This window comes from Cobetia sp. ICG0124 (assembly GCF_004006355.1).
Lineage (GTDB): Bacteria > Pseudomonadota > Gammaproteobacteria > Pseudomonadales > Halomonadaceae > Cobetia > Cobetia marina.
Map to the genome: position 1 here is coordinate 2,982,666 of NZ_CP024893.1, position 57,214 is coordinate 3,039,879.

At 62.6% G+C, this 57,214-nt stretch carries 53 protein-coding genes, 9 tRNA genes and 4 pseudogenes (2 of these 66 only partly in view); 25 read left to right on the forward strand and 41 right to left on the reverse strand.

Translation table 11 applies throughout. The features are described 5' to 3' along the window. Positions 1-363, forward strand: the 3' portion of a protein-coding gene (locus CU110_RS13830) for a LysR family transcriptional regulator (protein ID WP_077378906.1). The gene continues 549 nt to the left of window position 1, outside the view; only the last 363 of its 912 coding nucleotides appear in the window; its start codon lies off the left edge, out of view; its stop codon occupies positions 361-363. Positions 364-458: 95 nt separating this feature from the next. Here the strand turns inward: CU110_RS13830 and CU110_RS13835 are convergent, their stop codons facing one another. The 4 genes from CU110_RS13835 to CU110_RS13850 all read right to left on the reverse strand — a co-directional run bounded on the left by CU110_RS13835 (position 459) and on the right by CU110_RS13850 (position 3,647). Continuing rightward, positions 459-665 carry a cold-shock protein gene (locus tag CU110_RS13835; RefSeq protein WP_077378903.1) on the reverse strand — a complete coding sequence of 69 codons (207 nt, stop codon included), beginning with the start codon at positions 663-665 and terminating at the stop codon, positions 459-461. Between the two features lie 214 nt (positions 666-879). After that, a complete protein-coding gene (locus CU110_RS13840; RefSeq protein ID WP_164850379.1) occupies positions 880-1,296 on the reverse strand; it encodes a lipocalin-like domain-containing protein in 417 nt (138 codons plus the stop codon). Continuing rightward, positions 1,293-2,933 carry an ATP-binding protein gene (locus tag CU110_RS13845; RefSeq protein WP_127736365.1) on the reverse strand — a complete coding sequence of 547 codons (1,641 nt, stop codon included), beginning with the start codon at positions 2,931-2,933 and terminating at the stop codon, positions 1,293-1,295. The genes CU110_RS13840 and CU110_RS13845 overlap by 4 nt, the downstream gene beginning before the upstream one ends. Before the next feature lie 3 nt (positions 2,934-2,936). Then, a complete protein-coding gene (locus CU110_RS13850; protein ID WP_077378895.1) occupies positions 2,937-3,647 on the reverse strand; it encodes a winged helix-turn-helix domain-containing protein in 711 nt (236 codons plus the stop codon). Between the two features lie 727 nt (positions 3,648-4,374). Between CU110_RS13850 and CU110_RS13855 the strand changes: the two genes are divergently transcribed. From CU110_RS13855 to gnd, 3 genes are all read left to right on the forward strand, one after another. Next, positions 4,375-7,275 (forward strand): ribonucleoside-diphosphate reductase subunit alpha, encoded by a 2,901-nt coding sequence (locus CU110_RS13855; RefSeq protein ID WP_084209391.1) that lies wholly within the window; start codon positions 4,375-4,377, stop codon positions 7,273-7,275. Continuing rightward, positions 7,276-8,526: a ribonucleotide-diphosphate reductase subunit beta gene (locus CU110_RS13860; protein WP_127736368.1), complete on the forward strand. Its 1,251-nt coding sequence runs from the start codon at positions 7,276-7,278 to the stop codon at positions 8,524-8,526. A 168-nt stretch (positions 8,527-8,694) separates the two neighbouring features. Continuing rightward, entirely contained in the window at positions 8,695-9,678 is a 984-nt protein-coding gene (gnd, locus tag CU110_RS13865) for a phosphogluconate dehydrogenase (NAD(+)-dependent, decarboxylating) (protein WP_077378886.1), read from the forward strand. A 19-nt stretch (positions 9,679-9,697) separates the two neighbouring features. On the opposite strand, the gene CU110_RS13870 is transcribed toward gnd, so the two are convergent. From CU110_RS13870 to CU110_RS13890, 5 genes and pseudogenes are all read right to left on the reverse strand, one after another. Continuing rightward, positions 9,698-10,189 carry a retropepsin-like aspartic protease gene (locus tag CU110_RS13870; RefSeq protein WP_127736371.1) on the reverse strand — a complete coding sequence of 164 codons (492 nt, stop codon included), beginning with the start codon at positions 10,187-10,189 and terminating at the stop codon, positions 9,698-9,700. Next, entirely contained in the window at positions 10,165-10,701 is a 537-nt protein-coding gene (locus CU110_RS13875; RefSeq protein ID WP_127736374.1) for a DUF3592 domain-containing protein, read from the reverse strand. Before CU110_RS13875 ends, CU110_RS13870 begins: the two co-directional genes overlap by 25 nt. After that, positions 10,677-11,342 (reverse strand): ankyrin repeat domain-containing protein, encoded by a 666-nt coding sequence (locus CU110_RS13880; RefSeq protein ID WP_164850380.1) that lies wholly within the window; start codon positions 11,340-11,342, stop codon positions 10,677-10,679. Before CU110_RS13880 ends, CU110_RS13875 begins: the two co-directional genes overlap by 25 nt. Before the next feature lie 200 nt (positions 11,343-11,542). Further along, complete coding sequence (locus CU110_RS13885; RefSeq protein ID WP_077378875.1) at positions 11,543-12,907, reverse strand: HAMP domain-containing sensor histidine kinase; 1,365 nt, start codon at positions 12,905-12,907, stop codon at positions 11,543-11,545. A gap of 22 nt (positions 12,908-12,929) precedes the next feature. Further along, positions 12,930-13,589: pseudogene (locus CU110_RS13890) on the reverse strand (response regulator transcription factor); the annotation flags it as partial. Between the two features lie 28 nt (positions 13,590-13,617). Here CU110_RS13890 and CU110_RS13895 point away from each other — a divergent pair. Continuing rightward, positions 13,618-13,971: a hypothetical protein gene (locus CU110_RS13895; protein WP_084209397.1), complete on the forward strand. Its 354-nt coding sequence runs from the start codon at positions 13,618-13,620 to the stop codon at positions 13,969-13,971. Positions 13,972-14,029: 58 nt separating this feature from the next. Here the strand turns inward: CU110_RS13895 and coq7 are convergent, their stop codons facing one another. From coq7 to phaR, 6 genes and pseudogenes are all read right to left on the reverse strand, one after another. Beyond that, complete coding sequence (coq7, locus tag CU110_RS13900) at positions 14,030-14,695, reverse strand: 2-polyprenyl-3-methyl-6-methoxy-1,4-benzoquinone monooxygenase (protein WP_084209398.1); 666 nt, start codon at positions 14,693-14,695, stop codon at positions 14,030-14,032. A 199-nt stretch (positions 14,696-14,894) separates the two neighbouring features. After that, entirely contained in the window at positions 14,895-15,236 is a 342-nt protein-coding gene (locus CU110_RS13905) for a histidine triad nucleotide-binding protein (protein ID WP_084209399.1), read from the reverse strand. Positions 15,237-15,885: 649 nt separating this feature from the next. Next, a pseudogene (locus CU110_RS13915) lies at positions 15,886-16,755 on the reverse strand (phosphoribulokinase); the annotation flags it as partial. Beyond that, positions 16,755-17,210: an acyl-CoA thioesterase gene (locus CU110_RS13920; protein ID WP_077378853.1), complete on the reverse strand. Its 456-nt coding sequence runs from the start codon at positions 17,208-17,210 to the stop codon at positions 16,755-16,757. The pseudogene CU110_RS13915 and the gene CU110_RS13920, both read right to left, overlap by 1 nt. Positions 17,211-17,290: 80 nt before the next feature. Next, positions 17,291-18,583: a phosphoribosylamine--glycine ligase gene (gene purD / locus CU110_RS13925; protein ID WP_084209400.1), complete on the reverse strand. Its 1,293-nt coding sequence runs from the start codon at positions 18,581-18,583 to the stop codon at positions 17,291-17,293. Positions 18,584-18,703: 120 nt separating this feature from the next. Beyond that, positions 18,704-19,174 (reverse strand): polyhydroxyalkanoate synthesis repressor PhaR, encoded by a 471-nt coding sequence (gene phaR / locus CU110_RS13930; protein ID WP_127736386.1) that lies wholly within the window; start codon positions 19,172-19,174, stop codon positions 18,704-18,706. A gap of 84 nt (positions 19,175-19,258) precedes the next feature. On the opposite strand from phaR, the gene CU110_RS13935 reads away from it, so the two are divergent. Next, positions 19,259-19,984: a 16S rRNA (uracil(1498)-N(3))-methyltransferase gene (locus tag CU110_RS13935; RefSeq protein ID WP_084209828.1), complete on the forward strand. Its 726-nt coding sequence runs from the start codon at positions 19,259-19,261 to the stop codon at positions 19,982-19,984. On the opposite strand, the gene CU110_RS13940 is transcribed toward CU110_RS13935, so the two are convergent. Next, positions 19,876-20,412, reverse strand: a complete 537-nt coding sequence (locus CU110_RS13940) for a deoxyribodipyrimidine photo-lyase (protein WP_127736389.1) — start codon at positions 20,410-20,412, stop codon at positions 19,876-19,878. The two genes, CU110_RS13935 and CU110_RS13940, sit on opposite strands and share 109 nt — an antisense overlap. A 474-nt stretch (positions 20,413-20,886) precedes the next feature. Between CU110_RS13940 and CU110_RS13945 the strand changes: the two genes are divergently transcribed. From CU110_RS13945 to CU110_RS13970, 6 genes and pseudogenes are all read left to right on the forward strand, one after another. Then, a complete protein-coding gene (locus CU110_RS13945; protein ID WP_084209403.1) occupies positions 20,887-23,679 on the forward strand; it encodes a monovalent cation/H+ antiporter subunit A in 2,793 nt (930 codons plus the stop codon). Then, positions 23,679-24,005, forward strand: a pseudogene (locus tag CU110_RS13950) (Na+/H+ antiporter subunit C); the annotation flags it as partial. The gene CU110_RS13945 and the pseudogene CU110_RS13950, both read left to right, overlap by 1 nt. Before the next feature lie 28 nt (positions 24,006-24,033). Next, the gene (locus CU110_RS13955; protein ID WP_084209404.1) at positions 24,034-25,575 is read left to right on the forward strand and encodes a monovalent cation/H+ antiporter subunit D; all 1,542 of its coding nucleotides are present in this window, start codon (positions 24,034-24,036) and stop codon (positions 25,573-25,575) included. Further along, complete coding sequence (locus CU110_RS13960) at positions 25,572-26,072, forward strand: Na+/H+ antiporter subunit E (protein ID WP_077378833.1); 501 nt, start codon at positions 25,572-25,574, stop codon at positions 26,070-26,072. Before CU110_RS13955 ends, CU110_RS13960 begins: the two co-directional genes overlap by 4 nt. After that, entirely contained in the window at positions 26,066-26,335 is a 270-nt protein-coding gene (locus CU110_RS13965) for a K+/H+ antiporter subunit F (protein WP_077378830.1), read from the forward strand. Before CU110_RS13960 ends, CU110_RS13965 begins: the two co-directional genes overlap by 7 nt. Positions 26,336-26,353: 18 nt before the next feature. After that, entirely contained in the window at positions 26,354-26,755 is a 402-nt protein-coding gene (locus CU110_RS13970; RefSeq protein WP_077378827.1) for a Na+/H+ antiporter subunit G, read from the forward strand. Positions 26,756-26,780: 25 nt separating this feature from the next. Here CU110_RS13970 and hemH read toward each other — a convergent pair whose 3' ends face one another. Continuing rightward, positions 26,781-27,770, reverse strand: a complete 990-nt coding sequence (gene hemH, locus CU110_RS13975; RefSeq protein WP_084209405.1) for a ferrochelatase — start codon at positions 27,768-27,770, stop codon at positions 26,781-26,783. Positions 27,771-27,953: 183 nt separating this feature from the next. Here hemH and CU110_RS13980 point away from each other — a divergent pair, with 183 nt between their 5' ends. Next, positions 27,954-29,630: a cryptochrome/photolyase family protein gene (locus tag CU110_RS13980; protein WP_240499611.1), complete on the forward strand. Its 1,677-nt coding sequence runs from the start codon at positions 27,954-27,956 to the stop codon at positions 29,628-29,630. After that, on the forward strand, positions 29,627-30,013 hold the full coding sequence (locus CU110_RS13985) for a DUF393 domain-containing protein (protein WP_084209406.1): 387 nt from the start codon (positions 29,627-29,629) through the stop codon (positions 30,011-30,013). The genes CU110_RS13980 and CU110_RS13985 overlap by 4 nt, the downstream gene beginning before the upstream one ends. Positions 30,014-30,028: 15 nt before the next feature. On the opposite strand, the gene CU110_RS13990 is transcribed toward CU110_RS13985, so the two are convergent. The 10 genes and pseudogenes from CU110_RS13990 to rnr form a co-directional block, all read right to left on the reverse strand. Next, positions 30,029-30,292 (reverse strand): DUF6482 family protein, encoded by a 264-nt coding sequence (locus CU110_RS13990; protein ID WP_240665401.1) that lies wholly within the window; start codon positions 30,290-30,292, stop codon positions 30,029-30,031. Beyond that, the gene (locus tag CU110_RS17320; protein WP_127736395.1) at positions 30,228-31,469 is read right to left on the reverse strand and encodes an EAL domain-containing protein; all 1,242 of its coding nucleotides are present in this window, start codon (positions 31,467-31,469) and stop codon (positions 30,228-30,230) included. Before CU110_RS17320 ends, CU110_RS13990 begins: the two co-directional genes overlap by 65 nt. Before the next feature lie 26 nt (positions 31,470-31,495). Next, positions 31,496-31,783 carry a hypothetical protein gene (locus CU110_RS14000; RefSeq protein ID WP_043334752.1) on the reverse strand — a complete coding sequence of 96 codons (288 nt, stop codon included), beginning with the start codon at positions 31,781-31,783 and terminating at the stop codon, positions 31,496-31,498. 86 nt (positions 31,784-31,869) lie between these two features. Beyond that, on the reverse strand, positions 31,870-33,249 hold the full coding sequence (gene dnaB, locus CU110_RS14005) for a replicative DNA helicase (protein ID WP_077379359.1): 1,380 nt from the start codon (positions 33,247-33,249) through the stop codon (positions 31,870-31,872). 213 nt (positions 33,250-33,462) lie between these two features. Then, positions 33,463-33,909 carry a 50S ribosomal protein L9 gene (rplI, locus tag CU110_RS14010; protein WP_065392637.1) on the reverse strand — a complete coding sequence of 149 codons (447 nt, stop codon included), beginning with the start codon at positions 33,907-33,909 and terminating at the stop codon, positions 33,463-33,465. A gap of 12 nt (positions 33,910-33,921) precedes the next feature. Continuing rightward, positions 33,922-34,776: a hypothetical protein gene (locus CU110_RS14015; RefSeq protein WP_084209830.1), complete on the reverse strand. Its 855-nt coding sequence runs from the start codon at positions 34,774-34,776 to the stop codon at positions 33,922-33,924. A gap of 12 nt (positions 34,777-34,788) precedes the next feature. Continuing rightward, positions 34,789-35,016 (reverse strand): 30S ribosomal protein S18, encoded by a 228-nt coding sequence (gene rpsR / locus CU110_RS14020; protein ID WP_024952281.1) that lies wholly within the window; start codon positions 35,014-35,016, stop codon positions 34,789-34,791. A gap of 26 nt (positions 35,017-35,042) precedes the next feature. Further along, positions 35,043-35,423, reverse strand: a complete 381-nt coding sequence (gene rpsF, locus CU110_RS14025) for a 30S ribosomal protein S6 (protein ID WP_065392636.1) — start codon at positions 35,421-35,423, stop codon at positions 35,043-35,045. Positions 35,424-35,570: 147 nt separating this feature from the next. Further along, positions 35,571-36,377, reverse strand: coding sequence for a 23S rRNA (guanosine(2251)-2'-O)-methyltransferase RlmB (rlmB, locus tag CU110_RS16345; protein ID WP_276317934.1), 807 nt, complete (start codon positions 36,375-36,377; stop codon positions 35,571-35,573). Between the two features lie 285 nt (positions 36,378-36,662). Beyond that, positions 36,663-39,005: pseudogene (gene rnr, locus CU110_RS14030) on the reverse strand (ribonuclease R); the annotation flags it as partial. A gap of 174 nt (positions 39,006-39,179) precedes the next feature. Here rnr and CU110_RS14035 point away from each other — a divergent pair. The 4 genes from CU110_RS14035 (at position 39,180) to CU110_RS14050 (ending at position 39,794) form a co-directional block, all read left to right on the forward strand. Continuing rightward, positions 39,180-39,266 (forward strand) — tRNA-Leu (locus CU110_RS14035). A gap of 124 nt (positions 39,267-39,390) precedes the next feature. Further along, positions 39,391-39,477, forward strand: a tRNA-Leu gene (locus CU110_RS14040). Positions 39,478-39,519: 42 nt separating this feature from the next. After that, positions 39,520-39,606, forward strand: a tRNA-Leu gene (locus CU110_RS14045). 101 nt (positions 39,607-39,707) lie between these two features. Further along, positions 39,708-39,794: transfer RNA gene (locus CU110_RS14050), tRNA-Leu, on the forward strand. 29 nt (positions 39,795-39,823) lie between these two features. Here the strand turns inward: CU110_RS14050 and CU110_RS14055 are convergent. After that, positions 39,824-40,690: a DNA/RNA non-specific endonuclease gene (locus tag CU110_RS14055; RefSeq protein WP_240499612.1), complete on the reverse strand. Its 867-nt coding sequence runs from the start codon at positions 40,688-40,690 to the stop codon at positions 39,824-39,826. Positions 40,691-41,049: 359 nt separating this feature from the next. On the opposite strand from CU110_RS14055, the gene CU110_RS14060 reads away from it, so the two are divergent. Further along, a complete protein-coding gene (locus tag CU110_RS14060) occupies positions 41,050-41,367 on the forward strand; it encodes a high-potential iron-sulfur protein (protein WP_077378804.1) in 318 nt (105 codons plus the stop codon). On the opposite strand, the gene CU110_RS14065 is transcribed toward CU110_RS14060, so the two are convergent. The 12 genes from CU110_RS14065 to CU110_RS17330 all read right to left on the reverse strand — a co-directional run bounded on the left by CU110_RS14065 (position 41,298) and on the right by CU110_RS17330 (position 50,991). Continuing rightward, entirely contained in the window at positions 41,298-42,920 is a 1,623-nt protein-coding gene (locus CU110_RS14065; protein ID WP_127736401.1) for a SpoVR family protein, read from the reverse strand. The genes CU110_RS14060 and CU110_RS14065 overlap by 70 nt on opposite strands. A 46-nt stretch (positions 42,921-42,966) precedes the next feature. Beyond that, the gene (locus CU110_RS14070; protein WP_084209411.1) at positions 42,967-44,250 is read right to left on the reverse strand and encodes a YeaH/YhbH family protein; all 1,284 of its coding nucleotides are present in this window, start codon (positions 44,248-44,250) and stop codon (positions 42,967-42,969) included. Positions 44,251-44,347: 97 nt separating this feature from the next. Beyond that, a complete protein-coding gene (locus CU110_RS14075; RefSeq protein WP_077378796.1) occupies positions 44,348-46,270 on the reverse strand; it encodes a PrkA family serine protein kinase in 1,923 nt (640 codons plus the stop codon). 108 nt (positions 46,271-46,378) lie between these two features. After that, positions 46,379-47,419 carry a low specificity L-threonine aldolase gene (locus CU110_RS14080; protein ID WP_103751481.1) on the reverse strand — a complete coding sequence of 347 codons (1,041 nt, stop codon included), beginning with the start codon at positions 47,417-47,419 and terminating at the stop codon, positions 46,379-46,381. A gap of 34 nt (positions 47,420-47,453) precedes the next feature. Next, entirely contained in the window at positions 47,454-49,550 is a 2,097-nt protein-coding gene (locus CU110_RS14085) for an NADPH-dependent 2,4-dienoyl-CoA reductase (protein ID WP_127736404.1), read from the reverse strand. Between the two features lie 74 nt (positions 49,551-49,624). Next, positions 49,625-49,701 (reverse strand) — tRNA-Asp (locus CU110_RS14090). 4 nt (positions 49,702-49,705) lie between these two features. Continuing rightward, positions 49,706-49,782, reverse strand: a tRNA-Val gene (locus CU110_RS14095). A gap of 50 nt (positions 49,783-49,832) precedes the next feature. Next, positions 49,833-49,909: transfer RNA gene (locus tag CU110_RS14100), tRNA-Asp, on the reverse strand. A 41-nt stretch (positions 49,910-49,950) separates the two neighbouring features. Then, a tRNA-Asp gene (locus CU110_RS14105) sits at positions 49,951-50,027 on the reverse strand. A 77-nt stretch (positions 50,028-50,104) separates the two neighbouring features. Continuing rightward, positions 50,105-50,180 (reverse strand) — tRNA-Val (locus CU110_RS14110). A gap of 66 nt (positions 50,181-50,246) precedes the next feature. After that, positions 50,247-50,495: an alpha/beta family hydrolase gene (locus CU110_RS18110; protein ID WP_346427197.1), complete on the reverse strand. Its 249-nt coding sequence runs from the start codon at positions 50,493-50,495 to the stop codon at positions 50,247-50,249. Continuing rightward, complete coding sequence (locus tag CU110_RS17330) at positions 50,413-50,991, reverse strand: alpha/beta family hydrolase (RefSeq protein WP_240665403.1); 579 nt, start codon at positions 50,989-50,991, stop codon at positions 50,413-50,415. The genes CU110_RS18110 and CU110_RS17330 overlap by 83 nt, the downstream gene beginning before the upstream one ends. A 60-nt stretch (positions 50,992-51,051) precedes the next feature. On the opposite strand from CU110_RS17330, the gene fnr reads away from it, so the two are divergent. Then, positions 51,052-51,801, forward strand: a complete 750-nt coding sequence (gene fnr / locus CU110_RS14120; protein WP_077378772.1) for a fumarate/nitrate reduction transcriptional regulator Fnr — start codon at positions 51,052-51,054, stop codon at positions 51,799-51,801. Here the strand turns inward: fnr and CU110_RS14125 are convergent. After that, entirely contained in the window at positions 51,786-53,945 is a 2,160-nt protein-coding gene (locus CU110_RS14125) for a fatty acid cis/trans isomerase (RefSeq protein WP_164850381.1), read from the reverse strand. The genes fnr and CU110_RS14125 overlap by 16 nt on opposite strands. A gap of 90 nt (positions 53,946-54,035) precedes the next feature. Here CU110_RS14125 and CU110_RS17335 point away from each other — a divergent pair, with 90 nt between their 5' ends. The 5 genes from CU110_RS17335 to tcdA all read left to right on the forward strand — a co-directional run. After that, a complete protein-coding gene (locus CU110_RS17335; protein ID WP_240665404.1) occupies positions 54,036-54,371 on the forward strand; it encodes a hypothetical protein in 336 nt (111 codons plus the stop codon). Next, a complete protein-coding gene (locus CU110_RS14135; protein ID WP_127736410.1) occupies positions 54,295-55,293 on the forward strand; it encodes a DUF692 domain-containing protein in 999 nt (332 codons plus the stop codon). The genes CU110_RS17335 and CU110_RS14135 overlap by 77 nt, the downstream gene beginning before the upstream one ends. Next, the gene (locus CU110_RS14140; RefSeq protein WP_127736413.1) at positions 55,205-56,023 is read left to right on the forward strand and encodes a DNA-binding domain-containing protein; all 819 of its coding nucleotides are present in this window, start codon (positions 55,205-55,207) and stop codon (positions 56,021-56,023) included. The genes CU110_RS14135 and CU110_RS14140 overlap by 89 nt, the downstream gene beginning before the upstream one ends. A gap of 136 nt (positions 56,024-56,159) precedes the next feature. Then, positions 56,160-56,951 (forward strand): pseudouridine synthase, encoded by a 792-nt coding sequence (locus CU110_RS14145; RefSeq protein WP_077379350.1) that lies wholly within the window; start codon positions 56,160-56,162, stop codon positions 56,949-56,951. After that, positions 56,948-57,214 carry the 5' portion of a tRNA cyclic N6-threonylcarbamoyladenosine(37) synthase TcdA gene (gene tcdA / locus CU110_RS14150; RefSeq protein WP_127736416.1) on the forward strand. It continues 570 nt past the right edge of the window, so 267 of the gene's 837 nt are visible here — the first part of the coding sequence; it begins with the start codon at positions 56,948-56,950; the stop codon falls past the right edge of the window. Before CU110_RS14145 ends, tcdA begins: the two co-directional genes overlap by 4 nt.

Below are 57,214 nucleotides of genomic sequence, written 5' to 3' on the forward strand. Positions count from 1 at the left end.
CCGGAAGACCTGCGGGAAGAAGTGCTGATCATCTACCCTGTCGAGCATGACCGACTGGACGTGTTCACCCAGTTCCTCGAGCCCGCCAACATCAGCCCTCGCGAGATCCGCCATGCCGAGATGACGGTCATGATGATGCAGCTTGTCGCCAGCGGTCGCGGCGTGACGGCACTGCCCAACTGGGCATTGGCCGAATACCTGACCCGCGATTATGTTCGTGGCCTGCCTCTGGGCGACGGAATCTGGGCGACGCTCTATGCCGCGGTGCGAGAGGATCTGTTGGGCACTCCCTGGATGGATGATTTCCTGCGCACTGCCCGCGAGACCTCCTTTGAGGTGCTCAGCGGCGTGAAGCCAGCCTGATTTTCACGCACACAAACAGAAGCGCCCCAGCATGAGCTGGGGCGCTTCTAGACATCTATCATCTCACACGGAACGAATTCCGCAGCGAGTGATGATCAGTCGATAGCCTTGACGTTGGCTGCCTGCAGGCCTTTCTGGCCCTGAGTCACGTCGAAGGAGACCTGCTGGCCGTCCTGCAGGGTCTTGAAGCCTTCTGCCTGGACTTCGGAGAAGTGAACGAACAGATCGTCACCGCCGTCAGCCGGAGCAATGAAACCAAAACCTTTCGCGTCGTTGAACCACTTAACTGTACCAGTTGCCATGAGAAATTCCTCTCTGATTAGCATGTTTGAAATAACGGGCATTACCCGAAGAGCGTGGGCAAAGCAAAACCATGCATCAAATCAGCGAGGCATTTCGGGGCGCTCAAGGCGTTTTACCGAGCAGCACAGGCGACTGAGTGGTGCGTCTTGCTATCCAACAGGGGTTACCTTGCACCTTAAGCCATGATCCCGTCAAGCCTTTTCGGTAATGATGTCATCTATCATGAAGGCGCTGCCAGGCAAGCCAGGTGGTATAGCCCCCTGCAGGCAGCTGAAGATTGGGCGCGTCCGTGCCCAGCAGCAGTGACTCTCCGGTGAGCTGGACTCGCCGCGCCAGCGTCACGCCACTCCAGTCCGCGATGCTCGCGACGTCTACCTGATGACGGACCTCCTGACGCCGCTCATCCCAGCACCAGCGCCCACAATAGGCAAAGCCCTGTCGAAAGGCCGCCATCAATTGATCATCAGTGGGCGCCACCCCAAGAGGCTCACGCTCACGAGCCGCCAGCTGAACGCTCATGAAGCCATTGGGGAGATAGTGCAGCTGACCCGCACACCTCCCCAATGGCTCCCATTCACGCCCATCCGGCCAGGCATACCAGAAGCGTTGCAGCTCCCAGGAGCCGATCAATGCGTCATGCAGACGGGCGGCAAGGAAGGAGGCGCCTCACGTCCCAGCTTGCTGCTGGACAAGGGCAGCAGCAGGCTGAAACGTGCCCCTTTCAGGGCGATGCCTCGATCGACCACCACGCTTCCGCCATGAGAGTGCATGATCTTCTGCACGATGGAGAGCCCCAGACCATAGCCACCTGAAGATCGCGTGCGTGAATCATCCAGTCGCGCGAATGGCTTGAAGACCTTCTTGCGGTCCTCCTCGCCCACGCCGGGGCCATCATCCTCGACATCGATGCGCACCACCTGCGGGTCTCTGGAAATGCGCACCAGCACACGTGAATCTGCATGCCGACAGGCATTCGAGACCAGATTCTGCAGCGCACGCTGCAGATAGCGTGCCTCCGCCTCCACATCAAAGGCACCGCCTTCAATGCTCAGCAGCAGCTCAGGATGCAGTGGCGCCAAGGTTTCACAGACCTGCTCCGCCACTTCCCGACAGTCCACCGCCCCCAGATCCAGCTGAACCCCGGCGGCGTCATTGAGGCGTGCATAGGTCAGGATCTCGTCGATCAGCTTGTCGAGCTCCTCGATGTCACCATCGGCGCCCTTGATCTGCCGGAGCACGAAATCATCATCCACCATGTCCTCGATCATCTGCAGCGCGAAGCGGATACGTGCCACCGGGGTACGCAGCTCGTGGGAGACGGCGCGAATCATGTCCTGCTGGGCTCCCAGCAATCCCTGCACGCGTTCGGCCATGCCATTGAAGGCCATGCCGAGACGGCCAAGAAAGTCATTGGTCTCGATCCTGACCCGCGTATCGAGGTAGCCGCCGGCAATCCGGGTCGCCGCCTTCTCCAGTCGAGTCAACCGTGCCTCCAGCGAACGCACGACCAGATAGATGACACCTCCCAACAGGCTGATGACGGCCAGAATCATGGCAACGATCAATGCCGCCGGGGTCGTCTCGAAGACCTGCAGCGGCCCGACCTTGATCAGGTTGTGACCCTCCAGGCGGGTATAGAGCGCCAGCGCCTGTCCATGGCTTGCCATGTTGAGCACCACTCGCTGGTCGTTGATCCGCCCGACCTGTTGCGCATCCAGCCCGTTGGGCATGTCAGGCAATTGAGCGAAGGCCAGCCCGGAGGCATCCTGCAGCTCCGACAACAGAGCGACACGCTGCTCCGGTGCCATGGGCAACAAGGTTTCCCGCAGCAACGACATCAATCCCCGCAACTGTCGCTCAGCCAGATGCAGCAGCCTGAGCTCTAGCACCTGCTCCTCACCCGGCACCTGCATCAGTAGCTGCCAGCCGGCATCCTGATGCTCATGCACCAGAGGCCGGCCGGCCGCCAGACGGCGCTTCTCCCACCAGTTGAGGTCGAATACCTCGACAGGCGCCAGCATCAGCCGCGCATCCAGCAGGCGCGAGGAGCGCTCCAGCAGGCTCGACCTTTCGGCAGGAGGCGCCTCGGCCACCTGCCGGGTCAGCAGCAGCATCGGCGCCGCCCCCAGGCGGGTCTGGTAGGCCTCGAGTCGGACAGCGTTGGTCAGCTGATAACCGCCCAACGCCACGCCCAGCGTCAGGAGCAACGCCAGCAGCAGCACCACGTAGACGCGCAGGAAGATACTGTCAGACAGCGCACGCCGCATGAATCAGAGGTCCTTGACGAACAGGTAACCCTTGCTGCGTACCGTCTTTATCCGCTCAGGGTGATTGGGGTCATCACCGATCTTGGGCCGGATGCGCGAGACGCGCACGTCAATGGAGCGATCCTGGCCGTCATACTTGATGCCACGCAGCGCCGAGAAGATCTCTTCACGAGTCAGCACGCGCCCGGCATTGGAAGACAGCAGCCACAGCAGATCGAACTCGGCACTGGTCAGCTCGATACGCTCACGCGCCAGCCAGGCTTCACGGGTAGCGTTGTCGATCTCCAGGTCATTGAAGACGAGACGCGTCTCGCCTGCCGCCTCTTCCGGGCCGTCGGCCCGCCTGAGCAAGGCACGCATGCGCGCCAGCAACACGCGAGGCTGCACAGGCTTGGGCACGTAGTCATCGGCGCCCATCTCGAGGCCCAGCACCTGATCCATGTCATCAGTACGTGCCGTCAGCATCAGAATGGGGCCGGAGAACTGGGGCCGCACGCGACGACAGATGGACAGGCCATCCTCGCCCGGCAGCATCAGATCGAGGATCACGATGTCGGGGCGCAGGCTGATGATCAGGTCCACTGCCCGGCCGCCATCGTGTTCGACGCTGACGCGGAAGTTGTTGGCTTCGAGATACTCACGCGTCAATGTCGCCAGACGCTCGTCATCCTCGACAATCAGTACATGTTCTTGCGCATTGGTATCCAAGGGCATTCCATCCGCATCGTTGGGTCGGCGTGGCCAGCGGCTCACAGGGAGTTACCGTCCTGTGCCACGTCGTAACCTTTTCAGGGTGATTTGTCACGAATGATACGCCAATTTGGGGATTTACGCGCCAGCTGTCCCGCACACATGCGCACTGACGAGGGGCAAAGAAATTAACACGCAATGTCTTGACATCCCCGGGCGGCAAGGCACGGATTTTCAACCACACCTTACCCACAAGTTATCCACTTGCACGACCCCAAAAACAACACTATCTTGCGCCTTAAATCAACAGAAAATTTAACGCTCAGACTCTTGACATCCCCCAGCGGCAAGGCACGGATTTTCAACCACACCTTACCCACAAGTTATCCACTTGCACGCCCCTCCAAACAACACTATCTTGTGTCCAAAATCAGCTCACACCCCATATGTAGGGTTTTGGCGACGTCGACACCCATAGATCATGGCGACGATTGTCAAGCCCCGAAAGCATGAATCAGCGTATGGGACGGCAGTCACGCAAGGCTGCTGGATCCGTGTCTCATGAACGATATCAGGCTCAGCCCGGGCGCCGAATGCCCCGCCTGGGCCTGATCGAGTTTCTCGACAACAAGGCTGACGACGACAGAATGTCCCCGGTCGCAGGCAGGAATATTCAGCCTGCGCCCCGATACGAATTGCCCTCGAGCCCTAACGGGCAACGATTCACCTTCAGACGATTCAGGAAGGCGTCATGGATTCCACTTTCAGCACCGATCAGGCGGCAGTCGACGTGACCGCACCCCAGCGCCTGCGCGTCATCAAGCGCACTGGCGATGTTGCGCCCTTCGATGCCAGCAAGATCTCCGTCGCACTCTCCAAGGCGTTCATCGCCGTGGAAGGCGATCAGGTCGAGTCCAGCTCGCGCATCCGCGATCTGGTCCAGCAGCTGACCAGCCAGATCACCGATGCCTTCCAGCGTCGCATGCCTGATGGTGGCACTCTGCATATCGAAGACATCCAGGACCAGGTCGAACTGGCCCTGATGCGCTCCGGCGAGCACAAGGTGGCCCGCGCCTACGTTCTCTACCGTGACGAGCACGCCCGTGCCCGCAGCGCGCAGAACGACGGCATCGCCAAGCCGCACCCGACCATCAATGTCACGCACCTCGACGGCAGCGTGCGTCCGCTGGATCTGGGCCGTATCGAGACACTCGTGTTCGATGCCTGCGCCGAGCTGTCCAACGTCGACGCCCAGAAGATCGTCGATGACTCGCTGAAGAACCTGTACGACGGCGTGCCGGTCGATGGCGTGTCCACCGCGCTGATGATGACCGCGCGCACGCTGGTCGAGAAGGACCCGAACTACACCTACGTCACCGCCCGCCTGCTGCAGGACAACCTGCGCCGCGAAGCCCTGAGCTTCCTCAAGGTCGCTGACGAGGCCACCTTCGGCGAGATGAAGGACCACTACCCGGTCGCCTTCAAGGCCTACATCGAGAGCGGCATCGCCTTCGAGCAGCTGGATGAGCAACTGGCCACCTTCGATCTGGATCGCCTCGGCGCCGCCATCGATCACACACGTGACAACCAGTTCACCTATCTCGGCCTGCAGACCCTGTACGACCGCTACTTCCTGCACCAGAACGACGTGCGCTATGAGCTGCCGCAGGTCATGTTCATGCGTGTCGCCATGGGTCTGTCCCTGAACGAGGAAGACCGCGAAGGTCGCGCCATCGAGTTCTACGAGCTGCTGTCCAGCTTCGACTACATGGCCTCCACGCCGACCCTGTTCAACGCCGGTACCCGTCGCAGCCAGCTGTCCAGCTGCTACCTGACCACCGTGCCGGATGCCCTAGACGGCATCTACGGTGCCATCCGCGACAACGCCATGCTCTCCAAGTGGGCCGGCGGTCTCGGCAATGACTGGACGCCGGTGCGCGCACTGGGGTCCTACATCAAGGGCACCAACGGCAAGTCCCAGGGCGTCGTGCCCTTCCTGAAGGTCGTCAACGACACCGCCGTTGCCGTCAACCAGGGTGGCAAGCGCAAGGGCGCCGTCTGTGCCTACCTGGAAACCTGGCACATGGACGTCGAGGAATTCCTCGACCTGCGCAAGAACACCGGTGATGACCGTCGTCGTACCCACGACATGAACACCGCCAACTGGGTGCCGGACCTGTTCATGAAGCGTGTCTTCGATGACACCGAGTGGACCCTGTTCTCGCCGTCCGACTGCCCGGACCTCCACGACCTGTACGGCGCGGCCTTCCAGGCGCGTTACGAGCAGTACGAGGAGATGACCCGTCAGGGCCAGCTGAAGCTGTTCAAGCGCGTCAAGGCGCGTGATCTGTGGCGCAAGATGCTCTCCATGCTGTTCGAGACCGGCCACCCGTGGATCACCTTCAAGGACCCGTGCAACCTGCGCAGCCCGCAGCAGCACGCCGGTGTCGTGCACTCGTCCAACCTGTGCACCGAGATCACCCTCAACACCTCCGAGGATGAGATCGCGGTCTGCAACCTGGGCTCGATCAACCTGGCGCAGCACGTCATCGACGGCAAGCTGGATGGCGACAAGCTCAAGAAGTCGGTACGTACCGCCGTGCGCATGCTCGACAACGTCATCGACATCAACTACTACGCCGTTCCGCAGGCGCGTCGCTCCAACATGCGTCACCGTCCGGTCGGCCTCGGCATCATGGGCTTCCAGGACGCGCTCTACGCGCAGTCCATCGCCTATGCCTCCGAAGAAGCCGTGACCTTCGCCGACGAATCCATGGAACTCGTCAGCTATCACGCCATCGAAGCTTCCAGTGATCTGGCGGCCGAGCGTGGCCGTTACGAGAGCTTCGACGGCTCTCTGTGGAGTCAGGGCATCCTGCCGATCGATTCCATCGAGAAGCTCAAGACCGAGCGTGGCGCCGACTACATCGAGATGGACGAAAGCCAGACTCAGGACTGGGACTACATCCGCGAGAAGGTCCGCACCCAGGGCATGCGCAACTCCAACGTGATGGCGATCGCGCCGACCGCGACGATCTCCAACATCTGTGGCGTCTCGCAGTCCATCGAGCCGACTTACCAGAACCTGTTCGTCAAATCGAACCTGTCTGGCGAGTTCACCGTGGTCAACGCCTACATGGTCAACGACCTCAAGGCGCGCGGCCTGTGGGACGAGGTCATGATCAACGACCTCAAGTACTACGACGGCAGCGTCCAGCCGATCGAGCGCATTCCGGAAGACCTCAAGGCGCTGTACGCCAACGCCTTCGAAGTCGAACCGAAGTGGATCGTCGAAGCCGCCTCGCGTCGCCAGAAGTGGATCGACCAGGCGCAGTCCCTGAACCTGTACATCCAGGGCGTGTCCGGCAAGAAACTGGACGTGACCTACCGCATGGCATGGTTCCGTGGCCTCAAGACCACCTATTACCTCCGTGCTCTGGGTGCGACCGCCGTGGAGAAGTCCACCGTCGATCGCAGCAAGCACAACGCCGTCGGCAACGCACCGACTCCGGCTCCTGCTCCCGCGCCGACCCCGGCACCGGAAGCCAAGCCGGAACCGCGTGGCATCGAAGACTTCCTGCAAGGCAAGAGCGGTCAGCGTGCCCCCTCCGCCAGCAACATCGATGAGCTGGGCTGTGAGGCATGCCAATAAATGTTGAACTGGGACGATTTCCACGAAGACGAAGCCCCCGCTGCCGAGAAGCCGGCCGCTGCCAAACCGGCGCCGCAGGCCGAAGCCCCGGCGGCCCCGGCGGCTGAAGTTGCCGTCGCGAGCGAGAACAGCGAAGGCTACGCGGTCAGCGAAGCGGAACGCATCGCCCGCGCCCAGCAGGCGCTGGACGATCTTGACGTGGCCAAGGGTCTGGAAGAACTGGAAATGGGTGCCCAGCGCATTCAGGTCGACGAGAAGCGCATGATCAATGCCCGCGCCGACGTCAACCAGCTGGTGCCCTTCAAGTACGACTGGGCATGGCAGAAGTACCTCGACGGCTCCGCGAACCACTGGATGCCGCAGGAAGTGAACATGAACGCGGATATCGCGCTCTGGAAGAGCCAGGACGGCCTGACCGAAGACGAGCGTCTGATCGTGATGCGCTCGCTGGGTTACTTCTCCACTGCCGACTCGCTGGTCGCCAACAACCTGGTGCTGGCCGTCTACAAGAACATCACCAACCCGGAGTGCCGCCAGTACCTGCTGCGTCAGGCCTTCGAAGAGGCGATCCACACCCACGCCTACCAGTACTGCATCGAGTCCCTGGGCATGGACGAAGGCGAAGTCTTCAACATGTACCGTGAAGTGGACTCCGTGGCGCGCAAGTCCGCCTGGAGCCTCAAGCACACCCAGGCGCTGGCGCGTGCCGACTTCCATACCGGCACACCGGAAGCGGACCAGGAATTCCTGCGCAACCTGATCGGCTTCTACGCCGTCACCGAAGGCATCTTCTTCTACTGCGGCTTCTCCCAGATCCTGTCCATGGGTCGTCGCAACAAGATGACCGGCGTCGCCGAGCAGTTCCAGTACATCCTGCGTGACGAGTCCATGCACCTGAACTTCGGCATCGACGTGATCAACCAGATCAAGGTCGAGAACCCGCACCTGTGGACCGCCGAATTCCAGGACGAAGTCACCCAGATGATTCTGGAAGGCACCCAGCTCGAGATCGAATACGCGCGTGACACCATGCCGCGCGGCGTACTGGGCATGAACGCGGCCATCATGGAGGAATACCTCCACTTCATCTGCAACCGTCGCCTCGCGCAGCTGGGCCTCAAGGAGCAGTTCCCGGGCGCCAAGAACCCGTTCCCGTGGATGTCCGAGATCATCGATCTGCGCAAGGAGAAGAACTTCTTCGAGACGCGCGTCACCGAATATCAGGTCGGCGGTGCCCTGAGCTGGGATTGATCGCTGATCACTCCCTCTCCCGGAGACAGGCACGCGACTGACGCCTGTCTCCGCTGAGCACCCCAACGGGCCATGTCATTGATATGGCCCGTTTTTGCGTCCAGCGCCCGCACAGGGTAGGCTTCGCGCCGTCCCGACTCTCCCCGGCTTCACGTGAAAGGAACGAACATGCAACTCGGTATCATCGGACTCGGCCGCATGGGCGGCAACATCGCCCGCCGCCTGATGCGCAATGGCCACGAAGTGGTCGCCCATGACCGTGACGAGGCGATTGCCCAGTCACTGGTCGCTGACGGCGCGACCCACGTCGACAATCTCGCGGCGCTGGTCCAGCAGCTGAAGGCACCGCGTGCCGTGTGGGTCATGTTGCCGGCGGGCGAGATCACCGAGCAGACCATCAGCGCACTGGCCGAGCTGATGGAAGCCGGCGACACCATCATCGATGGCGGCAACACCTTCTACAAGGACGACATCCGTCGTGCTGCCACGCTGAAGGACAAGGGTCTGAACTACGTGGACGTGGGCACCTCCGGTGGCGTGTGGGGCCTGGAGCGCGGCTACTGCATGATGATCGGCGCCGAGAAGGCCGTGTTCGATCATCTCGAGCCGCTGTTCGACACCCTCGCCCCCGGCTATGGCAACCTCGAGCGCACCAAGGGTCGCAATGCCCCGGATGAGCGCGCGGAACGTGGCTATATCCACGCAGGCCCGGTCGGTGCCGGCCACTACGTGAAGATGGTGCACAACGGTATCGAGTACGGCCTGATGCAGGCCTACGCCGAAGGCTTCGAGCTGATGCAGAGCAAGGGCTCCGAGGACCTTCCGGAAGACCAGCGCTTCGACCTCAACCTGGCCGACATCGCGGAAGTCTGGCGTCGTGGCAGCGTCGTCTCCTCCTGGCTGCTCGACCTGACCGCCCAGGCGCTCGCCGGCGATGCGCGCCTGGATCACTACAGCGGTGCCGTCTCCGACAGTGGCGAAGGCCGCTGGACCGTCGATGCCGCCGTCGAGCAGGGCGTTGCCGTGCCGGTGCTGGCAAACGCGCTGTTCTCGCGCTTCAGCTCGCGCAAGGAAAACACCTACGCCAACCGTCTGCTGTCCGCGATGCGCTTCGGCTTCGGTGGCCATGTCGAGCCGCCCAAGCAGGACTGATCTTCCGCTGGCAGTCTCGTCAGCCGCCACGCCCCGCAACCGGCGTGAGTGTCATCTGCTGCCCCCGCATGTTGATATCGAACTCCCCCAGAAAGCTCATTCCAAGCAGCACTACCTCATCATGCATGCCCGGCACGATGGCCCCGCGCACCTCGCGCTGGTTGAGCCCCGCCAGACTGACGACATCCAGCGTGGTCAGTGCGCCATGGCTCACCCCATTGGCGGTGGTGAAGCGGGCATCGCGCCCGCGCGGCAACGCCAGACGCTCGGCCAGTGATTCGGACACCGAGACATAGGTGGCGCCGGTATCCAGCAGGAAGGTCACCGGCTCACCATTGATCTCGCCGGGTGCCACGAAGTGCCCTGAGCGGTTGCGCGTCAGGGTCAGCGGCTCCCCCTGGGACAATGCCTGACCGGCCAGCGAGGCATTCGGGCGGGTACGCTCCTCGAGCTGCCCCTGGAACCACCACACCAGCATGCCAAGTATCAGCCCCCAGCACAGCACCAGCATGCCGATACCGTAACGCCGGGTTGCCCCCCTCTCAACAACAGACGCAGCGCCACCAGACACAGCGCGATCCCCAGCGCCAATGGGACGCCGATCAACCAGCCGCGCGTGCCAGGCAGACTGGCCTCGTGAGGCGCACTGCGTCGATAGTTCACGGCCACGGTCTCGCCGACCGCAGGTGTCGGCGTCTGTACCGCCAGCGGTGATACATATTCATGCCAACCGCCACGCCTGTCCTGGTAACGCACGATGGGCGCGTACTGGATCGACTCGACATTGAAGCGCCCCCCCGGCGGCAAGCCTGCCATCGCCAGGGCCTCGTCCTCACTCAACTCACCGCCCTTGGGCAGATGGATGCGGCCGCGCCCTTCCACGTTCAGGGCGCGATCATGACTGATCACCTCTCCCATCACCTGGACGCTTTCCCGTGCGAGTGATTGTGCGTACTGCCAGCGAAGCGCACCCAGCAACAGCAGCGCCACGCCGATGATCAACAGCCCCCAGGGTAATACCATGCGCTGCCTCCTTCGTCCGACACGACATGCGCCACGCCCTGCTCCCGACCACCAGCCGCTTCCAGCATGTCACTCAAGGTCTCGAACTTGCGCCAGCGTGCGTGCGCCAGAGGTGTCACTCCCTCGGCATCCGCGAGATTGACGTCAGCGCCGTGATCCAGCAGCTGCTTGACCACCTGTTGATAGGCATCCCCGCCGTCCCCCAGCAATACGGCTTCGATCAGCGCCGTCCAACCAAGGCGATTCTGATGATCAGGCGGCACGTCCGTCTGCTCCAGCAACACGCGACAGATATCCGCATGGCCGCGCTCGCTGGCGGACATCAGGGCCGTGGAGGAGAAACGATTGAGCACCGTGGCCGAGGCACCGTGCTCAAGCAGGCAGGTCAGGCAATTGCCATACCCCAGCGCCGCGGCAGCCAGCAATGGCGTGTCATGCAGGGCATCGGTCTGCTCGCTGTCAGCTCCCGCGGCCAACAGCGCCGCCACCGCTTCGGGCTGATTGGCCTGCACGGCCACCATCAACGGCGAGCGTCCGCGATAATCGACATCATTGAGGCGCTCACGCGCCCCGGGCTCGGCAAGCGCTTCCCTGAGCCCTTCCAGATCCCCACGCTGAGCGCACATCGTCATGTCCTTCATGCCCACCTCCTGACGCCTGAGAAGGCAGATATCAGGCATAAAAAAAGCGCCCCCGAAGGAGCGCCAGTTCGTCATCACCGCAGGGCGCGGCAGACGAGACTCAGAAACGAAGCCCGTCCGGCTGCCAGCCGAACCCCCTTAGAATACGGTGCGGCTGGCGTGACGCCCAATCATCTCTCGGGATCGGGATGATAGCCCCATCAGGCCGTGGGCTTGGTCCCCACCAGCGGTGAGCTGGGCAGCCAGACATGCGCCGCCAGGCCGCCCAGAGCGGAGCGCTCCAGCCTCAGCTCGCCGCCATACAGCGCCATCAGGTCGTCCACGATCGCAAGCCCGAGTCCTGAACCGGAGCGCCCCTCATCGAGACGTGCACCACGCCCCAGCGCGGCGGCGCTCTGCTCGTCGCTCATGCCCGGGCCATCATCCTCGATGACCAGCAGCACACCGCCATCGCGGGACTCGCTGGTCACACGTACCTGCTGCTGCGCCCATTGCAGCGCGTTCTCGAGCAGATTGCCGACCATCTCCTGCAGGTCCTGCGGGTCGACGCGCACACCGGCATCATCCTCCAGCGCGAGGCTGAGAGTGATGCCACGCCGGCTCGCCAGGCGCCCAAGGCCATCGAACACCGGCCCGGCGGCCTCGCGCAGACTGACTCGCCCACTGAGATGCGCACCGCCCGCGGCACTCGCCCGCGCCAGATGGTGACGCACGGCCTCATCGATACGTCGCAATTCGGCATCGATGCGGGCGCGGTCCTCGCCATCAAAGCGCTCGGACTGGGCCTTGAGCACACTGACTGGCGTCTTGAGCGCATGCGCCAGATTGCCCGCCGCGGCACGCCCACGCTCGATCAGGCGTTGATCTCGCTCCAGCACTGCATTGATCGCGCGCGTCAGCTCTGTCAGTTCAGGTGGCAGGCGTGTTTCCTCCAGCCTGTCCGCCTCACCCTCCGCGACCCGCTTGAGGCGTGCCCGCAACCGCCGCAGCGGTGCCAACCCCCAGCTGATCTGCGCGGCGGAACCACACACCAGCAACGACGCCAGCGCGACAAGCGCTCCCGCCAGCAACCACTCGAAACGCGCGACCTCGGCGTCCACCTCGCTGCGACTCGCCGCCACCATCACATGCAGTGGCTGGCTGCGGCCCGGCAGGCGAATATCACGCTCGATGGCGCGCAACGACTGATGACGCGGCCCGTCGAGATCCCGGCTCAGGAACCCGTCAGCACTGATCTCATCGCGAATCGGCAGGCGTTGATCCCACAGCGAGCGCGAGGTCAGCACATTGCCGTGGCGATCGGAAATCTGCCAATACCAGCCGGAGTAGGCCTGATCGAAACGCGGATCACCCAACGAGCGCGTAAGCCCCGGACGGCCTTTCTCGCGATCGAACTGGATCGCGGCGATCAACACCTTCGACAGCGACAGCAGCCGCTGGTCAAAGGCTGTCGTCACCGCATCCCGAAAGCTCCACGCCAGCCCCAGACCGGTCAACGGCATGACGATCAAGGCGATGACCAGCGAGCCACCCAGCAGTCGCCGGCCGACGGACAATGGCTTCATGCGTCGCGGCCGTCCGCTCGGCATCCGGGTCGCGCAGGCGATAACCGCGACCGCGCAGGGTCTCGATACGCTCAGCCCCCAGCTTGCGACGCAGGCGGCTGATCTGGACATCGATGACATTCGAGTCGGGTTCGTGGTCACGATCATAGACATGCTCGACCAGCTCCGAACGGCTCACCACGCCGGGCACGGCATGCATCAGGTGCATCAGCAACCGCGTCTCCTGTGCCGTCAGTGACACGGGGCGCCCCGCCAGGCTGACGGTGCCGCCATGCGTATCACAGGCCAGATCCCCCAGCTTGAGCACCGGATGGGCATGCCCGCGCGAGCGACGCACCAGCGCGCGCAGGCGGAAGATGACCTCGGCCGTCTCGAAGGGCTTGGTCACGTAATCATCCGCACCGGCAGAGAAGCCGGCCGCCTTGTCCGACCAGCGCTCACGCGCCGTCAGCACCAGCACCGGGACTTCGATGCCGGCCTCACGCCACTGGGCCAGCCAGCGGGTGCCATCACCATCCGGCAGGCCAAGGTCCAGCACCACCGCATCATAGCGCTCGGTCTGCACCAGAAAATCGGCATCGGCACCATTGACGGCATGCTCGACCAGCACATCTGCCTCACTGAGGCGTGCCATCAGCGCTTCGGCCAACGGCATGTCATCTTCCACCAACAATATCTTCATGAATTCTGGGCCATTGCGGAGAATCAACATGCAAGGCCAACAGCACAACACTCTCTGGAACCAGGCTCGCCAATGGCAGGCCAACGCCGGCAACCAGCGTCCTTCTCAAGGCCTGTCCGGCCTCAAGCTGGTCGCTGCCTGGCTGATCGGCGGTGTCGTCATGATCTTCAGCCTGTTCGCGGCACTGATCATGATGGTACTGGGCATCATCATGCTGCCCTTCATCCGCCGGCGCATGAAGAAGCGCATGAGCGAGATGCAACAGCGCATGCAGGAAGCCCAGGACAAGGCCAACGGCCGCCAGAACTATTCGCGGGATGCGACACGTGAAGACGGCACCAGCACCGCGACGCTGGATGGTGAGTACCAGGTCAAGGAATAAGCCCCGACACCGATGACCGATTCCTGACGCTACACAGGCAAGCTCAGGTGCCTGACCCTCACACGCGATAGACGCTGGCGGTCATCACCTTGGACATCAGCCGCATGGCGCTCTTCAGCGGCCCCGGGAAGCGATGTCCTCCGGCCTCCAGCGCCCATTGCTCATGATGCGCTTCATCGATCTCCATCTGCCGCAGCACCGCGCGTGAACGCTGATCGCCCTCGGGCAGTGTCTGCTGGTGCTTCGACAGATGCTCGCCTACCAGCTCCTCGGTCGCGGCCACGAACCCGAGGCTGACCTTGTCGTTGATGGCGCCGGCCGCTGCCCCGAGCGCAAAGCTCGTCATGTAGAACAGTGGATTGAGCAGGCTGGTATTGGCATCCAGCTCGACGAGACGTGCATCGCACCAGGCGAGATGGTCGATCTCCTCCTGAGCGGCAAGCTCCATCTGGCTGCGCGTTTCCGGCAGACGCGCCGTGAACCCCTGGCCCTGGTACAGCGCCTGGGCGCAGACTTCACCGGTGTGATTGATGCGCATCAGACCGGCAGCATGCTGACGCTCCGCATCACTGATCTCGCTGTCCACGATATCGCCTGCCGGGGTAGGTCGTGACGGCTGAGCCGCATGAGGGACCAGCGTGCGCAGAACGGTATCGAACTGATGGATCAACTGGTCGGCGCGACTGTGGTGACGTTGTGCCTGACTGGCGGTGGGGTGCGTCATGTAAGAACTCCTGCACGGCGTGAGCAATGCCACCATCTTACGCAAGGCCCCCACTCACGGTAAGGGGCAGAGTGACGCTGAAGACCGGGCATGACGCTTTCACGTCATGCCCGGTATGCGCCCGTGTGCCGCACGCTTGTATATCGCTAGCCGCTACCTGCCCGCGAACCGCCGGTACAGGCGCCTGCTCTACGCCGGCTCAGCCAGCCGGCCAAGTGAAGCGGCGACCACCCATCAGGTGCATGTGAATATGATAGACCGTCTGGCCGCCATCTTCATTGCAGTTCATCACCACACGGTAGCCATCGTCGGCGAAGCCGTATTCCTTCGCCAGTCTGGCGGCGGTGTACTGCAGGCGTCCCACCGTGGCCAGCTGGCTTTCCTCGATATCATTGAGCGTGGCGATGTGCTGCTTGGGAATGATCAGCACATGGGTCGGCGCCTGAGGGTTGATGTCATTGAAGGCCAGCACCTCCTCATCCTCATAGACGATATCGGCGGGAATCTCGCGATTGATGATCTTGCAGAACAGACAGTCCATGACACCTTCTCCCTCAAGCGAACCGGCGGCAGAGGACTTTCTGCAGCGCGCCAAGGGCTTTCTCAAGGCGGAAGTCTATCTCACGCACCTCGATGGCCAGACGGTGGTATGCAAGGACTACCGTCGTTATGCCGGCACCCCGGCGGCACTGGTCGCGCGCTGGCTGGTCCGTCGAGAACTGAAGATGCTGAGCCGCCTGGCCGGCTGGACGCATGCACCGCGCGCCATCGCACGCGTCTCCCCGCTGGCACTGGCCATGGAATACATTCCCGGCCCTCTGCTGAGCGATGCGCAGCTGGATCCCGCGGCGCATCCAGGACTCTGCCAGCAGCTGATTCTCGTCGTGCAGCAGCTGCATCAGCGCCGCATGGCACACAACGACATCCGCGGATCCAACGTCATACTGCGCGATGGCATACCGGTACTGATCGATTTCACCTCGGCGGTGCGGCTGCCGCGACTGCCGGGCACGGCCGGTGTGATGCGCATGATGCGTCGCTTCGACCTGCGCCACTCCCTCAAGCTCAAGCAACGTACGCTGGGGCTGCCGCTGCGGCCACGCGAGGCTCGCCTGCTGATGCGCAGCGGTCGCCTGAATCAGGTATTGCGCCTGTGGAAGAAACGCATCCTGCCGCGTCTCAAGGGCCGAGCGGAAGCGGCGCTGGGCCAGCAGACTCCTGACCAACGGCGTGATGATCAACTCGATGGCCAGCGCCATCAGGGCACCCGGCACCACCAGCGTGTGCGGGCGCGACATGAAGGAGCCCTGGATCATCGCCAGCAGATAGGGGAAATCGACGCTGCCCGGATCACGGAAGTGCACGACGACCATCGACTCGGCATCGGTGGGAATGTCCTGCGGCTCGAAGGGGTTGGAGGTATCCACCGTCGGTACGCGCTGGAAGTTGATATGGGTACGCGAGAACTGCGGCTGGATATAGCGGACGTAGTCATCCATGCGGCTCAGGATGGTATCGACCACCGCTTCCTGGGAGTGCCCGCGCAGCTTGGTGTCCCGGTCGATCTTCTGGATCCACTCGAGGTTCATGGTCGGTGCCACGCCGATCAGCAGATCCACATGACGCGCGATGTCATGCTCGGGCGTCACCAGCCCGCCATGCAGGCCCTCGTAGAACAGCAGGTCCGTGCAATCCGGCAGCGACTGCCATTCGGTGAAGGTCCCGACCTTGTAGCCCGCCTCGATCATGCGCTTGTCTTCGGCATGGATATAGTGGCGATGCGTGCCGGAGCCCTGCTCGCCATACTCCAGAAACAGCGCTTCCAGTCGATCGAGCTGGTTGGCCTCGACCGCGAAGTGTGACAGCTCGCGCTTGCGCTCCGGCGCCTCCTGGAACATGCGTACCAGTTCATCGCGGGTATAGCGGTGAAAGGCATCACCATCCACATAGGCGGCATGGATCGACTCACGCGAGAACATGCGCTCGAAGGTCCGCATGACCGTGGTCGTCCCCGCACCGGAGGAGCCCGTCACGGCGATGATCGGATACTCCCGCGACATCAGCGCGCCACCTCGCAGGCCAGCGCCGCGACCGTACGCTCGATCTCGTCACTGACACGTGCACTCGGCACGGCCAGTCCGTCGGGGCCGGCAAACACCAGCCCGACCCTGACGGTGGCCAGTACACTGCCGTCACCGACCCGCACCAGACGATGATGGACACCCAGTCCCTTGCCGGACACGGGGTCCATGGCGGTCTCCACCACCAGCGCATCGCCCAGCTTGCCTTCCCCCTGATACTGCACGGCCAGATCGGAGACGATGCTCATGAGGCCATCGACATCCCATTCCGGGAAGCCGAGTGCCTGCCAGGCCTGGCCACGTGCCTCGTGCGCCAGGCTGACCACGCTATCGTGACCCAGATGCTGGCCATAATTGATATCGCTGACACGAATCGTCATCGCATGACGATGCACCAGGCGCTGCTCTGGGAACTCGAGCCGAATACGCTCCATGAGGACTCCTCGTCGGCGAGACGGAAAGAACAAGTGATGATGAAGGTTATCGCACGGCCGACACCGACATGACCAGACTCTCAGGCGTCGCCACGCTCACGGGCGATGGCACGCCAGGCGATGTCACGTCGCACGAGCACGTCCTGCCAGTCGATGGCGTCCACACCCTCGTAGGCACGCTCGGTGGCGGCGGCCACGCTGTCGCCCAGCGCGGTGACGCACAGCACGCGACCGCCACTGGTGACCACCTGCCCGTCCTTTTCGGCGGTGCCGGCGTGGAAGACCTTGCAACCGGTCGCCTCGGCAGCATCGAACCCGGTGATGACATCGCCCTTGCGGTAGCTGGCCGGATAGCCGCCTGCCGCCAGCACCACGCCGACCGCCGCGCGGGAATCCCACTCGCAGGTCTGGGTATCGAGGCGCCCGTCTTCGGCGGCCAGACACAGCCCCACCAGGTCGGACTTCAGACGTACCATGATCGGCTGGGTCTCCGGATCACCGAAGCGGCAATTGTATTCGATGATCTTCGGCGCGCCCTGGGCATCGATCATCAGGCCGGCGTACAGGAAGCCGGTGTAGGGATGTCCCTCTGCCGCCATGCCACGCACGGTGGGCAGAATGATCTCGTCCATCACGCGCTGGTGCACATCGGCGGTGACCACCGGTGCCGGAGAATAGGCCCCCATGCCACCGGTGTTGGGGCCGGTATCGCCTTCACCGACCCGCTTGTGGTCCTGACTGGTGGCCATCGGCAGCACGTTCTCGCCATCGACCATCACGATGAAGCTGGCTTCCTCGCCATCGAGGAACTCCTCGATCACCACGCGTGCACCGGCATCACCGAAGGCGTTGTCCTCGAGCATGTCACGCACGGCGGCGCGAGCTTCCTCGTCGGTCATCGCGACCACCACTCCCTTGCCCGCCGCCAGGCCATCGGCCTTGATGACGATCGGTGCCGGGTGGGCGGCCAGGTACTCAAGCGCCGCATCGACCTCGGCGAAGGTGGCGTAGTCGCCGGTCGGGATGGCATGACGCGCCAGGAAGTCCTTGGTGAAGGCCTTGGAGCCTTCCAGCTGGGCAGCGCCGGCCGTCGGACCGAAGCACTTGAGCCCCGCCTCGCGGAAGCGATCGACCACGCCGATCACCAGCGGCGCTTCCGGGCCGACGATGGTCAGCTCGATGGCGTTGTCCCGCGCGAAGGCGACCAGAGCATCGAGATCGTCAGCGGCAATCGCCAGATTGGTCAGCTTGGACTCGCGCGCCGTGCCCGCATTGCCGGGGGCCACGAAGACCTCCTCGACACGGGAGGACTGGGCGGCTTTCCAGGCCAGCGCATGTTCGCGGCCACCGCCGCCGATGATCAGGACCTTCATCTTTTCAACCTTCATGAGCCAGTGAGGATCAAGGCTGCCCGCAAGACACGGGCGACCGAGGAAATGTCAGGCTGCGCATTATGGCAGAAAGGGGCTCCCCTCGGGACGCCCCTTTTCACATCAACGCGATTTCATGTGAGAGCGTGAGCTCGTCCGGCCCCGGTTGATGCCGCCCCCCATGGCCTGCTGCCAGAAGCGCAGATTCTCTTCGGCGACTTCGCGCATCATTTCCATGGGCGAGTGGCGCATGGCCTGGGACCATTGCTCCTGCATGCGCTGCTGTTGCTCCATCATCAGCCGCGTGCCCTGCTCCAGATACCCCGCCAGCGGCAATGGCTTGGCCATCGCATAGATGCGGATGAACTGCTCCAGCAGCTCGTTGGAGAAGACTTCGGCCTCACCATCGCCCTGCTCCTGCTCGATGATGATGGTCAGCAGGATGGTACGCGTGAGGTCCTCGCCGCTCTTGGCGTCCTCGACCTTGAAGACCTCTTCCGCCAGCACCAGGCTGCGCAGGTCCTCGAGGGTCACATAACGGCTCTGCTCGGTATCGTAGAGACGCCGATTGGCGTATTTGCGGATGACTCTCACGGATCAAGCTCCTGTCGATTTTTCTTCATTGTGCACTCAAGGGGGGGCACTGCAAGGAAAGCCGCTTCCACGCGCGGTATCGCCATGAACCTTATCCTGCTCGGCGCTGATGACCTGCTCGCCTCCGACCATGCACGCGTGACGGACCCGCGCAGACTGCGCCATCTGCGTGAGGTGCATCGTGCCGCTGTCGGTGACGAGATGACCCTGGGAATCGAAGGCGGGCTGATCGGTCGTGGACGCCTGGAGCGGCTGGACGCCGAGGTGGCCGAATTCAGTCTGCGTCTGGAGCGTCAGCCGCCGGCACCACTCGATGTCCATCTGCTGCTGGCGCTGCCACGCCCGCGCATGCTGGCGCGCTCGCTGGAACACATCACGGCGCTGGGCGTGAAGCACATCACCCTGCTGCATACGCGGCGCGTGGAGAAGAGCTACTGGCAGTCGCCGGAGCTGAAAGAGGAAAAGATTCGCCAGCATCTGGTGCTGGGACTGGAGCAGGCGCGCGACACCATCATGCCGACGGTCACGCAGGAGACATTGTTCAAGCCATTCGTGGAGGACAGACTGCCGGACCTGATGGCCCCGGAGAGCGCCGTGAAGCCGCGCGGCATCATCGCGCACCCGGGCATGCCGCAGGAGTGCCCACGCGCGGTGGGTGAGCCGGTGATCCTGGCCATCGGCCCGGAGGGTGGATTCGTGGACTATGAGGTAGAGCAGTTCATGAAGGCCGGCTTCGAGGGCGTACACCTCGGCGAGCGCATCCTGCGCGTCGAGACTGCAGTCACGGCGCTGCTGGCGCGACTGGGCTGAGGGTGGCAATGCAGCCGGGTACTGGCAGGAAGTTGCGCGGCAAGACGCTGAAGATTGCCGGCATCATCCGGGGTTCGGGAATGACTGACTTCCAGGCAGTCCACGTCATGCTGGCGGACCTGGGCCAGCACCTCGCTGACGGGATCCCCCACTCGCACCAGCAGATCACTGCCGCGGCGCAGCAACATGCCACGCAGGTTCATCAGGCTCTGCCAGAGGAGGCGAAGGCGGGCAGGTCCCAGGCGAGGCAGACCCTCGACAGGCGTCAACCAGCGCTGGTCCAGCACGTACATGACCAGAAGTTGATAGGGGCGACGGACACTGGGCAGCGCGAATACCGGGTTGTCTTCCAGACGCAGGTCATGACGCAGCCAGACAAGTGACGTCTCCGGTGGGCCGCCCGAATTCGTGCTGATGGCCTCTCGCATGCGAGCTCCAAAGCGTTATCGGCGTATAATATTTGTACAATAAATAGCCCGCTCTGTACAACACGCTGTCCGATCAGGGACCTCATCCGACCTGCCGCCCGTGCGCTGGCGAGGGGTGCAAGTGCGTGATACATTCGAGAGGTTAGGTCACGATCCACCAATGTTTTCAACAAGATCGCGCAAGTGTCTCTACCCGCAAACACACTTGTCATCCAGGGGCTTCAGGAGGAATACGGCCATGCTCGCAAGACATGACATGACCGCACCAACCCGGCATCTTCACCGTCTGCCCATCGCGGGCAGCCGGGGGCGCGCTGCGGACCTCATCCCCACCTGGATGCTGGCACCTCGTGCCGTGCGCCTCCCCTTTCTGACTGATCCGCCCGCGGCGGTGACCTCGGCAGCCTGCAATGCGCTCGCCTATCCTATCGGCACCCAGTGGCCGAAATCCACAACGACTGGAGCGAGTCTTCCATGACCCTGCTGTTGATCGTGCTACTGCCATTGCTCGGTGCCCTGGTGCCGTTGATGGCCAGAGACCTGCCCCGCGGCCGCCTTGCCTGGCTGACGGCGGTTGCCCCTGCCCTGGCACTTGGTATCGCCGTCTTCCATCTCGGCGATGTCTTCGCCGGCCAGATAGCCCAGTTCTACCTGCCGTGGATCACCGAACTGGGGCTGGATCTGGCGCTACGCTTCGATGGCCTGTCAGCTCTGTTCGTCCTGCTGATTCTCGGCATCGGACTGCTGATCATCCTCTATTCTCGCTACTACCTGTCGAGCGAGGACTCGCTGGCACGCCTCTACAGCTTCCTGATGCTGTTCATGACCGCGATGCTCGGCATCGTCATGGCGGACAACCTGCTGTTGATGTGGGTGTTCTGGGAGCTGACCAGTCTCAGCTCCTTCCTGCTGATCGGTTACTGGTATCAGCTGAGCGAGGCGCGCAAGGGCGCCCGCATGGCGCTGACCGTCACCGGTGCGGGCGGGCTGGCGCTGCTGGCCGGCATCCTGGTCATCGGTCATATCGTCGGCAGCTACCAGTTCGATGACGTCCTCGCGGCAGCAGACCAGATCCGCTCCCACGAGCTGTATCCTGTCGCACTGGTACTGGTGCTGCTGGGCGCCTTCACCAAGTCCGCGCAGTTCCCGTTCCAGTTCTGGCTGCCCCACGCGATGTCGGCGCCGACACCGGTGTCCGCCTTCCTGCACTCCGCCACCATGGTCAAGGCCGGGGTCTTTCTGCTGGCGCGCATGCACCCGGTGCTCTCGGGGACTGATCTCTGGTTCTACATCGTCAGCCTCACGGGCCTTGCCACCCTGCTGTATGGCGCCTGGTTCGCCTTGATGAAGCAGGACCTCAAGGGTGTGCTGGCCTTCTCGACCATCAGTCATCTGGGTCTGATCACGCTGCTGTTCGGCTTCAACAGCCAGATGGCCGCCGTCGCGGGCCTGCTGCACATCATCAATCACGCGACCTTCAAGGCCTCGCTGTTCATGGCAGCCGGCATCGTCGACCACGAATGTGGCACGCGTGACATCCGCAAGCTCAACGGCCTGTACCGTTACATGCCACATACCACGGTGCTGGCGATGGTCGCCTCGGCCTCGATGGCCGGCGTGCCGCTGCTCAACGGCTTCCTGTCCAAGGAAATGTTCTTTGCCGAGAGCCTCGATGCCCAGCTGCTGGGCGGTCTTTCCTGGCTGATTCCGGCGCTGGCGACCCTCGGTGGCATCCTGTCGGTGGCCTACTCGCTGCGCTTCATCCACGACGTCTTCTTCAATGGCGAGCCGAAGGACCTGCCCAAGACCCCGCATGAGCCGCCGCGCTACATGAAGCTGCCCATCGAGGTGCTGGTGCTGATCTGCCTGCTGGTGGGCATCCTGCCGTCACTGGTGATCAAGGACCTGCTGGTGAGCGCCTCCGCCAGCGTGCTGGCAGCGCCGGTGCCGGACTTCAGTCTCGCCATCTGGCACGGTTTCAACCTGCCGCTGCTGATGAGCGTCATCGCGCTGGGTGGCGGTGTCGCCGTCTACGCCCTGCGCCACCATCTGTACGCCTTCCAGCGCCAGTTCCGGGCGCGCAACGCCCTGCTGGTCTTCGAGGCCAACGTCCAGCGAGTCGTGAAACTGTCCGAGCGTTTCATGGACAGCTTCGAGAACGGTTCGCTGCAGCGCTACATGCTGTGGCTGCTCCTGACCGCGCTGGTCTTCGTCGGCATCGGACTGCTGGCCGTGCCGCGCCTGGGTGGAGAGCTTGAGCAGCAGCCCTTCGATGGCATGCTGCTGACGGGTGCCGTGATCACCGGCCTGGCCGGCCTGGGCACCGCGATCACTCACCGCAAGCGCCTGATCTCCCTGCTGATGCTGTCAGTGGTCGGCCTGATGACCTCGCTGGCGTTTGCACGCTTTGCCGCCCCGGACCTGGCGCTGACCCAGCTGGCGGTGGAGGTGGTGACGATGATCCTGCTGATGCTGGCACTGTTCTTCCTGCCACAGCGCACACCCAAGGAATCCAGCGCGCGACGCATCATGCGTGACGTCCTGCTCGCCAGCGCCTTCGGCGTGGTGGTCGCAAGCCTCAACTTCGCCATCCTGACCCGCCCGGTCGAATCGATCTCCGACTTCTTCATGGCCAATGCGGTCTCCGGCGGTGGGGGCCACAACGTGGTCAACGTGATTCTCGTCGACTTCCGTGGCTTCGATACGCTGGGCGAGATCACCGTACTCGGGATTGCCGGACTGGCGATCTTCAAGCTGCTCAACCGCCTGCGCCTGTTCATGCCGTCCACTGACCTGGATGGCCGCAACTGGTCGCCGGACCGCCACCCGATGATTCTGGCCACCGTGTCCCAGACCCTGCTGCCACTGGCGCTGCTGGTCTCGGTCTACATCTTCCTGCGCGGCCACAACGAACCCGGCGGCGGTTTCATCGCCGGTCTGGTGACCGCCGTGGCCATCATCCTGCTCTACATCGCGCGCGGCGTGGACTGGACACAGCGCTGGCTGCGCTTCCCCTACCAGCCGGTCGCGGCGGCCGGGGTGTTGATCGCCGGCCTGACGGGCGCGGGCAGCTGGGTCTTCGGCTATCCGTTCCTGACGTCATCGTTCGGCCACTTCACGATTCCCGTGATCGGTGAGATAGAGCTGGCCACCGCGCTGCTGTTCGACCTCGGGGTCTATCTGACCGTGGTCGGCGCGACCCTGATGATTCTCGCCAACCTCGGCAAGCTGACGACACCGCACCGCCCGACCAAGGAGAAGAGCTGATGGAAGCCCTCTACGCCACTACCACCGGCCTGCTGGCCGCCTGCGGTGTCTACCTGACCCTGCGCGGGCGCACCTTCCCTGTCGTGGTCGGACTGACGCTATTGTCCTACGCGGTCAACCTGTTCCTGTTCTCCATGGGGGGGCTTGCCATGCACGGCACCCCCGCCGTGGTCGGCTCAGGCTCGCCCACGGCGGACCCGCTGCCCCAGGCGCTGGTGCTGACCGCCATCGTGATCGGCTTCGCCATGACGGCCTTCGTGGTCATCCTCGCCATGCGCGCGCGCGGTGACCTGGGCAGTGACCACGTCAACGGCAACCGTCTGGACGACTCGAAAGAGAAGAGGATGGCAAGTGATGCTGCAACACCTGATTGTCCTTCCGATCGTCCTGCCACTGCTGGTGGGCGCCTGCCTGCTGCTGAGTCGCGGCTCATCGCCGGTACTGCGCCGCAGCATCAGCCTGATCACCCAGGCCATCATGGTGGCCATCGCCATCGCGCTGGTCGTTCAGGCCAACGACGACACCATTCGCTACTACGCGCTGGGCGACTGGCAGCCTCCCTTCGGGATCGTGCTGGTGCTGGATCGCCTGTCGGCGACCATGGTGCTGCTCAGCTCGGTACTGGGCCTGCTGGCCTGCCTGTATGCCACGGCGGGCATCGATGAGACAGGCTCCAACTTCCATGGCCTGTTCCTGCTGCAGCTGATGGGGATCAACGGTGCCTTCCTGACCGGTGACCTCTTCAACCTGTTCGTGTTCTTCGAGGTCCTGCTGATCGCCTCATACGCCCTGCTGCTGCACGGCGGCAGCAAGGCTCGCACGCTGTCGGCCCTGCATTACGTGGTGCTGAACCTGATGGGGTCGGCGTTCTTCCTGATCGCGCTGGGCATCCTCTACGGCGTGACAGGTACGCTGAACATGGCCGACATGGCCGTCATCGTCACCACGCTGGACCCGGGACGGGCCGGCCTGATGGAAGCCGGCGGTCTGCTGCTGCTGGTGGTATTCGGCCTCAAGGCCGCGATGCTGCCGCTGTATTTCTGGCTACCCCGCGCCTACGCCGCGGCCTCGGCGCCGGTGGCGGCGCTGTTCGCGATCATGACCAAGGTCGGCATCTATTCCATCCTGCGCGTCTACTCGCTGATCTTCACCGACAACGCCGGCACCCTGGCAGATCTCGGTCGCGACTGGCTGTGGTGGGCAGGGCTCGCCACGCTGGTCGTGTCGATGCTCGGCGTGCTCTCGGCACGTGACCTGCGCACCCTGGTGGCCTATCTGGTGATGATCTCGGTCGGTACGCTACTGACGGCGCTGGGCATGAACAGCATCGCGGCGGACAGCGCCCTGCTGTTCTACCTGATCCACTCCACCCTGGTCACCGGCGGCCTCTTCCTGCTGGTGGATGTGATGGCAGGCCAGCGTGGCAAGGCCGGTGCCCGTATCGTGCGCTCACGGCCACTGCTGCAGGCGGGCCTGCTGGGCGGACTGTTCCTGATCGGCACGGCGGCCGCGGCGGGCCTGCCGCCCTTCTCGGGCGCCATCGGCAAGGCGCTGATCCTGTCGTCCGCCTCACTGGAGCAGCAGGTATGGCTGTGGCCAGTGCTGCTGCTGGCCGGGCTGTGCTCGATCGTGGCCTGTTCGCGTGCCGGTTCCAGCGTGTTCTGGCGCACCGGCAACAGTGAACCCAGCGGTGAACGACTCGGTGTCGCGCGCGGCATCGCGACCTGCGGCCTGATCTCCGCCGCACTGGCACTGGTCGTCTTCGCCGGTCCCGTCTCGCATTGGACCAAGGCCACCGCACAGCAACTGTCGGACCCGGCCCCCTATCTCGATGCCCTTCTGGGCAAGGACGCCGCACCGGAAACCGCTCTGCCGCTCAAGGGAGACGCTCAATGATCAAGTCTCGTTCTCGCGTTCTGCCCACCCCGATGCTCTCGACCCTGCTGCTGGTCGTGTGGCTGATGCTGCAGAACAGCGTCTCGCCCGGGCAGATATTGCTCGGTGCGGTGCTGGCCATCGCCATCCCGGCACTGACCTATCGTTTCTGGGAGCCGCAGCCGGATCTCCAGAAACCGTGGCGACTGATCGGCTACCTGCTGCGCGTCATCCTGGACATCATCATCGCCAACCTGCAGGTCTCGCGACTCATCCTGAATCCGCGTGCGAAATTCCGCCCGGCCTTCGTGCGCTATCCGCTGGAGCTCGAGCAGAAGTTCCCGATCACCCTGCTGTCGAGCACCATCACGCTGACACCGGGGACGGTCTCTGCCTATCTCACGCTGGATGGTCGCCATCTGATCATCCATGCACTGGATGTCGAGGATGAACAGGCATTGATCGACGAGATCCGCCAGCGCTACGAGCGCCCGCTGAAGGAGATCTACGAATGCTAGACATCGCCCTGTGGATCAGCATCGCGCTGTTCGCGGCGTCCCTGATGCTCAACGTCTTCCGGCTGGCCATCGGCCCGGACCTGCCGGACCGCATCCTCGCCGTGGACACCATGTACGTGAACTCCATCGCGCTGATCGTGCTGTTCAGCATCCAGCTCAACAGCAAGGCCTACTTCGAGGCGGCGCTGCTGATCGCCATGCTGGGCTTCGTCAGCACCGTGGCAGTCTGCAAGTATCTGCTGCGCGGCGACATCATCGAATGACCTGAGCGGAGAGTCTCCATGCCCACCTGGTTCTATCCTGTCCTGGAAGGCGTGATCGCCTTCTTCCTGATCGCCGGCGGCCTGTTCGCCTTCATCGGGTCGCTGGGGCTGACGCACCTCAAGGACTTCTACATGCGTCTGCACGGTCCCAGCAAGACCACCACCCTGGGGGTCGGCTGCGTACTGATGGCGTCGATGATCTATTTCCGCGCCACTACCGGTCACTTCAGCTTCCAGGAGATGCTGATCACCATCTTCCTGTTCATCACCGCCCCGGTGACCGCACACCTGCTGTCCAAGGCCGCGCTGCATCAGAAGCTGGTGGCGGACATCCGTACCCGCAACGTGCCGGAACGTCTGGAAGTATCAGACGAACCGGATGAGGCAAATGCCGAAGCCTCGGAATCGCGCCTGCCCTGAGCGGGCCTCATGCCTGCCCTGCTCGTCACCAGCCCTGAGCATGCTGGCGGCACAGTGCCTCTAGCAGATCGATATGCTCACGACGGTCATTGAGCGCCGGAATGTAGCGGAACTCGCCCCCGCCGGACTCGGTGAAGTAGCCGCGATTCTCCTCTTCCAGCTCCTCCAGCGTCTCGAGACAGTCGGCCGCGAAGGCCGGCGAGATGACGTCGACGCTTTCCAGACCTTCAGCCCCCCAGGCCTTGAGCGTCTCATCGGTATACGGCTTGAGCCACTCGGCCTTGCCGAAGCGTGACTGGTAGGTCATCGCCCACTCATCGTCCCCAAGCCCCAACGCCTCGGCCAGCAGCTGGCTGGTGCGCTCGCACTGGCGTGGGTAGGGGTCGCCCGCCGTCGCATAGCGCTTGGGGATGCCGTGATAGCTCATCAACAGACGCTTGCCGCGATGCCCGGCCTTTTCCCAGTGCTCACGGACACTGGCGGCCAGCGCGGCGATGTAGTCAGGATGATCATGGTAGTCACGCACGAAGCGCAGTTCCGGCAGGTGCGGACACGGCTTGAGCGCGCGCGCCAGGCGATCGAACACCGCGGCAGTCGTGGTCCGCGAGAACTGCGGATAGAGCGGCAGCACCAGGATGCGATCTGCCCCACGACTGGCCAGCTTGCGCCCCACCTCTTCCATGGTCGGCTTGCCGTAGGTCATCGCAAGCTCTACCGGAATCTCCTCGCCCAGCGTTTCGGCCAGACGCGCCTCCAGCGCGGCACGTTGACGCTTGCCGATCGCCATCAGCGGCGAGCCGTCTTCCGTCCACACCGAGGCATAGGCCTCGGCGACCTTCTTGGGGCGAGTCGTCAGCACCAGGCCATGCAGGATCGGCAGCCAGAGCAGTCGCGGCAGGTCGATCACGCGTACATCACCGAGAAACTCCGCGAGGTAGCGGCGCACCGCCTTGGGTGTCGGGGCTTCAGGGGTGCCGAGATTGACCAGCATGACGCCGAAACGCGGGGTGCTCATGGGCGATGAACTCCTGACAAGGGGCAAGAAAAGGGGTGAAGCGGCAACCAGCCACCCTCACCGACAGCGCAGCCACGACAGCGCAGCCATGTTACCAGCTCGCCCTGTGCGTGAGGGATGAAGTTATACTATCATCACGATTTGTACAGCTTTACGACAATTATTGTCACAACCGGAGTCAGTGTGCCCGAAACCTCCACTCTGCAACTTGCCACCCGTCACGACTTCGCACGCCCGCTGGTGCTGATTCTCGGTGACCAGCTCAGTCACGAGCTTGCGAGCCTCAAGCAGGCACCTGCCGAGAGTCTGATCGCCTTCTGCGAGGTCGAGGAGGAAGGCCGCTACGTGCCACACCATCCGCACAAGATCGCGATGATGCTGGCCGCGATGCGCCATCACGCACAGGAGCTGCGCGACTGCGGCTGGCAGGTGCATGAAAGCCGCCTGGATGACCCGGACAATCGTCAATCCCTGATCCTGGAAGCCGAGCGGCTGGCCGCGCTCCATCAGTGTGACGGCATTCTGGTGACTCGCCCCGGGGAATGGCGACTGCTGGAGGCCTTCCTCGCACGCCGCGAGGAAGGCGAGATCCCCTGGGTGGTGCTGGAAGATCACCGCTTCTTCACCACACCGGCACAGTTCGCGACCTGGGCCGACGGACGCAAGCAATTGCGCATGGAATACTTCTACCGTGAACAGCGTCGTGACACGGACCTGTTGATGGAAGGCAGCGAGCCCGCCGGCGGCAAGTTCAATCATGATCATGACAATCGCGAACCGATTCCCGCCGACTTCCAGTCACCGCCACCACCGCAGCATGACCACCGCCAGGATGCGCTGACGCGCGAAGTGCTGACACTGGTGGACACCCGCTTCGGCGAGGGAGCCGAGGGCGAGCTGCGTCATTTCGGCAATCTGGACAACTTCAACTGGGCCGTGACCCGCGCCCAGGCGCTCGACGATCTCGCTCACTTCCTCGCGCACTGCCTGGCAGACTTCGGCCGCCATCAGGATGCCATCGATGACAGTGACCCCTTCCTGTTCCACTCCCGGCTTTCCGCGGCGCTCAATATCGGGCTTCTGAGTCCCCACGAAGTCTGCGCTGCCGTCGATGATGCCTGGCGACGTGGCGAGGTACCGGTCAATTCCGCCGAGGGCTTCATCCGGCAGATTCTCGGTTGGCGAGAGTATGTGCGTGGGATCTACTGGACACGCATGCCCGGCTACAAGCAGGAGAATCGCCTGAGTGCGACACGGGATCTACCGGAGGTCTTCTGGCGCGGCGACAGCGGCATGCGCTGTGTGGATCAAGCCATCCTCAGTACGCGTGATCATGCCTATGCCCACCATATCCGCCGCCTGATGGTCACCGGCAATTTCGCCCTGCTGTGCGGCGTGAAGCCCGAGGCGCTATGCGACTGGTATCTGGCGGTCTACGTCGATGCCTGCGAGTGGGTGGAGCTGCCCAATACCCTGGGCATGGTGCTGCACGCCGATGGCGGCCTGATGGGCTCCAAGCCCTATTGTGCCTCGGGCAAGTACATCGATCGCATGTCCAATCACTGCGACAGGTGCCAGTACTCGCCGAAGAAGGTCACCGGCACGCATGCCTGCCCCATCAATAGTCTCTATTGGCACTTCATCGAACGCCATCGCGAATCACTGTCACGCAACCCGCGCATGTCGCTGGTCTATGGCAGCTGGCGACGCATGAAGGACGAAAAGCGCGAGGCATTGCTGCAACAGGCCGAGGCCTTTCTCGCCCGACTCGACAGCGCCGCTGACTATGGTAGCGGTGCCCATCGCGCGGGTTACCATCCCGCGCCCTCCAGTTCCACGACCGACAAGGAATCCTCATGAGTCGCATCTGGCAGGCCAGTGCACCGGTCACGCTCTATCACGATGGCAAGTGCCCCCTGTGCCAGCGGGAGGTCGCCTGGCTGGCGAGACACCCGAGGCGGGAACGGGTCAGGACGGTCGACATTCGTGCAAAGGACTTTTCCCCAGATGCTCTGGGGCTGAGCTTCGAGACGATGATGGGGCGCCTGCACGTGCAGGATGCGCGCGGGGAGTGGTATGTCGGCATGGACGCCAGCCGAGCCCTCTATGCGGTGCTCGGCTATCGGCGCCTGGTGAGGCTGTCATTGCTGCCGGGGCTGCGTCCATTGCTGGATGTGGGCTATCGGGTCTTTGCCCGCCACCGTGAGCGTATCGGCCGCTGGGTCCCCCAGAGGAGACGCTGACTCAGAGACGCTGACTCAGAAGCTCAAGGGGATGCGCGAGCTCAACGGTTGATGGTACTGAGGCGGTCGGCCGATCATCTCGTCGTTGGCCACCTGCGATACCAGCCAGGCGCGTGACAGACCGGCGCGCCTGAGCTCGCTGTAGACATCCTCCAGCGAGCGGAACAGCATCGGCTTGCCACGTTTCATCAACAGTTCACTGCGCTCATCGTCTTCATCGGCACCCGCTTCCAGTACCAGCTGGACCTGATAGAAGCGGCTGGCGGCATGACTGATCACGCGCGCCTCCAGTGCCGGATACTCGGCGATCAGCGCATTCAGGTTGCTGACCAGCAGGCCAGCAGGTGTGAAGGCAGCGGCAATTCTGGACATGGTCCTCGTCACGATAAATGTCCCGGCGCCCGAGCAGCTTGGCCGACAGACGCTCGAGCGGCTCATCTTCCTCGACACGCAGTGAATGGGTCTGCATGACCTCATGAATCGCCCGTCGTCCATGCAGCTCCGGTCCGAAGCGCTGATTCAGCAATCCCAGCAGTCGATGGCGGATGATCATGCCGATCGGCCGCTGCTGCGCGTCCACCACTGCCAGCGCCATCAATTCCGGCTCGGCATGCAGACGCTCGGCCACTTCCTCGAGACAGGTATCCTGCAGTACCGGCGCCACCTGCCGCAGCAGGCTGCCGGCACCGAGTGCCAGAGGCGCGGCATGCCGGCGGCGACTCAGACGATGCAGGCGCTGCTCGAGGCCGGCACGCTGGCGAGCGGGGTCCACCTCGGCGCTCGCAAACAGCCAGCCTTGCAGATACTCAGCCCCCAGCTGGGACACGCATTCCATCTCGCCTTCCTGCTCGATGCCTTCCGCGATCACCTGACTGCCACTGCCGTGGGCGATGTCGATGATCGAGCGCACGAAACGCCGCTTGAGCGAATCCTGATGAATACCGCTGATGAAGTGTCGGTCGATCTTGACGAAGTCAGGCTGAACCGCCGACCACAGCTTGAGGCTGGCGTACCCTTCACCGAGGTCATCCAGCGCGATGGCGAAGCCCATCGACTGGTAATGGCAGACGGCCTCACGCATCAGTGCCGGGTCAAGCCCCGGGGTCTGCTCAGTCAACTCGATGACGACCTGATGCGGGTGCAGCCCATGGCGATGCAGGAGGTGACGTGTCAGTCCCCGAGAATGCGCACTGTCCAGCAGCACCTCCGGCGACACGTTCAGGAACAGGCGCTCACTCAGGCCCTGCTCGGCCCATTGCTCAAGCGCCAGCTCACGACAGAGGCCGTCCAGCTCGGCGAGGCGCCGATGCTGGCGAGCCGCCTCGAGCATCGCCATCGGTGAGCGCAAGCTGCATCCTGCAGCAGCTCGCGCGAGTGCCTCGTAGGCGAAGACCTCACGGCCATCTGCCGCCACGATGGGCTGGAAATGCATCCGCAACTGGCGAAGACGCAGCAACGCCTCCAGCGCCTGGCCGGATTCGCTTACAGCGAGTTGGGGTCGATGGCCTTGCCGAGGGAATTGCGGTCGATCCACTTGCCGGCCTTGGTTTCCTTGTAACGGAAGACCACCATGTCGCCCGCGACGACCGGCACTTCACTGTCTTCGGTCTGATAGCTGTAGCTCTCGCCCTCCACGACCAGCGTGAAGCGATAGAGATCCGGCATGCCCAGCCATTCCTTGAAAGGCCCTTCGCGCTCAAGGCTCTCCAGCGTACCGCGTCCCTGAAGCTTGGGAGTGCGTGCGCGTCCGCGCCCAAATCCACCTGCCATGCTATCTCCTCCCCGTCAGTGCGGGTCTTGCGGGGCGACGTCGCTGCCGCCGCCCGGGTACATGTTTGATGCGCATGCGCATCACGTCATTCAGCGAAGGCCTGGCCATAACTGTCTGGCGCCAGGTCCTCGAAACGGGTGTACTTGCCGATGAAGGCCATGTGAACGGTGCCGATGGGGCCGTTACGCTGCTTGCCGATGATCAGCTCGGCCAAGCCCTTGTTGTCGGGATTGTCCTTGTTGTAGACCTCATCACGGTAGACGAAGGCGATGACATCGGCGTCCTGCTCGATGGCGCCGGATTCACGTAGATCCGACATCACGGGGCGCTTGTTGGGACGCTGCTCAAGCGAGCGGTTCAGCTGCGAGAGCGCCACCACCGGGCAAGCGAATTCCTTGGCCAGACCCTTGAGCGAGCGCGAGATCTCGGAGATCTCGGCAGTACGGTTCTCGGACAGCCCCGGCACCTGCATCAATTGCAGGTAATCGATCATGATCAGGCCGATGCCGCCGTGTTCGCGCGCCATGCGGCGACAGCGTGAGCGCATCTCGTTGGGCGACAGGGCCGCCGTGTCATCGACGAACAGCTGCTTGTCCTTGAGCAGGTTGACCGCCGAGGTCAGCCGCGGCCAATCCTCGTCATCCAGCTGACCGGTACGCACCTTGGTCTGATCGATGCGGCCCAGCGAGGAGATCATGCGCAGCATCAGCGATTCGGCCGGCATCTCCATCGAGAACACGGCCACCGGCTTGTCGCCGGAGACCACGGCATGCTCGACCAGGTTCATGGCGAAGGTGGTCTTGCCCATCGAGGGGCGCCCCGCGATGATCACCAGGTCCGATGGCTGCAGACCGGAGGTCATGTCATCCAGGTCCCGGAAGCCGGTCGACAGGCCGGTCATCTGGCCCTTGAGATTGAACAGCTCATCGATGCGGTCCACCGCGCCGGTCAGCAGCTGACTCATGCCCTTGGGGCCGCCGCTCTTGGGGCGTGATTCGCTGATCTGGAACACCAGACGCTCGGCCTCGTTGACCAGCTCATCGGCGTCTCGCCCCTGAGGGCTGAAGGAGCTCTCGGCGATCTGGTTGGCCGCCTGGATCAGCTTGCGCAGCGTCGCGCGCTCGCGAACGATGTCGGCATAGGCCTTGATGTTGCTGGCCGAGGGCGTATTGCGCGCAAGCTCGGCGAGGGTCGCAAGCCCGCCGACCGACTCCAGCTGGTCACGGCTTTCCAGCAACTCGGACAACGTGACCACATCCAGCGGCCGGCTGCTGCCCACCAGCTGGGACATGGCGTTGTAGACCAGACGATGCTCGTAGCGATAGAAGTCGTCGGCCACCAGTCGCTCGGACACCGTGTCCCAGGCGCTGTTGTCCAGCATCAAACCGCCGAGGACCGATTGCTCGGCCTCCAGCGAATTGGGGGGCACCTTGAGCGCCGCCGTCTCGCGATCCTGATCCTGCATCTCGCTCATGCCTGGCTGACTCCTGCTGATGACTGACACGCCCGCGGGAACCTCCATTTTCGTGCATCGCCGCGAGCCTGCCAACCATCGCGACCGCACATGATGCTCTACCTCACGGGGGCAGGCATTCTACCGGATTTTGCCTGTCACCGCCCTGCCCGCGTGCAGGTGGTGACAGCGCCGGATCACCGGGCAACCACCACGGATCAGCGATTACTCGCCGACCACGACCACACGAACAGTGGCAGTCACTTCAGCGTGCAGCTGCAGCACGATGTCGTATTCGCCAGTGTTGCGCAGCGGGCCTTCCGGCATGCGGACTTCGCTCTTGGCGATGTCGATGCCGGACTGGGCGATGGCTTCGGCCAGATCACGCGGACCGATGGAACCGAACAGCTTGCCTTCTTCGCCAGCCTTGGCGACCAGGGACAGTTCGATTTCGTTCAGCTGAGCGGCACGCGCTTCAGCTTCGGCCTTGCGCTCTGCAACCTGTGCTTCCAGCTCAGCGCGCTGAGCTTCGAAAGCCGCCTGGTTTTCGGCAGTGGCCGGAACAGCCAGACCGTACGGCAGCAGATAGTTGCGACCGAAACCAGCCTTGACGGACACCTGGTCACCCAGGTTGCCCAGCTTGCCAATCTTGTCGAGCAGAATGACTTGCATCTCGTAAACCTCTTATCGATGACTGCCAGCAAGACGTGCGCGAAGATCCGCAAAGACGTCAACAAGAGCCAGCAGCAGCAAAATCAGAATCGTGGGCCAGGTCGTCAGCAGCAGAAAGTAGACGCCGACCAACCATAACCCGCTCATCCCCTTTAACCCGATATAGCCATGCACCAGGGCAATGCCGGCCACGAACAACGGTATCCAGATCAGCAGGAGCACTGCAGGCACATCGAGGAAGACCCCGATGATGCCGCAGGCTGCCAGTATCAGGACTTCTCGCGGGCTCAGCCGGAAGGCATGAAACTCGTGACGAAATCCACCCGGATTGTAGAGCCCGGACTGCCAACTGCGCGCCAGGGCCAGACAGGCCGTGGCGGCCAGCAGGACCACCAACCCGGTAATACCGCCGATGACCAACCCTGCGAGCTGTTCAGTCGGCACACCTTGAGCGGCAAAGTCGCTCAAGCGTGCATCAAGCTCAGGGGCATTCTGACGAATGCTCTCAAGCAGTGGACCAGCCCCGCCTGGTGGCAGGAATATCCCGGACTGCACCATCATTGCCGCTGTCAGGCTGGCGCCAATCAGCGCCTCCCCCCATCGCATGCGAGCACGCAGCAGGGTTGCCATCAACGTGACCAGCAACACGGTCGCCAATGGCACCGGATCGCCTTGTGTCCACCACCAGCCTGCCGGAATGGCAGCGGCGATGAACACGGGTGCGGCTGGCGCAAGGCCACGCCGAAGCGTGACCAGCGCACTGATGGAGGCACTGAACCAGAAGAACCAGGGCAGAAGACCCGTCAGCAGTGCAATCGCGATGCACTGCAACGGTCCGCGCATGGCCCAACGTGCCAATGCCAGCATCATGGTGTCGCCTTACTGGTGGCTGTCGCTGTACGGCAGCAGTGCCAGGTAGCGCGCACGCTTGATGGCAGTCGCCAGCTGACGCTGATAACGCGCCTTGGTGCCGGTGATGCGGCTCGGGACGATCTTGCCGGTCTCGGTGATGTAAGACTTCAGGACTTCGATGTCCTTGTAGTCGATCTGCTTCACGCCTTCAGCGGTGAAGCGGCAGAACTTGCGACGACGGAAAAAACGTGCCATTGCAATGACCTCCTGGGGGTGCGGTATCAGTTAGCGTCTTGAGTTTCGGCTTCGTCACGCTTGTCTTCGCGACGCGGACGCTTCTCTTCAGCCGGCTTCATCATCGGAGACGGCTCGATGGCCGCTTCCTTTGCACGCACAACCAGGTTACGGATGACGGCGTCGTTGAAACGGAAGATGGTCTCGAGTTCCTCGACCACTTCACCGGTAGTTTCGACGTTCATCAGCACGTAGTGGGCCTTGTGGATCTTGTTGATCGGGTAGGCCAGGTGACGGCGACCCCAATCTTCCAGACGATGCACAGTACCGCCGGCTTCGGTCACGATGGAGGTGTAACGCTCGATCATGGCCGGAACCTGTTCGCTCTGGTCCGGGTGGACCATGAACACGATCTCGTAGTGACGCATGGCTTGGCTCCTTTCGGTTTGACAGCCTCCACGGCGCGTCTCGGGCCGGGAAGCAAGGAGTGGAGTGATTACTACGGTTGTGTCATTCGGGCTCGAAAGCCACGTACAACGCGCGCGGGCGAGGACAGGTGCCCCCATGCCGCGCATTCACTGCAGACTGCACTTCACAGAACCGCAGTATTGTAGAGAGGTGTCAAGGGCTTGGCAAGCGACACGTCGAACGGCTTCAAACAGGCAGATACCGGCCGCGACCGAGACATTCAGACTCGAGACACTGCCCGCCATCGGCAGCTTGATCAGGCTGTCGCAGTGCTCGCGCGTCAGCCGACGCATGCCCTTGCCCTCAGCGCCCATCACGATGGCCACCGGCCCGGTGAAATCGGCCTCGAAGGCCATGGCCTCGGCTTCGCCAGCCGTACCCAGCACCCAGACACCGGCTTCCTTCATGGCATCCAGCGTGCGGACCAGGTTGGTGACCTGATAGACCGGCACCACTTCCGCTGCCCCACAGGCGACCTTGCGCACGGTCGCGTTCAGGGAGGCGGACTTGTCCTTGGGCACGATGACACCATGGGCACCGGCGGCATCGGCGCTGCGCAGACAGGCCCCGAGGTTGTGCGGATCCGTGACCGAATCCAGCACCAGAAACAGCGGCGCTTCCTCATGGGACCAGCCATCGAGGCGCAGCTTGAGGCCAGTCTCGTTCTCGGTGGCGAGCGGCGCGCACAGAGCGACCAGCCCCTGATGGGCACCACCGCCGGTGGACAGCGCATCCAGCTCCTCACGCGCCTTCAAGATGACGCGTGAACCGGCGGCACGCGCCTGCTCGACGATCTCGTTCAGACGCAGCTCGGCCTCGCCTGCCTGCACCCACAGCTCGCTCGGCGCGCGGCCGCGTGCCAGCAAGGCTTCCACGGCGTGCACACCATAGACGGCTTCCAGGCCACCGGGGATCTTCGGTGCGCCAGTGCGAGCGCCACCTCTGCGAGCCCCGCCACGTTCCTGGCGCTGAGCGCCACCACGCTCACCCCTTGAGTGCTCGCCTCGAGAGTGCTCACTTCGAGAATGGCTACCGCGCTCGCCGGCGGGCTTGCCGCGGCCGGGCTTGCGCCCCTTGTCCTGACTCATAGTGCCTTCCTGCCTGATGGCCCCGCCACCCTGGCCTTCCTGACTGACTTCTTCCGTCAGGGACTTGAGGCGCTCGCGCTCACGCTTGCCGGGGCGACCCTTGGGGGCAGATTCCTTGCCGGAGGCAGCACCGCTCTTGCCGCTTGCGGGCTTGTCAGCATCACGCTCGCTGCTGCGTGCCTTGCGCGGCTTGCGCTTGGGACGCGGCGTCGGGTCACTGAGCATGAAGTCGATCTTGCGCTCATCCATGTCGACGCGAGCCACCTGGACGGTGACGCCATCGCCGAGACCATAGCTGACGCCGGCACGCTCACCCTTGAGACGATGCTTCTCGGCCTCGTAGTGGTAGTAGTCGGACGGCAGCGAGGAGATGTGCAGCAGGCCTTCGACGTAGTAGGCATCCAGACGCACGAACAGGCCGAACTGGGTGACCGCCGCGACGGTACCCTCCAGCACTTCACCGACCTTGTCCTTCATGAACTCGCACTTGAGCCAGTCGTTGACGTCACGCGTCGCCTCATCGGCGCGGCGCTCGGTCATCGAGCAGTGCTCACCCAGCTCGAGCATCTGCTCGAAGGTGTACGGGCACCATTTGGTCGGACGCTCGGTCACGGCATCTTCGGCGCGCAGCACGGTGTCGGTCTTGCGCGGACCACGGATGACGGAACGGATCGCACGGTGCACCAGCAGATCGGGATAACGACGGATCGGCGAGGTGAAGTGGGCGTAGGCATCGTAGGCCAGACCGAAGTGACCTTCGTTCTGCGGCGAGTAGACCGCCTGGGTCATGCTGCGCAGCATCACGGTCTGGATGATGTCGAGGTCCGGGCGCTCGGCGATCGAGGCACGCAGTGCCTGGAAGTCCTTCGGCTGTGGCTCATCGCCACCTTCCAGCGTCAGGCCCAGCTCACCCAGGAAGGCGCGCAGGTTGTTAAGACGCTCAGGTGCCGGCTGCTTGTGGACACGATAGAGGGCCGGCAGATCGTGCAGATCCAGGAAGCGCGCCGTGGCGACGTTGGCCGCCAGCATGCATTCCTCGATCAGCTTGTGCGCGTCATTGCGCGTACGCGGCACGATCTGTTCGATCTTGCGCTCATCGTTGAACAGGATCTGCGTCTCGGTGGTCTCGAAGTCGATGGCACCACGCTTGTCGCGCGCCTTGCGCAGCACACCGTACAGCGCGTGCAGGTTGTGCAGCGACGGCAGCAGTTCGTTGTACTGCTGACACAGTGCCTGACCTTCTTCACTTTCCGGGTCCGTCAGCATGGTGCCGACCTTCTCGTAGGTCAGACGCGCATGGGAACGGATCACGGCTTCGAAGAAGCGATAGTCGAGCATCTCGCCATCGGCGGCGGAAATGGTCAGCTCACAGACCAGCGTCAGACGATCGACATGCGGGTTGAGCGAGCACAGACCATTGGAGAGCAGCTCCGGCAGCATCGGCACGACCTGACCCGGGAAATAGACCGAGTTGCCGCGCACGTAGCCTTCCTGATCCAGCGGACTGCCGCCACGCACGTAATGCGATACATCGGCGATGGCGACCAGCAGCTTCCAGTTGCCGTTGTCGTCCTGCCAGGCGCAGACGGCGTCATCGAAGTCCTTCGCGTCTTCGCCATCGATGGTGACCAGTGGCGTCTCGCGCAGGTCGATACGCCCCTTCTTGTCCTCTTCCAGCACTTCGGCGGAGATGGTCGAGATCTGGTCCTCGACTTCCGGCGGGAATTCGCTGGGGATGTCATGCGAGCGGATCGCGATGTCGATCTCCATGCCCGGGTCCATGCGCTCACCGAGCACCTCGACCACTTCCCCCACCGGCTGCACGCGTGTCGCGGGCTGCTGGGTAATGCGCACGGACACCACCTGACCGTCCTTGGCACCATTGGCCACACGGTTGGGGATGATCACTTCCTGCGCGATGCGCGAATTCTCCGGAATCAGTACCCCGAAGTCCGGCTCGGATTGGCGATAGATGCCGACGAGCGTCTGGGTATTGTGAGCCAGCACCTCGACGATGGTGACTTCATCACGACCACGGCGATCACGGCCGCTGACGCGCGCCAGCACCTGATCACCATGGAAGACGCGACGCATCTGGCGCGGCGGCACGGCAAGATCCGGCTTGACGCCATCTTCGCGCGCCAGGAAACCGAAACCATCGCGATGGCCGACGATGCGGCCACGAATCAGGTCCAGCTTGTCGATCAGTGCATAGGCACCACGACGGTTGCGCAGCACCTGGCCATCACGCTCCATGGCATTGAGGCGACGGCGCACGGCTTCCTGCTGCTCGTCGTCCTCGAAACCGAGCATGCGGCTCATGTTCTCGTGGGTAATGGGCTTGCCATACTCTTCCAGCTTGTCGAGAAGATACTCGCGACTGGGGATGGGCTTGTCGTACTTATGGGCTTCGCGTTCCGCGTGCGGGTCGTCGCTGAGCGTCCATTGGGTCATTAATCAGGATTCCTTGACGATGAATTCGAGACGGGCAGCGGGCGCGGCACGGAATGACTGGTTGTCTCTCATGCGCGCATTATAGCCCCTACCATTGGGCCGACCCAACCATTCCCCAACCTTCAGAAACCTCTTGCATTCCCTCAGAAGATCCGTATTATTCGGCACCACTTCGCCCAGATGGCGGAATTGGTAGACGCGCTAGCTTCAGGTGCTAGTGTCCGTATGGACGTGGAGGTTCAAGTCCTCTTCTGGGCACCAATTTCAGGTTTCATGTTGACGTGACACACGTTAGGATGGATACCGGAAAACGGGTAAAGCATTCAAGTTTCAACAACTTGGACTGCTGATCCGGGTCCTTGGACCAAAACGAGTTCTGATGTCTGCCCAGGTGGCGGAATTGGTAGACGCGCTAGCTTCAGGTGCTAGTATCCGTAAGGATGTGGAGGTTCAAGTCCTCTCCTGGGCACCACGGATGTCAGACTCACGATGAACGACCCCTGTATCGCGCTTCGCCCAGATGGCGGAATTGGTAGACGCGCTAGCTTCAGGTGCTAGTATCCGTAAGGATGTGGAGGTTCAAGTCCTCTTCTGGGCACCACGGATGCGCATTCGAACAGGGAACATGGTATCCACTACCAAGGATTTCATGGTCGTTCCGCTGCAAGGCTCTGCTCTTGAGACTTCAGCACACAACTTGATGCCCAGATGGCGGAATTGGTAGACGCGCTAGCTTCAGGTGCTAGTGTCCGTATGGACGTGGAGGTTCAAGTCCTCTTCTGGGCACCATCAAGTTGTCATCCGATGTACTTTCACACTCAATAGCGTGACGGGATGCGGCTGAAACTCTCGACCTGCCATCCATCACGACGTACCGAGGCTTCCAGGCGCTGCTCGATATCGTCCGGCAACTCATGGAAGAAATCGAAACCGGTGAGAGATTCGATTCTATCGATGCTGACCAGAAAGCGATCCAATGGCTCATCCCCTCTTACCTGCTGAGGAAAGAGAAACGCCAGGGCGCGAGGCGCCTGCCGAGCAGTGCCGGGCGAGACGATGATCTTGTAGAAACCATCCGGAATCTCGATCAGATTCGGCAGACGCTCGATCTCTCCCGTGAAGACCGGACCTGCGGTGATCCACAGCGCCTCTTCCCGCGGCAGAATCCTGTCCATGATGGCCGCCTCGAGTCGCTGCCACAGCTTGCGATTGAGCGCCGGTGTCTGTGGAGAGATATTGGTCATGCGAAACGTCTGATGCTGGGCCTTGACCCCGTAGGTCTTGCCGATGGCGTAGTTGGGCGCCAGGTGTCCGCGGTCGTAGCCACTGTTGCGATAGCTGTCCGGTGTGACGGGCCATAGCGAGCGCCAGTCGCGCTCGAACTCGTCAGGACGCTCCCCCAGCCGCGACCCCTGGGTATTCTCGAGACGCCATGTCACCCATAACGGATTGGCGCGCAGATCCGACCACCCCACCAGGTAGGCATCGCTGCGCAAGCCACGCGCCAGCGTCTTCCAGTCAAGTTCACGTGCCTCTGGCACTCCCTGCCAGGCGTAGAACTGCTGGTAATCACGCTCCTGCCACCACCACAGCCCACCTCCCACTAGCGCGAATGCCACGCTGACGCCAAACCCTCGCCACAGCTTGCGACCGGCCGAGCGAATATCATCCATCACATCCAGCATCCCGCCATTTCCTTCTTGTCGTTGCCATTGCCTCGGCAAGGCATGCGCTCGTCATTCCGTCACGACCCGCAAGCCGCAGCAACTTCATTCACGTTCTACCGTAGCATTCCATCATGCCAGAGTTCCGTTCGCGAGGCTGACGGCCGCCCCAACTCAAGCCACAATAAGCAGGCAGCACTTGCTTCATGCACCATCAGCGAGCAGATATCGCGACCAGCCGCGCCACACAGAGCGCTCATCAAGACGCCCGTGGCACGAGTGACACTGCAACGATCGACATGAAAGCGCCTCCTGACAGGCGAGCCGTGACCGCAGCACATCCCACCGGCTGTGCTCCAACGATGAGAAGGAATCTGACCATGGCTGATCAAAGCCGTCGTAACTTCATGCGCAACAGCCTGCTGGGGCTTGCCGCCCTGCCATTGGGTGCTGCCGTGCTCTCGCCGCGCGCCCTTGCCGCCGACCTGCCCCCACTGGATACCGACAACCCGCAGGCAAAGGCGCTCCACTATGTGGAAGATGCCAGCGAAGCCAGTGATCACCCCGCCTTCAAGCCCGGCTCCGACTGCACCAACTGCATGTTCTACAAGCCGGAGAACAAGGGCTGTCAGCTATTCCCCAGCAATAGCGTGGCACCCGAAGGCTGGTGCCAGTCCTGGACCAAGCGCCCGGCATGAGCATCCTCCGGCAACGGCCATTGGTAGCGGCGCGCGATCTCATCCTGCTCCAATGATTCGAGATGCACCGGGAACCCCCACAACTGGTGCAGATAGCGCATCACGGGATAGACGCTGCGTGACAGCGGGCGACGATCATCCTGGACATGGCGCAGCGTCAGCGAGCGATCTCCCCGGATATTCGCGGCCCACACCTGGATGTTCGGCTCGCGATGGCTGAGCGCATATTGCACCGACAGCGCCTCTCGAATGCGCTTGTAGCCTCGACTATCGTGAATGGCATCGATGAGAAGATGCTCATCACTGTCGTCATCCACCAGCGAGAACAGCTTGAGATCACGGATCACCTTGGGCGACAGGAACTGCTGGATGAAGGACTCGTCCTTGAAGTTGCGCATTGCGAAATGCACCGTCTCCAACCAGTCACTGCCGGCGATGTCGGGGAACCACTCACGGTCCTCGTCGTCAGGATTCTCGCAGATGCGCTTGATGTCCATGAACATCGCGAAGCCCAGCGCATAGGGGTTGATGCCATTGTAATGCGGGTGATCGAAGCCCGGCTGCTGCACCACCGAGGTGTGCGACTGCAGGAACTCGAGAATCACCCCCTCGCCGATCAGCTGCTCATCATAGAGTTGATTCATGATGGTGTAGTGCCAGAAGCATGCCCAGCCTTCGTTCATTACCTGGGTCTGGCGCTGCGGGTAGAAGTATTGCGCCAGCTTGCGCACGATACGCACCAGCTCCCGCTGCCAGGGCTCCAGCAACGGTGCATTCTTCTCGATGAAGTAGAGCAGGTTCTCCTGAGGCTCCGGCGGGTAGCGACCACGACGATGCAGACCCAGTGGGTCGTTGACCTCATCGATCAACTCATCCTCCTCCTCGGCCTGCGGAATGGTGGTCCACAGCGCATTCACCTGAGCCTGCAGATAGGCCTCACGCTCCTGCTGACGTTGGATCTCCTCTTCCGGCGAGATGGGCGAGGGACGCTTGTAGCGATCGACGCCATAATTCTGGAGCGCATGACAGGCGTCCAGCAGCTGCTCGACCGCATCGACACCATGGCGCTCCTCGCATTCGGACACGTACTTACGGGCGAAGACGAGGTAATCGATGATCGCCGAGGCATCCGTCCAGGCACGAAACAGGTAATTGCCCTTGAAGAAGCTGTTGTGGCCATAACAGGCATGCGCCATGACCAGAATCTGCATCATCAGGGTGTTCTCTTCCATGAGATAGGCGATGCAGGGATCGGAATTGATCACCAGCTCATAGGCCAGTCCCATCTGTCCGCGCCGATAGGCCTGCTCCACCGAGAGAAACTGCTTGCCGAACGACCAATGGTGATAGCCCACCGGCATGCCGATGCTGGCATAGGCATCCATCATCTGTTCGGAAGTGATGACTTCAATCTGATTGGGGTAGATATCCAGCCGATACTGCGCAGCGATACGCGCGATCTCGTGCTCGAAATGCTCCAGAAGCTCGAAGGTCCAATCGGAGCCACTGGCCGGTTGCTGATTTTCCAGTCGATTATCACGTCTCTGGCTCATGGGGCCTCCCGGCCCGGCAGATGGCCGGGCGCGTCACATGATGCGATCAGGCGCTGATGCGGCGCTTGAACAGCTCTCGAAATACCGGGTAGATATCGCCCGCCTCGACAATCTGCTGCATGGCGAAGCGATCCGGAAATTCGGCTTCGACTCGCTCATATTCTTCCCACAATGCCTGGTGCGCATGCGGGGTGATCTCCACGTAGGCGTAATATTGCAGACGCGGCATCAGCTTCTTTATCATCAGCTCGCGACAATTGGTGGAATCGTCATCCCAGTTGTCACCATCGGATGCCTGAGCCACGTAGAGATTCCATTCACCCGCCGGATAGCGGGATTCGATCACTTCATCCAGCAAGGTCAGAGCACTGGAGACGATGGTGCCGCCGGTCTCTCGGGAGTAGAAGAACTCTTCCTCATCCACCTCCTTGGCGGCGGTGTGGTGGCGAATGAACACCAGCTCGACCTTCTCGTAGTTGCGCTCCAGAAACAGATAGAGCAACAGGAAGAAGCGCTTGCCGATATCCTTGTGCGCCTGTGTCATCGACCCCGAGACATCCATCACGCAGAACATCACTGCCTTGTTGGACGGCATCGGCTGGTTGATGAGGTGGTTGTAGCGCAGATCATAGGTATCGAGAAACGGCACCGCCTTGAGGCGCGCTTCGAGACGCTCGATTTCCGCCTTGAGTTCGGCAATGCGCACCTTGTTGCGCAGCACCGGATCCTTGCGCTCCTCAAGCTCAAGCGCGTCAGTGGCCTCCTTCAGCGCCCGCTTGATGGGGGATCGCATGGCGATACGCCGCGCCTGGGCTGAACGCATCGAGCGCACGATATTGATCCTGGCGGGAGTGCCATCGCGAGCGATACCCGCCCGCACCGGACGTACTTCATCCATGTCCGCGATCTGCTTGCGCTCCAGATGCGGAAGCTCCAGACCATCGAACACGAATTCGAGAAACTCCTCGCGCGACAGGGTGAAGGCAAAATCATCCTCGCCCTCGCCCTGGTTGGAGGCCTGACCTTCTCCGCTGCCGCCGCCACCGCCGCCGCCACTCGGGCGGCGCATGCGATCACCTTCCACGAACTCCTTGTTGCCCGGGTTGATGACACGCCGCTTGCCGCCCTGGCCATGCTGGAAGACCGGCTCCGAGATATCGCGAGTCGGAATGGAGACTTCCTCGCCACGCTCCATGTCGGTGATGGAGCGCCGATTGACGGCATCCTCCACCGCCCGTTTGATATGGCTGCGGTAGCGCCTGATGAAGCGCTGGCGATTCACCGCACTCTTGTTGCGCGCATTGCTGCGTCGATCAATGAAGTAACTCATTCGCCCTCCTTGCCGGCCTCGCGTTCAGCGAAAGACCGGATGGCAAGTGCCGGCGGCAATCACGCCCGCCGGCAGGCCTGTCGTCAGTCGGCAGGGCTTACTGCGACTTGCGCACTCGCAGATACCACTCGGACAGCAGACGCACCTGCTTCTCGGTATATCCGCGATCCACCATGCGCGCCACGAAATCCTCATGCTTGCGCTGATCCGATGCCGATGCCTTGGCATTGAAGGAGATGACCGGCAGCAACTCTTCGGTATTGGCGAACATCTTCTTCTCGATCACCGCACGCAGCTTCTCGTAGGACTGCCAGCCCGGATTCATCCCGTTGTTCTGCGCGCGAGCGCGCAGCACGAAGTTGACCACTTCATGACGGAAGTCCTTGGGATTGGAGATGCCCGCCGGCTTCTCGATCTTCTCCAGCTCCTCATTGAGCGACTGACGATTGAGCAGCTCGCCAGTCTCGGGGTCACGGTATTCCTGGTCCTGAATCCAGAAATCAGCGTAGGTCACGTAACGATCGAAGATGTTCTGGCCATACTCGGAGTAGGACTCGAGATAGGCGGTCTGGATCTCCTTGCCGATGAAATCGACATAACGTGGGGCCAGATACTCCTTGATGAAGCGCAGGTAACGCTCGTGGGTCTCCTTGGGCAGCTGCTCCTGCTCGAGGCGCTGCTCCAGCACATAGAGCAGGTGCACCGGGTTGGCAGCCACCTCGCTGGCATCGAAGTTGAAGACCTTGGAGAGGATCTTGAAGGCAAAGCGCGTGGACAGACCATCCATGCCCTCATCGACCCCCGCACTGTCACGGTACTCCTGGATCGACTTGGCGCGAGGGTCGGTATCTTTGAGGTTCTCGCCATCGTAGATGCGCATCTTGGAATAGATACTGGAGTTCTCAGGTTCCTGCAGGCGCGACAGCACGATGAACTGGGACAGCATGCGCAAGGTGTCTGGCGCACAGGGCGCATGATTGAGCGACGAGTGCTCCAGCAGCTTGGCGTAGATCTTCACCTCCTCCGAGGCTCGCAGGCAGTAGGGCACCTTGACAATGAACACGCGGTCCAGGAAGGCCTCATTGTTGCGATTGTTGCGGAAGGCCTGCCACTCGCTCTCATTGGAGTGCGCCAGCACCACGCCATCGAAGGGAATCGCCCCCATGCCTTCGGTCGGGTTGTAGTTGCCTTCCTGAGTCGCGGTCAGCAGCGGGTGAAGCACCTTGATCGGTGCCTTGAACATCTCGACGAATTCCATCAATCCCTGGTTGGCCTTGCACAGCCCGCCGGAGAAGCTGTAGGCATCCGGATCATCCTGGGCATAGAGCTCGAGCTGACGGATATCGACCTTGCCGACCAGCGCGGAAATGTCCTGATTGTTGTCATCGCCCGGCTCCGTCTTGGAGATGGCGATCTGGTTCAGGCGGGATGGGTAGAGCTTGACGACACGGAACTGACTGAGATCTCCGCCATATTCCTTGAGACGCTTGGCCGCCCAGGGCGACATGGCGCTGCGCATGCAGCGGCGCGGGATGCCATATTCCTTCTCGAGCACCTCGCCATCCTCTTCCAGCGAGAACAGCCCCAGCGGCGACTCGTATACCGGTGATCCCTTGATGGCATAGAAGGGAATCTGCTCCATCAACAGCTTGAGTCGTTCGGCCAGCGATGACTTGCCGCCGCCGACTGGCCCCAGCAGATAGAGAATCTGCTTGCGCTCCTCAAGCCCCTGAGCCGCATGACGGAAGTAGGACACGATCTGCTCGATGGCCTCCTCCATGCCATAGAACTCGGCGAAGCTGGGGTAGCGTCGAATCAGCTTGTTGGAAAAAATCCGGGAAAGACTGGGATCCTTGGCGGTATCGATGACCTCCGGCTCACCGATGGCCGCCAGCATTCTCTCGGCAGCGCTGGCGTAGGCAGAACGATCCTGCCGACATAACTCCAGGTACTCCTGGAGACTCATCTCTTCTTGCTGGACCCGCTCGTAGCGGCTCTGCACGTGATCGAAGATGCTCATGGAAGCCTCCTTGTCGCGACGGTGACTGCCTCGGCGTGTTTATCAGCATAGATCGATATAGGTAGCGAGTGTCCAATACATGGACCCACTGCATTCAACGAACTTTCCTTACAGGGCGCTCTGGATATCAGAGAGCAGAGCATCCAGAAGATCCGTACTGGTATTCCAGGAACATACGAAGCGTGCGCCGCCTGCGCCGATGAAGGTGTAGAAGGTCCAGCCACGCTCACGCAGTGCCGTCAGCACATGCTCGGGGAAGCTGGCAAAGACGCTGTTGGCCTCACAAGGGAACAGCAGTTCGATGCCGTCCAATGCCTCGAGTCGCTCGGCCAGATACTGCGCCATGGTGTTGGCATGACGTGCGTTGTCCAGCCAGACGTCATTCTCGAGCAGCCCCATCCACGGCGCGGCGATGAAACGCATCTTGGAGGCAAGCTGACCGGCCTGCTTGCAGCGATAGTCGAAGTCACGGGCCTGCTCGCGATCAAAGAATATCACCGCCTCCCCCATCGCCAGCCCATTCTTGGTACCGGAGAAGCACAGCACGTCCACGCCGGCCTTCCAGGTAAGCTCGGCCGGAGAGACGCCCAGCGAGGCACAGGCATTGGCAAAGCGCGCACCATCCATGTGGATCTGAAGATCATGACGGTCAGCCACTTCGCGAATCGCCTGAAGCTCTTCCAGGCTATAGACGGTGCCGACTTCGGTGCACTGGGTCAGCGAGATGACACGCGGGCGCGGATAATGGATATCACTGCGCTTGGTGACCAGTCGCTCGATGCCTTCAGGCGTCAGCTTGCCATTCGGACCCGGCGCATTGAGCAGCTTGGAGCCATTGGAGAAGAACTCCGGCCCTCCGCATTCGTCAGTCTCGATATGGGCCAGTTCATGGCAGATGACGCTGTGATAGGACTGACACAGATGCGCCAGCGACAGGGAATTCGCCGCCGTGCCATTGAAGACGAAGAATACCTCGCACTCGGTCTCGAACAGCTGACGGAAGCTGTCCGTCACCTGTTGAGTCCAGCGGTCGTTGCCATAGGCGAGATCATCATCCTGATTGGCTCGCATCATGTATGCCATCGCCTCGGGGCAGATACCGGACGTGTTGTCACTGGCCAGAAAACGTGATGTACAGGTGTCATCGATGTCAGTGGCCGCGGAGCGGGTCGTGGCGAGGGCGTCAGTCGTCATGGGAGTATCCAGAGCAGAGCAAGGGGTCACCTTGCCCGATGAAACGAACGCGGTACCCAGAGAGGGCTGCGGCCGCCATGGTGCCCTGAGCGATGGCGCGCTTGGCATCCAGCTCAGCGGCTTCATCGGCGCCACCGATGATGTGCAGCTCGATCCCTGCCGCCTCCAGGGGCGCCTTGAGCTCCAGCACCGACTCCTGGCCGGCACACAGCACGATACTGTCGAGCGCCAGATGCTGGACCTTGCCATCAATGCTGACGGTCATCCCCTCGGCATCGATGGACTGATAATCGCAGCCCGCCACCATCTTGACTCCGCGCTGCTTGAGGGTGGCCCGGTGCACCCAGCCGGTCGTCTTGCCCAGATGCTTGCCCGGCTTGGAGGTCTTGCGCTGCAGCAGCCATACCTCACGAGGGCTCTCGCCGGGCGTCGGTGTCTTGAGGCCGCCGGCGGTGCTGACCGAGAGATCCACCCCCCACTCCTCGCACCACAGTTCGCCGTCCAGCGAGGGTGACGGCTCACGATGCGTCATCAACTCCGCCACATCGAACCCGATGCCTCCCGCACCGACCAGCGCCACACGTCGCCCCACTCGCTCCGGAGCACGAATCGCCTCGCCATAACTGAGCACCTGGCCACGCGAGATGCCCTCCTCGATACCGGGAATCGCGGGCGTACGCGCACGCACGCCACTGGCCAGGATCACGGCATCGAACGCTGCCAGCATCTCCGCGGTGGCACGCGTATTGAGCCGAACCTCGACACCATTGCGTGCCAGCGCCTCGTTGAAGTAGCGCAGCGTCTCGTCAAACTCCTCCTTGCCCGGAATGCGGCGCGCGAAATTGAACTGCCCGCCGACTTCCGCCTGCGCCTCGAACAGCACCACCTCATGACCACGCTCTGCCGCGGTGACGGCCGCCGACAGACCTGCTGGACCGCCTCCGACCACGGCGACACGCCGCACGCGGCGAGCAGGCTCAATCACCATCTCGGTCTCGTGGCAGGCTCGCGGGTTGACCAGACACGAGGTCAGCTTCATCTGGAAGGTGTGATCAAGACACGCCTGGTTGCAGGCGATGCAGGTGTTGATGATCGCGGCATCATCCGCCTGCGCCTTGCTGACCCACGCCGGGTCAGCGAGGAACGGACGCGCCATCGACACCATGTCGGCATGTCCCTCCGCCAGTACCGACTCGGCCACGTCCGGCATGTTGATGCGATTGGTGGTGATCAGCGGCAGACTGAGCTCCGCCTTCATGCGCTGGGTCAGTCCGGTGAAGACGGCACGCGGCACACTGGTGACGATGGTGGGCACTCGTGCCTCATGCCAGCCGATCCCGGTATTGATGAGGCTGGCACCGGCCGCCTCGATGGCCTTGCCCAACGCGACCACCTCGCTCCAGGTGCTGCCCTCATCGACAAGATCCAGCATCGACAGCCGATAGATGATCAGGAAATCCTCACCCAGCGCCGCGCGGATGCCCGCGACGATCTCCACCGCCAGACGGATGCGATTCTCGAAGCTGCCACCGTATTCATCCTCACGCTGGTTGGTCCGTCGACAGATGAACTGGTTGATGAAGTAACCTTCGGACCCCATCACCTCGACACCGTCATAGCCCGCTTCGCGTGCCAGGGTGGCACAGCGCACATAATCCGCGATCTGGCCTTTCACTTCCTCGGTGCTCAGCGCCCGCGGCATGAAGGGGTTGATCGGGGCCTGAATGGCAGAAGGCGCGACCTGATCCGGAGAATAGGCATAGCGACCGGCATGCAGGATCTGCAGGCATATCCGCCCGTCCTCGGCATGCACGGCATCGGTCACTTCACGATGACGCTGCGCCTCCTGCGAGGTGGTCAGCTTGGCCGCCCCCTGCATGACCGCGCCCTCCGGGTTCGGGGCGATCCCTCCCGTGACGATCAGGGCGACACCATGACGGGCACGCTCGCGATAGAAGGCCGCCAGGCGCGTGAAGCCATTGGGAGCTTCCTCGAGCCCGGTATGCATCGACCCCATCAGCACGCGATTCTTCAGCGTGATGTGTCCCAGCTTCAGCGGACGGAAGATATTCGGATAGGCAGTCATGGCGCTTGCTCCTTGGCCAGAAACGCGAAAACCCGAGCACGAGGGCTCGGGTTTCACGAATTCTGTAGATCGAGTGGCGGACTGGACGGGACTCGAACCCGCGACCTCCGGCGTGACAGGCCGGCATTCTAACCAACTGAACTACCAGTCCACATTGGTGGGTGATACTGGATTCGAACCAGTGACCCCAAGCATGTGAAGCTTGTGCTCTAACCAACTGAGCTAATCACCCAACACAGACGATCCTTGCTGCAAGCAGCGGTGATATCGCGTCATTCTGAATGGCGGACTGGACGGGACTCGAACCCGCGACCTCCGGCGTGACAGGCCGGCATTCTAACCAACTGAACTACCAGTCCATTTCAGAACAACTCAACATCGGGCGCATGACAAACGGTAGTGGCGGACTGGACGGGACTCGAACCCGCGACCTCCGGCGTGACAGGCCGGCATTCTAACCAACTGAACTACCAGTCCACTGCAACGTTTGCTTCTGCTGACGAACCAGGCCATTTAATCAAGTAACGCTTTGATAAGCAATAACTTTTTTCAAATGGTGGGTGGTACTGGGTTCGAACCAGTGACCCCCAGCTTGTAAGGCTGGTGCTCTACCAACTGAGCTAACCACCCCTGTCTCGTTGGCGCTGCATTCTACGGAATCCGCCCCATGAGTCAATACTTTTTTTACAGGAAGTTTCAGATCAGCCCCTCACGCGTCTTGCCGCTCGCCTTGCGAGGCTTGAAATCATGCTCGCCATCCTCCAGCCAATGCAGGCTGATGGTGCATGGCAATCCGTAACCTTCGATTTCCTCGCGATGACCAAAGGGATCTCGCGTGCCCTGGCAGATCACGCCCGGGGCATCAATGGCCGCCAGATGCTCGGTTCGCAGCGTGTCCGGCTTGCCGGTCGGGTGAAAGGGATAGCCCAGCGCATACCAGCCCAGGGGCGACCAGCTCCTGCATCACATGCGAGGCCACGCGACTCCCCATGGACTTGCCACCAAGCAATACCGGGCATGTCGCCAGAGACGCCCTGGCGGCAAGACTGGCGGCCAGCGCCTCATGCCAGCGCGTCATTTCCTCGATCAGCCCGGGCAGCCGCGGCGGCGGACGACGGCGTTCCTCGCAGCGCATCTTGACGAGGTAGGCGAAGTCGAATCCCAGCCATGCCGCCCCTTGGTGCACACAGGCCTTGCCGAACTGCTGATGGAAATCGGTCTCGCGTCCGGCGCCCGCCCCATGGGCATGCAGCAGAATCACCTGCCGAGGGCTGCCATGAATCTCCAGCGGACCGAACGAGGCCACCCAGCCTCGCCAGGGGCCGCGCGCCGCCAACGCCTCCTCTGACAGCTCCAGACGCTTTTCCAGCTCATCGGCGATGGCGTCAAAGGAAGCGACCTTGAAACCTTCCTCGGCGTAGGGGGTGGGAACGGCCGCCACATTGGACGCATCCCGATCTTCGTCCGATGATGAAGTGACAAGAGACACAGGAGAGTCACCATGACGGCCCAGACAACGGCATCCCATCGATTGCGTGCGCATGAAGCACGCTGTCAGACCTGCTCGCTCAGCTCACTGTGTCTGCCGCTGGCACTGAACATGGAAGCCATCGACCAGTTCGACTCCATCATTCGGCGCCGCGCGCCGCTCAGAAAGGGCGAGGTTCTCTTCACCCAGGGCGAGCCCTTCGACTGCGTCTTCACGGTGCGCTCGGGCAGCCTGAAACAGATCAACACCGAGAACAGTGGCACGGAGCAGCTCACCGGTTTCTTTCTGCCCAGCGAGCTGGCTGGACTGGATGCCATCGACAGCAATGCCTACCCCGGCAGCGCCGTGGCACTCGAGACCACGACCGTGTGCGAGATTCCCTTCGATCGCCTCGATGCGCTTTCCGCCCAACTGCCGGAACTGCGCACCCAGCTGTTCAAGAGCCTGAGCAAGGAGCTGCATGAGGATCGTCGGATGATGATGCTGCTGTCGCGCAAGACGGCAGATGAGCGCCTGGCCAGCTTCCTGGTCAACCTCTCTCAGCGCTTCCGTCGCCGCGGCTATTCGCCATACAGTTTCCGTCTTTCCATGTCCCGCGCCGACATCGGCAATTACCTGGGACTGGCCGTGGAAACCATCAGCCGTATCCTGACGCGTTTCCAGGCTCAGGGGCTGGTGGATATCCAGGCCCGCGAGGTCCATATCCTGCACCTGGATGGCCTGATCGAGCTGGCAGAAGGAGAGTGTCAGGGCGGTCGCTGAACGCCCGTGATGCCATCCAGCGCAATGATGGTGACTTCCGGCAGCAGGCTGGCCGCCAGACCACTCACCTCGCTCAAGGCCTTCAATTCGCGGCGCACAGCATCATCCTCCAGCGTCTCCAGGCTACGCTCGTGGACAAGTTCCGGCGCCAGGCGCTCGCGCAGGCGGCGCATCAGCCCAATGCGCGCCTTCTCCGGTGAGGAAAGCTCTCCCGGTGTCCAGACGATATCGCTCGGGGCATCAAACTGGGGCGGCTTCTTGAACAGCAGCTTTTCCAGCCCAGAATCCACATCCTGATACCAGCTGTCATGCACTGCCTGACGCTCGCCGGCAGGCAGAAGCGCCAGCAGGTTGTTCTCGCCTTCCATGCGCAGGAAGTCCATGTACAGGCGCGTGGTCAGCTGGTGGCCGAGGTTGCCATAGACATCGAAGCCGGCCACCAGCAGGTAATGGATGCGCTCAAGCATCGGGTAATCGATCACCCAGGCCGTCTTGGGCACATTGCCGACCAGCCCTTTCATCACGGCGGCATTGTCGAAGTGACGATAGACCGTCAGGGCGGCATTGGGGTTGTGATCGCCACCCTCGCCCCCTTGCCAGCCGCTGCCGTCCCACAACAGCTGCATGTCGAGACGCAGATTGCCGTCCTCGTAGGCCTGCATCATCAGCTTTTGCTTGGCCTGCAGATAGGCCTGCTGCTTGCGCTCGAACTTGATCCACGAGGAGATGGGCAATGCATTGCTGCTCTGCTCGGCAGGCAGGCTGAGATTCTCGCCCTCCCGTGCCAGGGTGCGCTCGATCTGCGGCAGGCTGAACAGTGATGGATCGGTGAAACTGACCCAGAAGTGGTCATTGATGACGTCCACGGCCACCTGGCCACGACAGACCGGCCCCTTGATGAAGCCCATGATGGTGTTCTGCGATTCATCCAGCATGAAGCGGTAACGTGACTCGGCAGGGATCGCCTCGAACGTCAGGAAGGGATTGGACGCCGTCTTGAGGTCATAGCCAGGCAGGTCATCCACCGTATAGTCTGGCGCGAGGAACAGCGACTGCCAGCGCTCCAGGCGCGCGTCACTCAGCGAATAGGGCAGATGATTCTTGGCCAGGATCGTCGAGCGCTCCTGCCATAGACGGTAATAGACGCGAGGACGCCCGGCCTCGTCATGCGGCATGACGTCACGACCATCTCCGGGATAGGCCGCGTAGGGAGCGTCATAGGGGCGGCGCGAGGAGATGCGCTGGATGGGCTCGCCGGGCGGCGTACTGGAGCGCACCAGCGAGAAGAAGATCGGCCGGCCATTGGCTCCCTTGACCTCGGGGAAGTAGAGGTGCGTCAGGAACAGGTGCTCGTAGATGTAGCGACTCATCAGACGCTGCTTGAGGCTGTCACCATTGAGGAAGGCTTCCACCTGCTGAATCCGTGGCACCAGGGCCTCAGACACTGGGCGCACCTTGGTCATCGGCGAGCCCTGCGCCAACCAGTTGACCAGCGTACGGTGCTCCTCATCACTGATCTGCGGCAGCGCATACGGCATGCCCCAGTCCGGGTGATCTTCCACGAAGGCATCATAGCGCTCGATGGGCGCGCACACCTGACTGCGATTGAGCGACAGATCGAAGCGGTCTTCCGGCAGCAGGCCTTCCTCCGTCACCGGCAGGGGTTGCTTGCGCTTCTGGCTCAGCGAGCGGAACAGCACACTGCCTTCCAGATTGGCGAGCGCCGAGTCGTTGCGCTCGTTGAGCACCGGCGAGAAGTTCATGTCACGCCATTCAGCGGTGCTGTCGGCATCCTCGAACAGACGCGTCAGATTGGCCGCCAGCAAGCGGGTGCCGTCATAGACAGGGGCGGGATTGATACCGCGGTCGATCCCGGCCGCCGAGGACATCTTGAGCTGGCACGGGGCGTCATAGCAGCCATGGCAGACCACGCAACGCGTCTCGAGGATCGGCTTGACCTCATCTTCCCAATGCCTCCCCGCCAGACTATCGCCGGACACGACGCGATCGCGTGGCTCGGGCGTCCCGAAACGCGCATCCAGCTGATGCACGGTGACGGCGCTACATCCTCCCAGCAACAGGATGACGAGGATGCTCCAGCGCCAGCGCGGGGTATGCCACAGGCGTCGAAGGGAGTTCAGCATGCAAGGCTCCATAAGCAGAGTACGAGACCGATGGACGGATCGGCCATGAGGCAGGCGAGAAAAAACGGGCTCGCCCGAAAGGAAACCATCATGACCATGAAGAAGACCGTGACTGCCGCCACCTTTGCCGCTGCTGCCGCTGCACTGTTCTCCACCGCCGCCCTGACCTCCATGTCCGTGCAGGCGGCTGACAACGCCGTGAAGTGCTCCGGCATCAACTCCTGCAAGGGCACCTCCGAGTGCGCCACCGCCACCAGCGCCTGCAAGGGCCACAATGCCTGCAAGGGTCAGGGCTGGTCCTACACCGCAAGTGCCGAATCCTGTGTCGGCGCTGGCGGCGAAGTCATCCATGACGACAGCTTCCCGGAGTCACCAGCCTGCCACTGCCACCTCGGGTGCCGGTCAAGGGCTTGGGCTACGTCCTGAGTACTACCACGAGATTCTGACGACACTGCCGGATATCGATTGGTTCGAGGCCATCAGCGAGAACTACATGGGCCCCGGATTCATCGACTCCGACGGCGTCAGTGCCGGCGGCAAGCCGCTGCACTTCCTTGAGCGAGTCCGCGAGCACTACCCCATCGCCCTGCATGGCGTCTCGCTATCCATCGGTGGCAGCAATCCCATCGACACCCGCTATCTGCGCGAGCTGCGCGCACTGTGTGAGCGCATCGAACCGATGTGGGTCTCCGATCACCTGTGCTGGACCCGCACCGGCGCGCATCAATTCCATGACCTGCTGCCTCTGCCCTATACCGAGGCCACCATCACGCACCTGGCCGAGCGCATCGACCAGGTCCAGAACGCGCTCGGGCGCCAGCTATTGCTGGAAAACGTCTCCAGCTACCTGACCTGGCAGCCCGACGAGATGAGCGAATGGGAGTTTCTGGCCGAGGTCAGCCGCCGTGCCGATTGCCTGATCCTGCTCGACCTGAACAACGTCATCGTCTCCAGCCACAATCATGACTTCGATCCGCTGGCCTATCTGGATGCCATGCCGGCGGAGCGTGTCTGGCAGCACCATCTCGCCGGGCACATCAGGCAGGACGTATCTGGCGGTGAGCTGTGCATCGACACCCACGACCAACCCGTCCCGGATACCGTGTGGTCATTGTATGACGCCGCACGCGAGCGCTTCGGCGATGTTGCCACCATGATCGAGCGCGATGACAACTTCCCGCCATGGTCGGAGCTGATGGAAGAATATGCCGAGCTGCGTCGCCGCAGTGGTCGCCCGCTGGCCGACGGATCGCCGCGCCTTGACCCAGCTTCAGGACGCCACCGCCGCCTATCTGGCCGCGCCGTCACCCGACACCCGCAGCATCGCGGCACAGGCTGTCATCAGTGATGAGCTGGCCAGTGCCGAGGAGCGCCTTGGCATCTATGCCACGGCTTACCGCCTGCGCCTGTTCGATGTCTTCGGCGGTGATTTCGAGGCCGTGCACACCTTGATTGGCGATGATGCCTTCGGCTTGCTGTGTCGCGAGTACCTCAATGCCCATCCGCCGAGCCACTACTCGATCCGCTGGGCAGGCCAGCACTTTCCGGCCTTCGTGGCCGCGCGCGAACCCCGGCGTTCGCTGGTCACCGAGATGGCGGCCTTCGAATGGGCACTGGGGCTGGCACTGGATGCCGAGGAGATCGCGCCGCTCAGCGTCGAGACCCTGCAAGGGCTCGCCCCGCAAGACTGGCCGACGCTGAGACTGGCAGCCCATCCGTCACTGCATCACTTCGCCTTTCATTTCGATACGCCGGCCATCTGGAAATCCATCGACAATGACGAGCCGCCACGTGCGCCGGTCGAGAGCGACATCCCCACGCCATGGATCGTCTGGCGTCAGCCCACCGAGGGCGCACCCGAGGTGCACTATCGCTCTCTCGAGCCATTGGAAGCGCTGGTGCTCAACGCCATTCTCTCTGCCGGTGATGACGGCCTGAGCTTCGCCTCACTGGGAGAGTTGCTGGCCCCCGAAGTCGGCGCCGAGGCAGCGCCGGGCGCCGCCATCAACCTGCTGGTGCAATGGATACCGGCCGGCATGCTGATACGGCCCCCCCCTCCTGCAACAGACCGGACATGACAGCCAGCCAGGAAAGCCGGACAATACACGCCGATCACCCCCTTGGTGATCGGCTTTCGTCTTCCTGCTGCCGTGATGCCCATGCCCCCTTCTTCCCATGATCTGCCCTCCTGACCCGGCTCACGAGGCCGAGCCCATCTTGCCACTCGACATCCTGTTTCAGGATGACGTGCTGGTGGTGGTGCAGAAGCCTTCTGGCCTGCTGGTGCATCGCAGCCCCATCGACAAGCATGAGACGGAATTTCTGCTGCAGCGCCTGCGTGACCAGATCGGCATGCACGTCTTCCCGGTGCATCGTCTCGATCGCCCGACCTCCGGGCTGATGGTCTTCGGCCTCTCACCGGAAGCCGCCCGCAAGCTGAGCGCCGCCTTCGAGGAACAGCAGGTCAGCAAACGCTATCTGGCCGTGGTGCGTGGCGTCGCTCCCGAACAGGAACGCCTGGACTACGGCCTGCGCAAGGAAGAGGGTCGCCTGCCCAAGGCCCAGATGCCGGAGCAGGAAGCCATCACCGACATCCGCCGACTGGCGCAGGTCGAGCTGCCCGTCGCGATCGACCGCTACCCCCAGTCACGCTTCTCGCTGGTGGAGGCACGCCCCTTGACCGGCCGTCGACACCAGATTCGTCGGCACCTGTCGCGCCGTGGCTATCCCATCATCGGAGATGCCAGGCACGGCAAGGGCAACTACAATCGTTACTTCGCCTCGACCCTGGAATGTCCGCGTCTGCTGCTGGCGGCGGTCGGACTGGAACTGCCGCACCCCGAGGGTGGCTGGTTGCGTCTTTCATGCCCACCGGATGGCGCCTACGCTGCCCTGCTGGCGCGCTTTGGCTGGCTGGGGCATCTGCCGGAGCGCCATGCCATCCACCAGGCCGAACGCCCCGAAAGCGACCTGGCTGGCCGGCCCACAGACGACTTGCCCGAATGAAGGCACCGGCGGCGGACGATTACGACTTCCGTTTCGGCGGCATTCGTCGCCTCTACGGCGCCAGCGCCTTCGCCCACTTCCGTCACGCGCATGTCGCGGTGGTCGGTGTCGGCGGGGTCGGCAGCTGGAGCGCCGAGGCGCTGGCACGCTCCGGCATCGGCGAGATGACGCTGATCGACCTCGACGACGTCTGCGTCTCCAACGTCAATCGTCAGCTGCATGCGCTGGATGGCCAGATCGGCCGTCCCAAGGTCGAGGTGCTG

Coding starts and splice junctions, on each gene's coding strand:
- CU110_RS13835 (WP_077378903.1), bottom strand. CDS start 665: ATGGCAACTGGTACAGTTAAGTGGTTCAACGACGCGAAAGGTTTTGGT.
- CU110_RS13845 (WP_127736365.1), bottom strand. CDS start 2,933: ATGCGGCGTGCGCTGTCTGACAGTATCTTCCTGCGCGTCTACGTGGTG.
- CU110_RS13850 (WP_077378895.1), bottom strand. CDS start 3,647: ATGCCCTTGGATACCAATGCGCAAGAACATGTACTGATTGTCGAGGAT.
- CU110_RS13855 (WP_084209391.1), top strand. CDS start 4,375: ATGGATTCCACTTTCAGCACCGATCAGGCGGCAGTCGACGTGACCGCA.
- CU110_RS13860 (WP_127736368.1), top strand. CDS start 7,276: ATGTTGAACTGGGACGATTTCCACGAAGACGAAGCCCCCGCTGCCGAG.
- gnd (WP_077378886.1), top strand. CDS start 8,695: ATGCAACTCGGTATCATCGGACTCGGCCGCATGGGCGGCAACATCGCC.
- CU110_RS13870 (WP_127736371.1), bottom strand. CDS start 10,189: ATGCTGGTGCTGTGCTGGGGGCTGATACTTGGCATGCTGGTGTGGTGG.
- CU110_RS13875 (WP_127736374.1), bottom strand. CDS start 10,701: ATGGTATTACCCTGGGGGCTGTTGATCATCGGCGTGGCGCTGCTGTTG.
- CU110_RS13880 (WP_164850380.1), bottom strand. CDS start 11,342: ATGAAGGACATGACGATGTGCGCTCAGCGTGGGGATCTGGAAGGGCTC.
- CU110_RS13885 (WP_077378875.1), bottom strand. CDS start 12,907: ATGAAGCCATTGTCCGTCGGCCGGCGACTGCTGGGTGGCTCGCTGGTC.
- CU110_RS13895 (WP_084209397.1), top strand. CDS start 13,618: ATGCAAGGCCAACAGCACAACACTCTCTGGAACCAGGCTCGCCAATGG.
- coq7 (WP_084209398.1), bottom strand. CDS start 14,695: ATGACGCACCCCACCGCCAGTCAGGCACAACGTCACCACAGTCGCGCC.
- CU110_RS13905 (WP_084209399.1), bottom strand. CDS start 15,236: ATGGACTGTCTGTTCTGCAAGATCATCAATCGCGAGATTCCCGCCGAT.
- CU110_RS13920 (WP_077378853.1), bottom strand. CDS start 17,210: ATGGAGCGTATTCGGCTCGAGTTCCCAGAGCAGCGCCTGGTGCATCGT.
- purD (WP_084209400.1), bottom strand. CDS start 18,583: ATGAAGGTCCTGATCATCGGCGGCGGTGGCCGCGAACATGCGCTGGCC.
- CU110_RS13935 (WP_084209828.1), top strand. CDS start 19,259: ATGAACCTTATCCTGCTCGGCGCTGATGACCTGCTCGCCTCCGACCAT.
- CU110_RS13940 (WP_127736389.1), bottom strand. CDS start 20,412: ATGCGAGAGGCCATCAGCACGAATTCGGGCGGCCCACCGGAGACGTCA.
- CU110_RS13945 (WP_084209403.1), top strand. CDS start 20,887: ATGACCCTGCTGTTGATCGTGCTACTGCCATTGCTCGGTGCCCTGGTG.
- CU110_RS13955 (WP_084209404.1), top strand. CDS start 24,034: ATGCTGCAACACCTGATTGTCCTTCCGATCGTCCTGCCACTGCTGGTG.
- CU110_RS13960 (WP_077378833.1), top strand. CDS start 25,572: ATGATCAAGTCTCGTTCTCGCGTTCTGCCCACCCCGATGCTCTCGACC.
- CU110_RS13965 (WP_077378830.1), top strand. CDS start 26,066: ATGCTAGACATCGCCCTGTGGATCAGCATCGCGCTGTTCGCGGCGTCC.
- CU110_RS13970 (WP_077378827.1), top strand. CDS start 26,354: ATGCCCACCTGGTTCTATCCTGTCCTGGAAGGCGTGATCGCCTTCTTC.
- hemH (WP_084209405.1), bottom strand. CDS start 27,770: ATGAGCACCCCGCGTTTCGGCGTCATGCTGGTCAATCTCGGCACCCCT.
- CU110_RS13985 (WP_084209406.1), top strand. CDS start 29,627: ATGAGTCGCATCTGGCAGGCCAGTGCACCGGTCACGCTCTATCACGAT.
- CU110_RS14000 (WP_043334752.1), bottom strand. CDS start 31,783: ATGGCAGGTGGATTTGGGCGCGGACGCGCACGCACTCCCAAGCTTCAG.
- dnaB (WP_077379359.1), bottom strand. CDS start 33,249: ATGCAGGATCAGGATCGCGAGACGGCGGCGCTCAAGGTGCCCCCCAAT.
- rplI (WP_065392637.1), bottom strand. CDS start 33,909: ATGCAAGTCATTCTGCTCGACAAGATTGGCAAGCTGGGCAACCTGGGT.
- CU110_RS14015 (WP_084209830.1), bottom strand. CDS start 34,776: ATGCTGGCATTGGCACGTTGGGCCATGCGCGGACCGTTGCAGTGCATC.
- rpsR (WP_024952281.1), bottom strand. CDS start 35,016: ATGGCACGTTTTTTCCGTCGTCGCAAGTTCTGCCGCTTCACCGCTGAA.
- rpsF (WP_065392636.1), bottom strand. CDS start 35,423: ATGCGTCACTACGAGATCGTGTTCATGGTCCACCCGGACCAGAGCGAA.
- CU110_RS14055 (WP_240499612.1), bottom strand. CDS start 40,690: ATGCTGGATGTGATGGATGATATTCGCTCGGCCGGTCGCAAGCTGTGG.
- CU110_RS14060 (WP_077378804.1), top strand. CDS start 41,050: ATGGCTGATCAAAGCCGTCGTAACTTCATGCGCAACAGCCTGCTGGGG.
- CU110_RS14065 (WP_127736401.1), bottom strand. CDS start 42,920: ATGAGCCAGAGACGTGATAATCGACTGGAAAATCAGCAACCGGCCAGT.
- CU110_RS14070 (WP_084209411.1), bottom strand. CDS start 44,250: ATGAGTTACTTCATTGATCGACGCAGCAATGCGCGCAACAAGAGTGCG.
- CU110_RS14075 (WP_077378796.1), bottom strand. CDS start 46,270: ATGAGCATCTTCGATCACGTGCAGAGCCGCTACGAGCGGGTCCAGCAA.
- CU110_RS14085 (WP_127736404.1), bottom strand. CDS start 49,550: ATGACTGCCTATCCGAATATCTTCCGTCCGCTGAAGCTGGGACACATC.
- fnr (WP_077378772.1), top strand. CDS start 51,052: ATGACGGCCCAGACAACGGCATCCCATCGATTGCGTGCGCATGAAGCA.
- CU110_RS14125 (WP_164850381.1), bottom strand. CDS start 53,945: ATGCTGAACTCCCTTCGACGCCTGTGGCATACCCCGCGCTGGCGCTGG.
- CU110_RS17335 (WP_240665404.1), top strand. CDS start 54,036: ATGACCATGAAGAAGACCGTGACTGCCGCCACCTTTGCCGCTGCTGCC.
- CU110_RS14135 (WP_127736410.1), top strand. CDS start 54,295: ATGACGACAGCTTCCCGGAGTCACCAGCCTGCCACTGCCACCTCGGGT.